The sequence below is a fragment of the Exiguobacterium sp. genome, assembly GCF_020832205.1.
Lineage (GTDB): Bacteria > Bacillota > Bacilli > Exiguobacteriales > Exiguobacteriaceae > Exiguobacterium.
The window spans coordinates 57,672-115,342 of record NZ_JAFIFD010000040.1 but is presented as its reverse complement, the minus strand read 5'-3'; the positions used below and the strand labels follow the sequence as shown (position 1 = coordinate 115,342).

Sequence of the window (57,671 nt, the reverse complement as noted above, 5' to 3'; positions counted from 1 at the left end):
GGTGCCGAACGACTTTGAAGTCGTCGGGCACGATAACACGCGTCTCGCCACGATGATTCGTCCGAAGTTGACGACGGTCGTCCAGCCGATGTATGACATCGGTGCCGTCGCGATGCGATTGTTGACGAAAATCTTGAATGCGGAAGAAGTCGAAGAGAAGAACGTCGTCCTCCCGCACCGAATCGAACGCCGTGATTCGTTACGGAACGACTAAATAACACGCACCTAGGCCGATCGGCTTAGGTGCGTTTTGTTATAAGTATAGTGACTTGCGTTCATTGGAGATGAACGGCCAAAACGCTCGTTTCGTCACTTCCCAATTTTTTTCTTCGATCTGTTGGCGGCGCGGGATGTGGTCGAACGTATACGACGCATCGTCCCATCGCGTCGGCAACGTCGCGTCGGCTGTTGCCGACCACTGGTCAATCCATGCTTGAGGGATGTCTCCGGCGTATGGAGCTTCCCGGGTCAAGCCGGCCCATACTTGGGCCCACGCCCGTGGCACCGTTCGAAACCAATCGTAGCCGCCGCCGCCGAGCGCGACGAGACGGCCTTCCGTATATTCGTCGGCCAGGCGGGAGGCGATTTGAGGAATCTGCTCAAACGTCCGAATCGTTGAGGCGAGGTGCGTCAACGGGTCGAACGCATGGGCATCGGCCCCGTTCTGCGTCAAGATGATGTCGGGTTTGAACCAGGCGCACGCCTCGCGCAAAATCGTCTCGTAACAGTGGAGGAAGGAGTCGTCTTGCGTGAACGCATCGACGGGCACGTTCCAACTGTACCCATAGCCGTTGCCGTTTCCGCGCTCGGTCACAGCACCGGTACCAGGGAACAGATAGCGCCCGGTCTCATGAATCGACAGCGTCATGACGTCAGGGTCGTCATAAAATAGCCACTGCACGCCGTCTCCGTGATGCGCGTCGGTGTCGACGTACAGCACGCGCATCCCGTATTGTTTACGGACGTGGGCGATGGCGACAGCGGCATCGTTATATACGCAAAAGCCGGAAGCCTTGCGTTGCATGCCGTGATGGAGACCGCCGCCGACGTGAAAGGCGCGCTCGGCTTTTCCGCTCGCCACGAGATCGAGCGCATGCATCGTACCGCCGACGAGCCGGGCCGCACCGTCATGAATCGTCGGAAAGATAGGGGTGTCTTCTGTCCCGAGCCCGAACTTGTTCGCCTTGAGTCCAGACAACTGTCCGGCCGCTGCCGCTTGGACGGCCTCGATGTAGTCCCGGTCATGGACGAGCGCCAAGTCCTCTACCGAGGCGAGGGGAGGCGCGATGCATTCGTCGGGAGACAGTTTGCCTGAGGCGACGAGGAGGGACGTCGTCAGCTCCAAGCGGATCGGGTTGAACGGATGGTCCGCATGGAAGCGGTAGGATGTCTCGTTCTCCCCGAATATGTAGGCCGGTCTCATTGGGACATCTCCGGACCGAGCACGTCATATCCTTCACGTTTCAACCGTTCGATGATGCGAAGCGGGTTCATCGTCTGGATGCGGAACGAGATGATTCGTTTGTACGGGTCGGCTGTCGGATGCACGAAGACGTTAATGATGTTGATGTTCGTCTTGGCGAGAAGACGCGTCACTTTCTCGAGCGTGCCGGTCGTGTTCTCGACGAGAATCTCGATTTGAGAGCTCGGTTCGAGCGCTCCCGTCAATTGGACGAAGTAACGAAGTAAATCGGTTTCCGTCAACACCCCGACGAGCTTGCCTTGCTCGACGATCGGTAAGCAAGTCAGACGGTATTCATAAAATAGGGCGGCCGCATCTTCGAAAAAATCGTAAGGATGGGCCGTCGTCACGTCTTGGCGCATGATGCTCGAGACGGGATTTTGAAAATCGGCGCTCTCGCTTTCCGGATGGAACACGCTCGTCGCGCCGCTCATTTCAAACTGTCCGATGATCCCGACGACTTGCCGGGCCGGGTTCGTGACGATCAAATGGCGTACTTTATTGTCGCGCATGAGCTTGGCCGCATGGGCGATCGTATTCGTCGGTTGAATCGTCACGACGTGGCGATTCATCATCTGTTCAATCAGCATCGTACCCCTCCTCAGTCATACATGAACCGGCGTCGGAGCCGGAGTGAATCGAAATGGTCAATCGTTTCTTGGCGGACGTTCTTGCCGATGCGTGCCATGAGGCAGTTGGCCGGGTGGGACGCGATTTCAGGGTCGTCCGTCGGGAAGAAGACGAGACCGCCGTGATTCATCATTTTCTCCATCACTTTCCGATAGTCCCAAATCGACAAGCCGCTTCCTTTCAAATCCCAATGCCAGTAATACTCCGTCGTCAAGATTAAAAAATCGTCCATATGCGGGTCCATCATCGACACTTCAAGCAGCTGTTTGCCGATGCGTTGGCCGCGGAAGCGAGGACTCACCTCGATGGCGCCGAGCTCGAGGATGTACGGATCGTTGCCTTCACTCCAGCGTTCATACGGGTCCGGATACAAATACGTGACGTACCCGATGACGAGTTCGTCGACCCGGGCGACGATGATGCGTCCTTCTTTCAAAGCGGCGATTTCGACGAGTGCCTTCTGTTGGTCTTCCGGCTCCCGAAACGCCGTCAACCCCTCGTCAAGACGATACGTCGCGAGCACGTCGCTCTCCACCGGCCCATCGATGATTACGGCTCCGAGTGAGGTTTCCCACACTTTTGAATGATATTGTTTTTCCATGGAGTCACCACCTTTTCCACTTCTTATTATAACGCTTTCATTCGTGTTGTTTCACACCGTTTTGGAGTTTTTGGAAATTCATTGATTTGTCATAATATTAACACTATACTGAAAGTGGTTATACCATTCTTTTCAGGGGAGGCGAATCTTTAGCGATGGAGAAATTGAAAGCGTTATCAGGGGAACATCAATTGGCGTCGTATGAAGAAGCTTGTCAGTCGTTCGAGTGGACGCAAGCAGAAGCGTTATTGTCTTGGAATTTAACCGGAAACGTCAATATGGCGTATGAGGCGATCGATCGTCACGCAGAAGGGGAACTCGCGACGAAGCTGGCCTTGCTCTACTTCGATGGGGATCGGGAAGAGCGTTACACGTATGCAGATATGAAGCGAGAAAGTAATCGCTCTGGGAACGTTCTGAAATCGGTTGGGGTGGAGAAAGGCGATTGTGTCTTCATCTTCATGCCGCGGAGTCCAGAACTTTATTTTATTTTACTCGGTGCGCTCAAGCTTGGGGCTATCGTTGGACCATTGTTCGAGGCGTTCATGGAACAGGCCGTCCACGACCGTCTGCTCGACTCGGAAGCGAAAGTGATTGTGACGACCGAGGCGCTCTTGCCGCGCGTCCCGGTGGATCAGCTGCCGCACTTGGAGACGATTCTAATCGTCGGTGATGATGTTTCAGAGGGCGGGAAGATCATCGATTACCGCAAGTTGGCGCAGGATGCCTCGACAGATCTTGATATCACTTGGGTCGACCGTGAAGACGGCATGATCTTACACTATACATCAGGCTCGACCGGCAAGCCGAAAGGCGTGCTCCACGTCCACAACGCGATGATCCAGCACTTGATGACGGGGAAATGGGTGCTCGACTTGCAGCCGGACGACGTGTATTGGTGCACGGCCGACCCGGGCTGGGTGACGGGCACGAGTTACGGCATTTTCGCGCCGTTCTTGAACGGGACGACGAACGTCATCGTCGGGGGACGGTTCAACCCTGAGTTTTGGTACTCGGTCATCGAACGGTTCGGTGTCACGGTCTGGTACAGCGCCCCGACGGCGTTCCGCATGCTCATGGGCGCCGGCGACGAGGCGTTTGAGAAGTACGACTTGTCCTCGCTCCGGCACATCTTGTCGGTCGGCGAACCGCTCAATCCGGAAGTCATCCGATGGGGCAATGAATCGTTCGGCTTACGCATCCACGATACGTGGTGGATGACGGAGACCGGGGCGATGATGATTTGCAACTATCCGACGATGGACATCAAGCCGGGCTCGATGGGGAAAGCGATCCCGGGATGTGAGGCGGCCATTTTGGACGACCGCGGCCAGCCGCTCCCGCCGCACCGGATGGGCAACTTGGCGCTCAAGACGCCATGGCCATCGATGATGCGGAAAATTTGGAAGAACGATGCGAAATATGAAAGTTACTTCTGGGGCGACTGGTACGTCTCGGGAGACTCGGCGTACATGGATGAGGATGGGTACTTCTGGTTCCAAGGCCGTGTCGACGATGTCATCATGACGGCCGGTGAGCGGGTCGGGCCGTTCGAGGTCGAGAGCCGTCTCGTCGAGCACCCGGCTGTCGCCGAAGCAGGGGTCATCGGAAAGCCGGACCCGGTGCGCGGGGAGATCATCAAAGCGTTCATCGCCCTTCGGAAAGGTTATGAGCCGTCGGATGAACTGAAGACCGAGATCCAAAAGTTCGTCAAAGAAGGGCTCGCGGCCCATGCGGCCCCGCGTGAAATCGAGTTCAAAGACAAGTTGCCGAAAACGCGAAGCGGGAAAATCATGCGCCGCGTCTTGAAAGCGTGGGAATTGAACCTCGAAACGGGTGATTTATCGACAATGGAAGATTGATCAAAAAAAGGTCGACACCGTGGTGTCGACCTTTTCGTTGCGTTTATTCGTCAGCGTCAGCCTCGGCATCGGCCTCAGCTTCAGCTTCTTCTTTGGCTTTCTTTTCAGCCTCAGCTTTCTTCTTGGCCTCTTCTTCTGCCTTTTTAGCGTCTTCTGCTTTCTTCTTCGCTTCCGCTTCGGCTTTTTTCTTCGCCTCGGCATCTTTTTGTTCAGCAGCTTCACGTTTCGCCTCTTCCGCCTCTTGCTTGGCTTCTTCGGCTTCTTGCTTCGCTTCTTCTGCTTTCTTCTTCGCTTCCTCTTCCTTCTTCTTCTCTTCGAGTTTCTTCTTCTCAGAGAACGTTCCAGAGTCTTTGAAGTCGTCCGGTTTTACGCTAGACGGTTGCGTGAAGCGTGCGTTCGAATTGAATATTTCTGGCCGCTCAGTATAGACACTGTTCGCAATTTGCGACCACATACCTTGTGTTCGCTGATAATAACGACCATATCCTTGGCCGTCGACTAGACCATTTTCTTTATCGTAGCCGGTCCAAACGGCCAAAGTGACACCAGGTGTCGAACCGACCAAGTAAGAGTCACGACGATCCTGTGTCGTTCCAGTTTTACCCATCCAATCCCCTGGTACGTTCAAGAGCGATTTGGCGTATGTCGCTGTTCCGGACGTATAGACGTCTCGTAACATATCGACAACGAGGTAGGCCGTACGATCCGAATAGATGCGCGTTTTCTTCGGGTTCTTTTCATAGATGACTTCGCCTTGGTATTCGACACGGTCGATAATGTACGGTTCGACATGTTCACCGCCATTCGCGAGCATGGCGTAGCCGGAAGCGAGTGAACGTAATGAGACAGAACTTACGCCAAGTGCCATAGACGGCGCATCTCGTGTATCTTCAGGTACGTTCATTCCCATTTGAAGCATTTTTTCTGTATCTTTTCGGAAAGCGGCACGCTCTTCGTAAATTTTAACAGCTGGGACGTTACGAGACAGTTTCAAAGCGTCTCGTGCCGTCATTGGTCCACGGTATCCGAGATCTTCATTTCGTACCGGAATGGTGTTCGGAGCTGTCCCATTTTGATACTTATACTCTTCATCGATAATGACCGTATCGGTCGTGATGAGACCTTGCTCGATGGCATTTGCATAAACAAGTAGCGGTTTGGCGGTCGATCCGATTTGACGATTCATTAAGCGAGCGCGGTTATAGTCGTCGGTTTTACCATTGACATAACGACCACCAACGAACCCGAGGATACGACCGGTCTTATTTTCGAGCATAACAGCAGCCGTCTGCTCCGGTCCTTGTTCTGGGTCAACTTTTGCGGAGTTTCGTGGACCGAAGTTTCCTTCATTGCGGGCTGGACGCTGCATGGATTCATGAACTTCTTTATCCAGTGACAGATGAATCTCGTAACCACCTTGACGGAGTGCATTGTGGGCACGACGTCCATATGTGGTTAGGATTTCATCGCGATCTGCTGTACTTAACTCATTTAAATCGACACCATCTTGTTGCAAAAGATAATCGCGAACGATTAGGAGCGCATCTTCTTCAGCCCACTGAACAACATACGGATACCGATCGCGCGGTTTCGATTGTGTCTTCATGAAGTCTTGAGTGATGTCGTAGTTGTACGCCGCATCATATTCTTCTTGTGTGATTTTCCCGGCGACGTACATTCGGTTCAGTACCGTCTTCATCCGGTTAATGCCGGCCGTGACGTCTTCTTTAATGACACCGCCTTGATAGTACGGTGTATAGAGGAACGGGTTTTTCGGAATCCCGGCAAGGAATGCCGCTTGCGGGAGCGTCAAGTTCTCTGCTGACGTGTTGAATACGCCACGAGACGCTGCTTCGATTCCCGAGATGTTGCGTCCCATCGAGTTACGACCGAACGAGACGACGTTCAAGTAGGCGTTCAAAATCTCATCTTTATCCATCGCTTTTTCGAGACGGAGCGCGAGCAATATTTCTTTCGCTTTCCGTTCGAACGACACTTCGTTCGTCAACATTTGGTTCTTAATGAGCTGTTGGGTGAGTGTCGAGCCACCGGTGCGGTCTTCTGAACCGGTCGCTTCTTGCAAGATGGCGCGGAGCGTCGCTTTCGGGACGACGCCGTCATGCTCATAAAACTCGACGTCTTCGGTCGCTAAGAGCGCGTCGATGACGAAAGGCGATACTTTATCGACGGGAATCGGCGTCCGCACTTCATCGGTCGTATAGTTCCCGATGCGTTCTCCGCTTCCGAAATAAATGTCAGAGGTCGACGAGTACGTGTTGATTTGTGACGTCATCGTCTTATAGGCAGGGGTTGGCATGTCCTTGACGAGCGACGCGAAATACCCGGCACCGATTCCGGCGCCTAAAAAACTGATGAGGACAACGGAGATGATCGTGAGCAGGAGTACGTTCCACGACACATCGTAAAATACATTGGCATAACGGCGGGCTTTCAAGGACGTTGGATTATTCCATAAGTCTCGAATCTTTTGCAGCATGACAGCCTCCTTCATATAGTGTAAATCAATTGGAAACAGTAATATATTCGATTATAGCACAAGTCTTTCCCCACCTTATCGCGAATCGACCTTTCGTTGCAAGTTTCAATCTTGTTATTGACAACGTGGAAAGCAAACTTATAAAATGAATGGCATAGTCATTATATCGATGCGATGAAGAAAGCGAAGTAGTTGGTGGACCGCTTGTCCAGAAAGCTAGTGGGTGCTGTGAACTAGCCAATGTCAACCGATGAATTACACTTTTGGAGCATGCCACTAGGCCGGGTCGAGACCGTTATCTCTCATTCAAGTGGCCACACATGTGGCAATTAGGGTGGTACCGCGGAATCTCCGTCCCTTCTCAATATGAGAAGGGACGTTTTTTTATGTCAATCGAAGGAGTGGGACAAATGGAATTATTGAATGATTTAGCATTTCGAGGACTCGTCAACCAAATGACGGATGAAGCAGGATTGAAAGAACAACTAAAAAAACCGACGACGCTTTACACGGGGTTTGACCCGACGGCCGACTCGCTTCATATCGGTCACTTGTTGCCGATTTTGACGCTCCGTCGCTTCCAAGAGGCAGGGCACCAAGTCATCGCTTTAGTCGGTGGTGCGACTGGTATGATCGGCGACCCGTCAGGTCGTTCCGATGAACGTTCACTCAACACGCTCGACACGGTGAAAGAATTCTCTGACCGCATCAAAGATCAGTTGAGCCGCTTCCTTCCATTAGAAGGGGAGAACCCGATCACGATTCGCAACAACTATGAATGGACGGCCGAGCTATCGATTATCGACTTCTTGCGCGATATCGGGAAACACTTCCCGATCAGCTACATGCTCGCGAAAGACTCGGTCGATTCGCGTATGGAGAGCGGAATCTCGTACACGGAATTCTCGTACATGTTGCTGCAATCGTTCGACTTTTTAAAGTTGTACGAAACGGAGAACTGCCGCCTGCAAGTCGGCGGGAGCGACCAATGGGGGAACATCACGGCCGGGCTCGAGCTCATCCGCCGCTTCGGTCATTCGGAGAAGGCGTTCGGCCTCACGGTGCCGCTCGTCACGAAATCGGACGGACAAAAGTTCGGGAAGACGGCAGGCGGTGCGGTCTGGCTCGATGCCGATAAGACGACGCCGTACGAGTTCTACCAATTTTGGATCAACGTCGACGACGCGGATGTCATCAAGTTCATCAAGTACTTCACGTTCTTGACGCACGAAGACATCGAAGCGCTCGCGGCCGAAGTGGCTTCGGCCCCTGAGAAACGCGTCGCCCAGCGCCGTCTCGCCGAAGAGATGACGAAACTCGTCCACGGCGAAGCAGGTCTCGAACAAGCGGAACGGATCACGAAAGCGTTCTTCAGCGGCGATCTCACGTCGCTCAAACCAGAAGACATGGACGCGGCGTTCAAAGGCATGCCGCAGTTCGAACTTGACGGAGAGCGCAATCTCGTCGACCTGCTCGTCGAGGCTGGTATCGTCCAATCGAAACGCCAAGCGCGTGAAGACGTGCAAAACGGAGCCATCTACTTGAACGGAGAGCGTGAACAAGCGCTCGATAAAGTCATCACAAAAGAAGATACGCTCGGCGAGTTCACGATCATTCGCCGCGGTAAAAAGAAATACTTCGTGATTCGTCACGTCTGATACGTTCGTCCATCTCCGTTATTTGCGGGGATGGACATTTTTTTCGTACGTCAACGCTCGGCGAGTCTGGTACGATTGAAGCAGGAAGCGAGGAGGATGTGCAATGGAAATCGAAGAATTTTTCGGTGAACAGTTCCACCAATGGCTAGAACGGTTCCGCTATTATGAGATGGCGATCACCGAACTTGAGAGCGATCTTGGGATTATCGATCTCGACTGGCAGACGCGGCTCGGCTATTCGCCGATTGAACATGTGAAAACACGGATGAAGACGCTCCCGTCCATCATTCGGAAGATGAAACAAAAACAGCTCCCACTCGAAGTGGAAGCGTTATGGGACAATGTTTACGATGTCGCCGGCGTCCGGATCGTCACGAGTTTCCGTGACGACATTTACGCCATTTTAGAGCATTTACAGACGCGTGACGACTTGAAGATCGACGTCATCAAAGACTACATCGAACACCCGAAACCGAGCGGATACCGCAGTCTGCATTTGATCGTCCGGACGAAAGTGTATTTGGCGGAACGCGTCATCTGGGTGCCGGCCGAGATTCAAATCCGGACGCTCGCGATGGATTTTTGGGCCGCGACGGAACATAAGTTACAGTACAAGTATCAACACGCCGTACCGGAGGAATCGAAACAAGAATTGATCGAGGCGGCAAAGATGGCGGACGCGCTCGATACGCAGATGGGCCGGATTCGGGAACGGATTTTGAAATAAAAAAAAATCCCCTTCGAGAAGAAGGGGATAAAAGCATTAACGTGAGTAGTACTCGACGATGAGTTGCTCTTTGATTTGGTCGTTGAGTTCAGCGCGCTCAGGAAGACGTACGAATGTACCTTCGAGCTTTTCAGCGTCAAATGTAACGTAGTCTTTTGTAGCTGGTGCTACTTCGAGAGCTTCAGCGATCGCTTTGAAGTTTTTAGACTTCTCACGAACTGAGATGACTTGACCTGGTTTTACACGGTAAGACGCGATGTCTACACGTGAACCGTCAACTTGGATGTGACCGTGGTTGACGAGTTGGCGCGCGCCGCGACGTGTGCGAGCGAGGCCCATACGGTAAACGAGGTTGTCAAGGCGTGACTCGAGCAAGAACATGAAGTTCTCACCGTGGATACCTTGCATTTTCCCTGCATCGTTGAAGATGCGACGGAATTGCTTCTCGTTGATTCCGTACATGTGACGGAGTGCTTGCTTCGCTTGAAGCTGAAGACCGTATTCAGAGATTTTACGACGACCATTGCCGTGTTGGCCTGGTGCGTAAGGACGTTTTGCTAATTCTTTACCCGTTTCGCTAAGCGAGATGCCTAAGCGACGCGAGAGTTTCCAAGCTGGACCTGTGTAACGAGCCATGTTTGGACTCCTCCTTGTTGTTCATGTATTTTGCACAAAAGAACAACGGTGTCAAAGACGGGTGACGCCCCTTTCAAGGTTCAAGCACCTTCACTTGATAGCGAAGCTACAAGATGCTCCTCCGACTAGGTCGAGGCCCGAAAGGTGGATACGTCTGTCGATGACTGCTATCGTCATTTCATGCACAAAAATCAGTATACGATGGATTCGGTTGCTTGTCAATCAGATGAAGCGAAGTAATGTTTGGCAAAATTGTTCTAAGCCTTGGCGGTCGACGTCCGAGAAACGACCGAACTCCGGGCTGTCGATGTCAAGCACGCCAATCGTCTCACCGTCACGAACGAGCGGGACGACGATCTCAGAGTTCGAGGCAGCGTCACAGGCGATGTGGCCGGGGAACTGATGGACGTCAGCGACGAGTTGCGTCTCTTGGGTCGAGGCGGCCGTTCCGCACACGCCTTTTCCGAAAGCGATATGGACGCAAGCCGGTAACCCTTGGAACGGTCCGAGGATGAGTGCGTCATCACCGTTCTTCATATAGAAGCCGACCCAGTTGATGCGGTCAAGGAATTGGTTGAGGAGCGCACTCGCATTGGCGAGGTTCGCGACTTCGTTCGTTTCGCCTTCTAATAGTGCAGCGAGTTGTTTGTTCAGTAGGTCATAGCCGGCGGCCAAGTCGCCAGAGTAAGCAGTTGTTTGAAACATATGATTCCCTCCTATATGAATACAAGCTCAGATATGCATCATCGTACACGCAATTTTCTGTTTTGTCTTCCGAAATGTTTTACCCGTCCACGAACATTCTCGTCCCAAACCGTTGGAAAACCTATGCAAATCCACAGTTGTATAATATGATTAAGTATATCTATACTTGTAAAATACATCATTTTCTTCTTTACGATACATAAGTCCATGAAAGCGGCTTGGAGGTTGTGACAAAGATGGATTACGGATTATACGGGATTTTAATTGGAATCATCGTCATCGCGCTAGGGGCCATGCTCGCTAGTATGCTCATTCGAAGAAGTTATTACCAAAAAATTGATGATTTGGATATAAGGAAGCAAAGCATTCTCAGTGCGAGTGTGCCAGCCGAACTCCAAAAATTCAAACAATGGCCGATGGAAGGAGAGACGAAAGAAAAGTTCGAACGCTGGCATCAGTCGTGGGACGAACTCGTCAGTGTCCATACCGGTCAGATCGATGAATCGCTTTACCGTTCGGAAGAAGACCTTGATAAGTATCGCTTCCTTAAAGTGAAGTCCGATTTGAACGCGACCGAGCAATTGATCGAGGAATTGGAATCTATGGTTCACGCCATGCTTGATGAGATGGCGGAGTTCAATGACTATCACGCCTCGCTCCTTGACATCGTCAAGAAAGACGAGAAAGAGTTGTACCAATTCCGCAAGACGCTCATCTCTCAAAACAATGCGTTCGGCCCGACGTACGATCTCGTTGAGGCGGAAATCGCGGCCGCTGAAGCAAAGCGGACAGAGATGATGACGTTAAAACAAGTTGGGCAAGTGTCAGAGGCGTTCATGGCCGGACAAGACTTGTCGGCAAAAGTGACGCACATCCGCGAACTCATCGGCATCATCCCGCAGTTCGTCCGGACGGTACAAGTCGAGTTAAGACAACAGCTCAACCAACTCCGCGCCGGTCATAAAGAGATGCAGATGGACGGCTATGCGCTCGAACCGCTCGGATTGATGGAAGAAATCGAACAAGCGGAAGATCGGCGCCTAGCGCTGATGGAACGAATCGAAAAGCTTGATTTCGATCATTTCGAGACGGATATGCAACAGCTCAGCTCGGACATCGATCAATTGTTCGAGGCGTTCCGCACCGAAGTCGATGCCAGACAGTACGTGAAGAACGAGTTCGCCACCGTCCGTGAGCGTGACGCGAAGACGACAGAACTTATGTCGCGCCTTCATGAAGAAATGTCACGCCTCGTCAGCAACTATGAAATCAACGCCCGTGTCGGGGAAGAGTTCGAACAACTCGAGCGCGAGCGGACGACGTTGTCGGCGAACGTACATGATATCGAGCAAGCGCTCGGTGCCCAAACGCTTCCGTTCAGTTTGATTAAAGGGAAAGTGCAAGAGGCAAAACGTTCGCTCGACCAGTTCGCTGCCATGCACGAACGGTTCATCGAGAACACGAATTCGCTTCGAAAAGAAGAACTCGAAGTGCGCAACAAGCTCGAGAATTGGAAGAAAGAGCTGTCGGCCCATCGCCGTCTGCTCGCGAAGAGCGCGATGCCGGTCGTACCGAACGATTTGATGAACGAGATGCGCCAACTGCAAAAGAGCGTCCAATCGCTCGATGAGCAGTTCGAGAAAGCACCGTTCAACATGACGTACATCGTCGGTTTAAGCCACGATATCGAAGAGACGATGGACAACTTCCGTGATCGAGTGAAAGCGCTCCTCCGGCAAGTGACGTACGCGGAACAGCTGCTTCAATACGCAAACCGCTACCGCCGCCGTGACAACGAGGTGCACATCGCCTTGACGCTCGCGGAAAACAAGTTTTTACGCGGTGAATATGGCACGGCCGTCGAGATCGGCGAGCGTGTGCTCGGCCGTTTCGACGAAGGGGCTGCACGTGAGATTCGTCAACGTGTGGAAAAAGGTCTCGAACATCAAGAGTTACTTCGTAAATAATCTATGCATGAAGATTGACGTAAACGGGAATTAACCTAGACGTCAATCTTTTTTGAATCGAGGAGGAGTTATGTGATGGGAACGCTTTGGGTGAACGGAAAGATTTATACGTTGAATAAAGAAGGCGAGATGGCACGGGCGATGTATGTCGAACACGGTCGAGTGCTGAAGATGGGAGAGGAAGGTCACCTTCGCCGTACATATGCGGGGCGGATCAAGGACATCGTCAACCTCGAAGGGAAGAGCGTCTATCCGGCGTTCACGGACTCTCACATCCATTTGATCGGCTACGGCGAAGCACTCGACCGGATCGATGCGACCGAGACGACCGATTTGAACGCGTTGCTCGAGACGATGAAACAGAAAGCGAGCGGGGACGACTGGATCGTCGCCGAAGGGTTCAACGACCGGTTGCTCGGTGAGATGCCGACGCGGGAGATGATCGATGCCGTCATCCCGGATCGCCCGGTCGTCTTGAAACGGGTGTGCCGTCACGTCGCAGTCGTCAACTCGAAAGGGTTGGAACGTCTCGGCTTAATCCACCATACGGTCATCGAAGGCGGTAAGCTCGGCCGGGACGACGAAGGGAAGCTGAACGGCGTCTTATACGACGCGGCGCTCGATTTATTGCACCGTGAGCTCGGGGGCAACCGGGAGAAAAACGTCGCCTCGATTCGCCGGGCCGTAGACTCGCTGTTTTCCCACGGGATCGTCGGCGCGCATACGGAGGACCTGTTCTATCACGGCGACCCGCTCGAGACGATTCAGGCATACGAAGACGTGCTCGGGGACGTTCCGTTCCACGCCCATCTGCTCGTCCACGAACAAGTCGTCGATCAATTGTTGCAGCATGACGCGCTCGCGAAACGTCCGCGTTTCGATTTCGGAGCGATGAAAATCTTCGTCGACGGGTCGTTCGGCGGGCGGACCGCCCTTCTGACTCAGCCTTACACGGATGACCCGGGCCAGCGCGGCATCGAAGTGCATCGTCCGGAGCATCTCGAGGCGCTCGTCAAAAAGGCACGATCTTACGGAATGAACGTGGCGGCGCACGTCATCGGCGATGCGGCGGCCGCGCAGTTCATCGATTTGCTCGAGAAGTACCCGGCCAAACGAGGCACGCGGGACCGGATCATTCACGCCTCTTTGTTAGACGACGCGTTGTTGAAACGAATCAGTGCCTTGCCGGTGCTAATCGATGCCCAACCGATCTTCTTATCAGACGATATGGACTTGTTGTTCGATCGTCTCGGCAACGACCGGGTCGACAACGCGTATCGTTTCAAGTCGATGATCGACACCGGGGCGCTCGTCCTGGGCGGAAGCGATGCGCCGATCTCGGACGTCGACGTCCGAAAAGGGCTTTACGCCGCCGTCACACGACAATCGTTCGCCGGGTCCGGGGCGCTCAGCCCGAATGAGCGGTTATCGATGTACGAGGCGCTCCGAAGCTTCACTTATTCGCCGCGCGTCGCGACCGGTACACATGGCCGAGACGGATTGCTCATTCAAAGTTACAATGCGACGTTCACGGTGTGGGAAAAAGATTTCTTTGACCTTCAAGGGCAAGCGATTTTAGATAACCGCCTCGTCATGACCGTCGTCGAAGGGGCGCCAGTCTACGAGGCCGACGTCATCAACGCATAAGAACAGGCGAGCCATCCACTGAGGACGGCTCGCCTGTTTTTGATTCGAAAAACTTAGAAGAACGAGCGCTGGACTTTGTGCCAGAACGAGTTGTTGCGCAGTTTGACCGTCTTGACGACTTGGTCCGACAATTCGATATCGATCCGGTCCGTATACTTCAAGCTGAGCGCTTCATTGTCCATCCCGATGATCGGGTAATCGTTGCCGTCTTCGATGATGCGGAGCGACAGCTTGCGTGATTCGTGGACGATGAATGACGAGCCGAGCGTCCGGTAACGGTTGTTGTTCACGGAAGCGATCTCGCTCACTTGCATGCAACGGATGAGCGGATCGACGACTGAACCGTTCAGCGATTTGTTGTAGGCTGTCGAACCGGTCGGTGTCGAAACGACCATTCCGTCCCCGCGGAACGTCTCGAAATGGAGATCGTCGATATAGACTTCGATCGCGAGCGATTTGATGATGCTCGATTTGATTGACGCCTCGTTCAAGCAGAGCAGCGGCGTCGATTGATTGATCGACGCGGCCAAAAGCGGGTATTTCCGGACTTCGAGTCCGGCTTCGATGCGAGCCGTGTTATCTGAGAACAAGCGGTCGACTTCGTCGAGCTTATGTATGTCGAAGTCGCAATAAAACTCGTTCAAGCCGCGGCCGAATCCGACGTAAATCGCGTCTTGACGGAATCCGGTGTAACGGACCGCCTGTAAAAATGCGCCGTCTCCCCCGATGGCGACGATGATGTTGGCGTCTTCAGGCCGAGTGACGATGTTAAAGCCGTGTTTCTCGCCGATTTCCTGTAACTTCTTTACTTCTTTAGCGAAATCGTTGGCGTTGCGGTGATACAAATAAACGTTGTTTCTCATCCGAGTCATCCCCTTTGTCGTTTATGTCTTCTTCATTATAACGTGTTTTGGCTACTGGATATAGGGAAAAACAGAATCAGACCGTCTGAGGCAGGAAGCTTGTCATCCGGACGGTGCCATCGATATGATGGAGACGTATAATTCAATCAAAGGGGATGAAAGAATGCCGACATTTAAAGGGAATACCGTGACGTTGCAAGGGAATCCAGTGAAGACGGGCGACAAAGCACCAGACTTCACCGCGCTCACGACGAGCCTAGAAGAAGTATCACTTGCTTCTTATCCAGGGAAGAAACTGATCAGCGTTGTCCCGTCGATCGACACGGGACTATGTGATGCCCAAACACGAGCGTTCAATGAGAATGCGGCTTCACTCGGCGGGACGGTGTTGACTGTCTCGAACGACTTGCCGTTCGCCCAACGTCGTTGGTGCGCGGCTTCTGGCCTTGATAACGTCATCATGTTATCGGACCACCGTGACCAATCGTTCGCCAAGTCATACGGTGTGCTCATGGAAGAACTTCGCCTATTGGCGCGCTCCGTCTTCGTCATCGACTCGGAAGGTACGGTTCAATACGTACAATACATGGACGAGATGACAGATGAAGTCGATTTCGATGCTGCGCTCGAAGCGTTTGACGCAGCGAAGTGATTCGCTTGGCGAAACGCGGCGAATAGCTTACACTAACGTATAGAAGTGAAACGACCGGCTCTCCTTTAGGGGGCCGGTTTTGTATGGAGAGGATGAACGAAGATGGAACGATTCGAACAACTGTACCGGGACTGGAAAAAAGATGTGAAGAAAGTGGTGGCCGACCTTGATATGCTTCCGCTCGAAGCGTTGATTGAAGTGTTGGAGCGTGTCGATGTGGAGGCAGAGAAAATGGACGATGTGCGAAAAGCCGTCAGCCTGCTCGTCCTTGAAGAGACGACATCGCTCCCGCCGAACCATCAGCCGACACCTGACGCGGTCAGCCTGTTCATCGGGTACTTGGCGACGAAACTCGTCAAAGATGGGGCGACGATTTTAGAACTCGGGAGCGGGACGGGTACGCTCGTCCATGCCGTGTTATCGCAAGTGAAAGATGCGACGGCCCAAGCGGTCGAAGTGGACGAGTTGATGCTTCGTCTTTCGTATGCGATCAGCAACTTGCTCGAGAAGCCGGTCTCGTATTTCCATCAAGATGCGTTAGAACCGATCGTCGTCGAACCGAGCGATTTGACGCTCGTCGATTTGCCGATCGGCTATTATCCGAACGACGAGGTCGCGAAGACGTATGACTTGCGCCGTGAGGAAGGTCATTCGTACTCGCATTTCTTAATGATGGAGCAGGCGATGCGGCACACGTTGCCAGGCGGGCACGGCATTTTCGTCATTCCGAACAATTTGTTTGAACAGGATGACGAAGGGAAATTAAAACAATGGATGGACCGCGAAGCAGTCGTCAAAGGCGTGTTGCAGTTGCCGACGACGATGTTCAAAGACGAGCGATATGCGAAAAGTCTACTGATGCTACAAAAGCTCGGTGAGGGCGTCAAACGCCCGAAACAAGCGCTTCTCGTCGAACTGCCGTCGTTCACGGACGTCCGCGCCGTTGCCAATATTGTGAAACAGATTGATGACTGGTTTAAAACAACATAATTTTATTAGGCAAAAGACTTGAAAAGCATACGTCATATCAAGTATCTTCATTATGATACAGTTATCGGTTTTAAAGAAAACAGATAAAAGATACCCGTTTAAATCGAAAGGTAAGAGGTGTATGACATGACAAAAATTATGGCAGTCAACGCAGGGAGCTCATCGCTCAAGTTCCAACTTCTCGAAATGCCGTCTGAAGACATGCTCGCAGTCGGTCTAGTCGAACGCGTCGGGAAAGACGATGCAATCTTCACAATCAAATACGGTGAAGGACAAAAGTTCAACGTCGTCACGCCGCTTCACAACCATAAAGAAGCGGTCGAGCTCGCGCTCGAAAAATTGATTGATCTCGGAATCATCGCGTCGTTCGATGAAATTTCAGGAGTCGGTCACCGTGTCCTTCACGGGAAAGAGTTGTACGCTGATTCGGTCGTCATCGATGATGAAGTGATGGCGAACATCGAGTCGTTCGTCGAACTCGGGCCGCTCCACATCCCGCCGAACTTGACAGGGATCCGTGCGTTCCAAGCGATTTTGCCGAACGTGCAACAAGTCGCGGTGTTCGACACGGCGTTCCACCAGTCGATGCCAGAGGAGAACTTCTTGTACAGCCTTCCTTACGAGTATTACACGGAGCATGGCGTGCGCAAGTATGGTTTCCACGGGACGAGCCACAAGTACGTGACGCAACGCGCCGCCGAACTTCTCGGCCGTCCGCTTGAAGACTTACGTTTGATCTCATGTCACCTCGGAAGCGGTGCCTCGATCGCAGCTGTGGCCGGTGGTCGTTCAATCGATACGACAATGGGCTTCACTCCGCTCGAAGGGATCACGATGGGAACACGCTCAGGATCGCTTGACCCGGCGCTCATCCCGTTCCTTATGCAGAAGACAGGCAAGTCGGCAGAAGACGTCTTGAACGTCATGAACAAAGAGTCGGGCGTATACGGACTCTCTGGTATCTCGAGTGATTTGCGTGACATCGAGCAGGCGGCTGCAGAAGGCAACCACCGTGCCGAAGTCTCACTCAAAATCTTCTCGAACCGAATCCACGGATACATCGGCCAATATGCGGCTGAGATGAACGGCGTCGACGCCATCATCTTCACGGCAGGCGTCGGTGAGAACTCGGACGTCATTCGGGAGCGGATTCTTCGCGGCCTCGAGTTCATGGGCGTCTACTGGGATCCATCGCTTAACAACGGAGCGCGCGGCAAAGAGTTGTTTATCAACTATCCGCACTCGCCGGTCAAAGTCATCATCATCCCGACTAACGAAGAGTTGGTCATCGCTCGTGACACGGTACGCATCGCGAACCTTGTGGAAGAGCACGCGTAATCAGCGATTCGACAGTTTACCCCTTTGTTCATCCGAACAAAGGGGTTTTTTGTGTGACTTTCGTCCCGTTTCATTATCTTGTGCACTAGGACTCTCGGGTAATGTTGGCGACAGGTTTGTAACAATCGGTGTGAAAAACAGAAACTTTGTAACATCTAAGTCATATATCATCCAATATATGGGTTTTTATATTACGAAAATACGGACTCGTTTGTAAAATCGTCATCTTCCTTTAAAAATGATCGATTTTGTAACATTGCCGTAACTTTCGTGTCATTCAAATGAATTTTAGTTGTAACGGCACACGCAGGTGATTCGTCATATAGTTATCTGGACGAAACATACTCGTCTTGACTCATCGGATTATACGTTGAACGTACTGGACATCAAAGAAATCGACAACATGAAACACGACAAACCAAACCGACTAGGAAAGGACGAACCACATGCTAAAAAAAATTGGAACGGTCTTACTACTGACGGTCATGACATTCGCGATGCTTTTACCGCAACAACAAGTTGAGGCGTCATCAAAAGTACTCGTACAAAGCCAAGTGGACGGCTTGAACGTCCGGGCAGCGGCTCACGTTAGCGGCAAAGTGCTCGGCAAGATCAACAAAGGACATCAATTAGAACGCACAGGCTCAAAAGGAGCATGGATTCGCGTCAACTATAAAGGGAAAGTCGGTTGGGTCGCGACAAAATACTTACGCACCGTCAAACCGGTCTCAAAATCAAACGTGAAATCGTATACGATGAACGCTTCGGCCTATACGCCGTATTGCAAAGGCTGTTCTGGAAAGACGGCGCTTGGATGGAACGTACGCACGCAAAAACATAACGTCGTCGCGGTCGACCCGCGCGTCATCCCGCTCGGTTCAAAAGTACAAGTGTACGTCGGCGGGAAGTTGATGGGGACTTACACGGCGGCAGACACAGGCGGTGCCATCAAAGGGAACAAGATCGACATCTTAATGTATTCGCAAAGCACGGCTTTGAAATTTGGCCGGAAGACGGTAACTGTCAAAGTCTTATAACGAACGAGCAAGGGCCACCGCTTCGCGGTGGCCCTTTTTGGTGTATATCATTATTGACGGACGATGAGCACGTCGCATTTGGCGTAGCGGACGATGCTCTCTGAGACGCTACCGATGAAGAAACGTTCGACCGCGTTCAAGCCGGTCGCTCCACAAATAATAAGGTCGATTTCATGGTTCGGTGCAATCTTTTTCGCGATCGTCACTTTTGGAGACCCGTACTCGATGACGGTCTCGACTTCTTTGACGCCTCGTTCTTTCGCTCGGTTCACATAGTCCTCGAGCAGTTCCTTCGCATACGTTTCAGCACGCTCAGTGATCGTCCGGTCGTACGCTTCGACCGTGGCAAACGTACGTGTATCAATCACGTGACCGATATACAGTTTACCATCGTTACGGAGCGCGACGTCGATCGCGGTTTCAAATGCGCGTTCCGCCTCTTTCGAGCCGTCGACGGCAGAGAGGATATGTTTGTAGACAATTGCCATGTAAATCCCAACCTTTCGCTTGAAATGTACGTGCGGCTTACATGTATAGTATACCACTTCTATCGAAATTCACGCCCGCTTCTTCCGAGAATGTGTGAAATTTTCACAACTTTCTATCACAACAGGTTGAAGTTTGGAAATGGGGAACAGGAACGGGTAAGATGATACAGAGGAGGGATGACGATGAAACACGTAGTCATCACGGCCGGGGCCAAAGGAATCGGTCGCGTCGTGACGGAACGACTGTTAGAAGAAGGGTGGCGCGTCAGCGTGCTGCAACGAAACCCGATCGAATGGGAGCATGAACGGCTACATATGGTCGAAGCGCCGCTCACGGACCGTAAGGCCGTACTCGCGGGTTACGAACAGGCGGTCGAGCGGTTCGGTGAGCCGGACGCGCTCATCTTGAATGCGGGCCCGTATATATTTGACCGCAAGTGCCTCGTTGACTTGTCGGACGAGGAATGGGATGAAGTGATCACCGGCAACTTGTCGGCATCGTTCTGGCTGATGCGCCGTGCCATCCCGAGCATGCGAAAAAATCAGTTCGGCCGCATCATCACGTACGGTTTCCCGGAAAGTGCGACGGCGCCCGGATGGCTGCACCGCTCCGCATTTGCCGCCGCGAAAACGGGGCTCGTCAGTTTGACGAAAACGGTGGCGCTCGAGGAAGCGGCCTACGGCATCACGGCCAATATGATCAATCCAGGCAACATCGTCGGTTCTCAAAAAGAGATGCGGATCGATGAGGCGGAGGCCGACGGTCAGACGCCGGTCGGGCGCCATGGGACCGGGGAAGACATCGCCCGGATGATCTTGTTTTTACTCGCCGCTGAATCGGACATGATCACCGGAGCGGTCATCGACGTGACCGGTGGCGTCAACGTCGTCCATCAATATCGGAAATGAGGGGGCGCGGGATGAGATTAGCCATTTTGACCGACATTCACGGGAACGTGCAGGCGTTAGATGCCGTCTTGAAACAGTTGGACGAACAAAAAATCACTGACATATGGAGTCTCGGCGACATGATCGCGATGGGCCCGGACTCGAACGAAGTGATGGCCCGGTTGCTCGACCGTGGAGTCCGCATGATTTCTGGCAACCACGATGAGGCCGTGCTCTCCTTGCTCGCAGGCCACGGACATCCCGCGAGCTACGCCCATACACGCGAGCACCATGAATGGGTGGCGCGGACGTTGCGTCCGGAGTATGCCGATGTTTTATTTCAGTTACCGCGAACGATTGAACAACAGATGGGAGACGAACGCGTCTACGGGATTCACTATCACATCCCGGCCGAGCAACGACATGCGACGATTCTCGAAGAGCCGTTCCACGAGATCCTCGAGGCGACGCTGCCAAACATGCAACAGCTCTACGGCGCATATGACGCCGATATCATCTGTTTCGGCCACCATCACCCGGTTCACTTGTTCAAGGACGCGTCGAAGCGCTACGTGAATCCCGGTGCGCTCGGCGTCGCACGTGACGACTTGGCCCGCTACGGACTGCTCTCGATCGAAGAGGACGGTTTGTCCATCGACTTGAAGACGGTGCCGTACGACAAGCGTACGTTCATGGAGCGCATGGAACGGTTCGATGTACCGCAACGAGAAGTCATGTTCCGCTTGTTCTATTGAACAAAAAACCAGCCGCTGACTGCCCCTTTAAAAGTTGGATGTTCAAGTCCGACTTTTTTGGTTCAGTTCACGCGGCTGGCTTTTTTTATGTCAGTTGATTTCTTGGAGCGTTTTTGGATAGCTCGTCAACAGGATTGGCCCGCTCTCCGTCATGACGATGTCGTCCTCGATGCGGACGCCGCCGACGCCAGGTAGATAGATCCCGGGCTCGACCGTGAACGTCATCCCGACTTGGGCCGTCATGTCGTTATTCGCCGCCATCGAGGGGAACTCATGCACTTCGATGCCGATGCCGTGTCCGACGCGGTGAGTGAAGTATTCTCCGTAACCGGCCGTCGTGATGACTTGACGGGCCGCGATATCGATGGAACCGAGCGTCGCACCGACACTCGCCATCTCGATGGCGGCAAGCTCCGCCTGGAGGACCGTCTCATAAATTTCGCGTTGCTTCGTGCTCGCCTCGCCGTAGACGACCGTCCGGGTAATGTCAGAGCAGTACCCTTGCCAGACGACCCCGAGATCGAACAGCGCGAAGTCGCCTTGCTTCAGACGGTTGTTCCCTGGGACGCCATGCGGGTCGGCGCTGTTTTCCCCAAACAGGACGAGCGTGTCGAACGACATTTCCCGGACCCCTTGTTTTTTCATGGCGTATTCAATTTCAGCGATGACCTCGAGTTCGGTCACGCCTTCGCGCAAAGCGCGAATCCCGGCTTCGATCGCCATGTCCGCGAGTTCAGCGGCGCGCTTCATGACGCGCACCTCATCCGGTGACTTGATCATACGAAGCGCTTGGAGTTCTTCGGTCAAGTCGATGATCGATAGGCCTGCGAAGCCGGCCCGCAACTGCTCGACACGGTTATACGTCAAGTGCTCGCCTTCGATCCCGATGCGTTCCGGGATGATTTGCTGGTCGAGGAACAGTTTGACTACTTTGTCCCACGGATTCTCGTGGTCCATATACGTGACGATATCCCCGGTCCACTCGCTCGCTTCGACGATCCCTTTCTCGAGAGCGGGGCAGACGATGGCCGTCGTCCCGTTCTTCAAGACGAGGATGGCGATCAGCCGCTCATGCGCTTCGGCGTACACACCTGAGAAATAAAAAACGGACGCCTTCGATGTGACGAAAGCGGCGTCTAACCCTTTCGTCGCCAAAGATTGTGCGATTTGGTTTGTTCGTTGGTTCAAGTCGTTTCCCTTCCTTCCGTTCAATAGCGTTCGGGTCCATTATATCGTTTTCGAAATTAGAAAGGAAATGTAACAATTTCAGTAGTACAGTTTGAAGAAGATTGACTGATACAGTATACTGAATGTGACAGAAAATGTATTGAAGAAAGGGACTCGTGACATGACAACAAAACATGAACAGATCATTGCACATATCGAGTCACTCGATGTGGGGGCCAAAATCTCTGTTCGCCAAATCGCAAAAGAGTTGGCGGTTTCAGAAGGGACGGCTTACCGGGCCATCAAAGAAGCAGAGAATTTGGGCTTCGTCTCGACGATCGAACGAGTCGGCACGATTCGGATCAAACGGAAACATAAAGAAAACATCGAGAAGCTGACGTTTGCCGAAGTCGTCAACATCGTCGACGGTCAAGTGCTCGGCGGCCGTGACGGACTCCATAAGACGCTCTCAAAATTTGTCATCGGGGCGATGAAACTGGAAGCGATGATGCGTTATATTGACGTCGATTCACTCGTCATCATCGGGAACCGGGAAAAAGCCCATGAGCTCGTTTTGCAATCGGGCGGCGCCGTCCTCATCACCGGAGGGTTTGACACGACCGATGAAGTGAAGCGAATGGCGGATAAATACAATATGCCGGTCATTTCGACGTCCTATGACAGTTTCACCGTCGCGACGATGATCAACCGGGCGATTTACGACCGATTGATCAAAAAAGAGATTTTGCTCGTCTCAGACATCCTCATCCCGCTGCACGATACGTTCTATTTGAAAGCGGACGACACGGTCAAGCGTTGGCATGAGTTGAACGAACGGACAAAACATAACCGCTATCCTGTCATCGATGAACAGATGAAAGTCGTCGGGGTCATCACCGCGAAAGACGTCATTGACCGTGCGCATGACACCGAGATCGAAAAAGTAATGACGAAAAGCCCGATCACGGCCGGCGTCCAGACGAGTGTCACGAATGCGGCCCATCAAATGGTGTGGGAAGGGATTGAGATGCTTCCGGTCGTCGACAACTACGGCCGATTGCTCGGCATCATCAGTCGCCAAGACGTGTTGAAGGCGCTCCAACTCGCAAACCGGCAGCCTCAGGTCGGGGAAACGTTCGATAACATGATCACCAACCAGTTAAAAGAGGACCCGGCATCGAACGGTACGGCGTTCACAGTCGAGGTGGCACCGCAGATGACGAGCCATATGGGGACGGCTTCTTCTGGCGTCTTGACGACACTTCTCGTCGAAGGGGCGACGAGAAGTCTCCGGCACATGAAAAAAGGGGACCTCGTCGTGGAGAACATCACCGTCTATTTCATGAAACCGATTCAAATCGAGAGTCAGATCCGTGTCTCGGCGAACGTCTTCGACCTCGGGCGCAAGTTCGGGAAAGTCGACGTCGAGATGACGCAAGGGACGCAACTCGTCGCTAAAGCGCTCGTCACGGCCCAACTGATCGACCGTTAAATATAAAATGAGCTGATGCGATTCATCAGCTCATTTTTCGGTATTAAGATTGATTGATTGGCTCCTCGGCCGCGAGTGGATATAGTTTCCGGTAACGGACGAAGCCGACGATGGCGTTGCCGACACCAAGGACGAGCATGACGATGCTGACGATCCATCCGACAGTCGAGTCGAGGCCGAGGCCGCCGACCATCTGGTTGACGGCGAACAGCGCTAAAAACATGCTGAGCCAGATGAGCGCTTGCGTGTTGAATAACGCCTTGCGATATGGCGTCTTCGTAAGATAGGCGCGACGCTTATAGACGAAGTACGCCCCGAGCGCGAACAAGATGAGTCCGATGATTAAAAGTTGACCCAAGTGAAGAAACCCCTTTCACACATGTAATCTGTTATCATCATACCATAGAATACCCCTAAGAAAGCGAGGAATGGCTATGGCACATTGGCCAGAAGCAACAACTATCAAATCGTCCATCGAGGCGGCGGACACGATCATGATTCATCGTCACGTCCGTCCGGACCCTGACGCCCTCGGCAGTCAGTTGGGACTGAAACGAATAATCGAACAGGCGTATCCGGAGAAGAAAGTGTACGTCGTCGGCGGCATCGTACGGGATTTAGAGTTTTTAGGGAAGATGGAACATGTGGAACCTGACATGTACGATGAGGCGCTCGTCCTCGTCCTGGATACGGCCAATCATGAACGGATTGACGGGCCTTACGCCTTAAAAGGGAAGACGGTCATCAAAATTGACCATCACCCGGATGAAGACCCGTATGCGACCCACCAAATTGTCGACACGACGGTCAGTTCGACGTCGGAGATGATTGCCGAACTCGCGGAGATGTGGCAGATGCCTCTCGACGAAGAGTCGGCCTTCCTCTTGTTCGCGGGCATCGTCGGGGACACGGGGCGTTTCCAGTTTCGCAATGCGACGCCGCGCACGTTCGAAGTCGCGGCGAAGCTGATCGCCTACGGCATCGACACGAACCGCTTGTATCGTCAAATGTACAAGACGAACTTGGCGACGCTTCAGCTCCAAGGATACGTGTTGCAACACGTGCAAGTGACGGAGGCGGGTGTCGGGTACGTCAAGATTGACGCCGACGTGCTCCGGACGTTCCATGCGACACCGGAAGCAGCTTCACAACTCGTCAATAGCTTCTCAGGGTTAGAAGGATTGAAGTGTTGGGTCATGTTTGTCGAGAACAAAGATGAGATCCGTGTCCGAATCCGCTCGAAAGGTCCCGTCATCAATGACGTGGCAAAACGATACCGCGGGGGCGGCCACCAAATGGCGGCCGGTGCCACGATTGACCGTTGGGATGAGATGGATGAAGTGATCGCCGCACTCGATGAAGTCGCACGACCATATACGTTCGAAAACAATGAAGAGAGCTGACCAGTGTCAGCTCTCTTCATTTGGTGTCTTCTAATTTTGGAATGAACCATGTGCCGCGATCGGTCACATCCTCAACGACATCAAGTTGGTATTCGGTGATGTACTTGCGGAGCCGTTCGATAATTTCAGGACTGTCGGCAAATACGGTCTGACCGTTCTGTAAATCCGATAGCTTGTCGCGCGCGATTTGTCCCCGATTAATAATCATACGCTTTTACCCCCTTTTTACGATGAGTTATGTCTATAATTATTGTATCAGAGAAGTGGTGACATGAGTTTGAAAATTAAGAAAAAAGAGAGGAGGGGTCACATGCTTCATTTAAACGTTCGGTCCGCCTTCAGCCTGATGCAGAGCACGATTCGGCTCGAACAGTATGTCGCGCAAATGGCGGAGCGCGGCAGCAAGGCGGTTGCCCTTGCGGATGACGCCTGCTTCGGAGTGCCGCAGTTTTTTCGTTTATGCGATCGCTACGGCGTCAAACCGGTCTTCGGACTGCGCACCGTCTTAAGCGTCGATGGATTAGACGTGTCGATTCTCGCCTACGCGCTTGAAGACCAGCAAATCGAACAGTTGTACCGAGTCGCCGGAGACGGCGCGATGAGGGAATCGAACGACCTCGCTATCATCGTCTTGCCTGAAAATTGGAAGACGAGCGACCCGATGCACCGCCGCCGTCTGTATCATCAGCTGCTCAACTACGTGGCAGAAGAGCGGCTTTGGCTCGGAATCCCTTCCCCGCAGACGACAGAACAAGCGCTCGTGTTGAAGCAGTTGCGCGGGATGCGGGAAGAACTCGGGGTGCGCCTGATTCCGACGCCGGAGACGGCATATATGCGGCCGGACGACTTTGAAGCGTATCGGGCCCTACTCGCGATCGGGGAAGGAGATGTGCTCTCGCCGGAAGATATACAGCATAAAGGCCGATACGTCCGTCTTCCGAGTGAAATGAACGATTGGTTCGAGCATGGCGAACTCGAAGAGCTAGATCGGTTTGAGACGCTCGTCTCCGTCCGACAGCTGCCAATGGCCCAGTCGGCCATTCCGGAACTGCCTGATGCGTTCTTGCGGCTGAAACGACTCGTCGCGGAGCGGTTGAAAGCGAAAGGGTTGCTCCACGAGCCGTATATCGAGCGGGCCCGCTACGAGCTCGAGGTCATCGAGCGGACCGGATTTGCCTCTTACTTCCTCATCGTTGAAGACATCGTCCGCTACGCGAAAGAACAAGCGATTGAAGTCGGGCCGGGCCGAGGGTCTGCCGCCGGCTCGCTCGTCAGTTTCGCCCTCGACATCACCGAAGTCGATCCGGTGCATTTCGAGCTCTTGTTTGAGCGGTTCTTGAACCCGGAGCGGGTATCGATGCCGGATATTGATTTGGATTTTGAAGATGAACGCCGGGAAGAAGTCGTCCGTTACGTGCTCGACAAGTACGGAGCGCACCATGCCGCCCAAATCGGTACGCTCGCCACGTTCGGCGCGAAAGCTGCCCTCCGTGACGTCGCCAGAGCGCTCGGAATGACGCTCGAAGAAGGACAGGCGGCGAGCAAACAAGTGAAGGAGGATGGACTGAACGGCATCATGGCGAACCCGACGAAGATGAAATGGTTCGCCGGCAGCCAAAAGCGGTCGCAACTGTTGGCGATCGCTGCCCAGTTAGAAGGGTTGCCGCGTCAATCGTCCATCCACGCCGCCGGTCTCGTCCTCAGCCGAGAGGCTTTGCAGGCCGTGACCCCGTTGCAACCTACGGACGGTGACCAAGTGACGCAATATAATATGAAGGATCTCGAGGCGTTAGGACTGCTCAAGATCGACTTGCTCGGCTTGCGCAATTTGACGAAGTTGCGTCTCATGGAGGCGCTCATTCGAGAGGCAGACGCCATGTTCTCGTTGAAGACGGTGCCGCTGAACGATGCCCGTACGCTCCGTCTGCTAGCCCGGGGGGACACGGACGGAATCTTCCAGTTCGAGTCCGAAGGGATGAAGCAGGCGCTTCGGCAAGTGAAGCCGTCGGAGTTTGAAGATATCGTCGTCACGATGTCGCTCTATCGCCCAGGACCGATGCAATTCATCGAGACGTATGCGAAACGGAAGCACGGCATGCCTTACCAACCGGTCCATCCGGTCGTCGGGGAGATGATGGCGTCGACTTACGGGGTGCTCGTCTATCAAGAGCAAGTGATGCGGCTGTTACGTGAACTGGCCGGCTATACGTATGCCGAGGCGGACTTGGTGCGCCGAGCCATCGCCAAAAAGGACGCGACGACGATCGACGTGGAGAAAGCTCGGTTTTTAGAACGGGCCGCCCCGACGTTCGGATTGGAATCGATGCAACACGTGTTTTCGTGGATCGAGAAGTTCGCCGGGTACGGGTTCAACCGTTCTCACGCTGTCGCCTACAGTTTGATCAGTTATCGACTCGCTTACGTGAAGGCTCATTTTGAGCGGATCTTTTATCTCGTCACGTATGAAAAAACGAATCAACTCGTGCGTATGTTGCGGAAAGGAAGAATCCCCGTCTACGCACCAGACGTGTTGCATGGTGAGGCCGGGGCGTTTCTAGAAGGACCGGGCGTCCGTCTCGGGTTGAAAGCGATTCAAGGATTGACGAAACGTGATGTCGAGCGCTTGATTGCCCATCATACCGAGTTCACGGACGTGAGCCGATTGCGTGAGTTGATGGAATGGGGGACGAAAGACCAGTTGAAGCTGCGGCGGCTGCTCGGGGCCGGTGCGCTTGACCGCATGTACCACGGCGACCGCCGCGCGGCGTTTCTTGCCGTCGAGCGTCTGCGTGAAGAAGCGGACACACATCTGCTCCCGGATGAACTGTCCTCGCTCGGCTTGAAGCGGACCGAACCGGTCGAACCGAATTGGTCGGAGGAAGAGCGGGAAGCGCTCGGGACGTGGATCGTACATTCTCCATTGACGACGATCGCCCCGCTCGGCGTTTCGACGGTGACGATGGAGGATGTGTTGAACGGGGAAAAAGGGTTCGTCATCGTCTACGTCGATGAGGTCCGGACGTTCAAGACGAAAAAAAGTGAAGATATGGGTGTCGTGATGGTCGATGACGGTGTGACGCAAGACGAAGTCGTCGTTTTCCCTCGCGTCTATAAAACGTTCGAACGCTCGTTATACAATGGGAACGTATTGTTGCTTGAAGTCCATCCGAACGAACGCGATGGCCGCCGGCAATTGATTGTGGAACGGGTCCGACCGCTACACGGTCAAGCGTTGTTCGTCCGGTTGCGCCGCGAGTCGTTCCCTGAACTTGAAGAATTGTTACACACTTCACCGGGTGATGTACCGGTCGTCTGTCGCTTCTCAGACTCGAAAGAAGTGAAGCAACTCGCTTCCGCCTATTCGGTCAACCCGACTGACGCGTTGCTCGTCGCGATCAGAAAACGGTTCGGCGAGTCGGACGTCGTTTTAAAGCGGGTCGACGCAAAAATGACTGGCACGAAAACTAGTACCAAGTCATAAAAAGTGGTATAATCTGTTTAATTGGTCTGACCACTTTAGAGATAATGCCATTTAAAAAGGGAGTTGAACGGTCAGATGCATGGAAAACACGCATCCTCATTTCACGAAAACATTTCTAAAATCCGCTCATTGATCGTCCAGGCAGCACTCGTGCCCGGCGATCGGCTTCCGTCCGAACGCGAGCTCGCGGAAACGCTCTCGATCAGCCGGGCCTCGGTACGAGAAGCGCTGCGCGCCCTCAGTTTTCTCGGCATCGTCGAGACGAGACACGGAGGGGGGACGTTCTTGTGTGAACAAGACCGGCACCGCTATATCGAAATTTTGTCAGAGTTCATCGTGACAAAACAGACGAAAGCGACTGACATCGTCGAGATGTTGCGGTTGCTGGAGCGCTTGGCGTTCTCGGAAGTCGAGCCTACCCCGGAGCGCGTGCAGGCGCTCGAGTCGAACCTCGAAGTGGACCGGCTCTTTCGTCAACAGCTCGTCTTCGGGTTGAAGAACGAGTTGTTCATCCGAATATGGAGCGAGGTCAACCGGTTTTATGAAGGGACGGACACGGGGGACTTGTACACGTTAGAAGAACGAACGGAATTGTTGGAGATGTGGCGTAAAGTGGGGATGCCGGAATGAACGAGGGGGAAGCGATGACTGCTTTTTTCAAGAAACCAAAACGATACATGCCGTTGCGTCAGCGAGAACCGAAAATCGATGCGCCGCAAGGGCTGATGACAAAATGTCCATCTTGTAAATATATGCATTATACGAAACAGTTGAACGAGAACCATAAAGTGTGTGACTGTGGCTACCATTTTCCGTTAAGTGCCGATGAGCGCATCTCGATGCTCGTCGATACCGGTTCGTTCGAGAAGTTCCCGGGACCGGAAGTAAAAGCAAATCCACTAGGTTTTCCAGATTATGAAGAAAAGTTAGCGAAAGACAGGGAACGAACTGGAATCGAAGAAGCGGTCGTCTGTGGCAGGGCAAGCATCGCTGGCCATCCGTTCGTCGTCTGTGTCATGGACGCGAGGTTCCGGATGGGCTCGATGGGAGCTTATGTCGGGGAGGCGATCGCATCGGCTGTTCGACAAGCGACGGCTGAACGATTACCGGTCGTCTTGTTCACCGCGTCAGGCGGTGCCCGTATGCAAGAAGGGATGGTCAGCCTCATGCAAATGGCGAACACGTCGATCGCATTGAAACAACACGATGAAGCCGGCCTGCTCTATATCTCGTACTTGACCCATCCGACGACAGGCGGTGTGTCGGCAAGCTTTGCGATGCTAGGCGACTTGAACGTGGCCGAACCAGGTGCGTTGATCGGTTTTGCCGGCCGCCGCATCATCGAGCAGACGATTCGTGAAAAGTTGCCAGACAACTTCCAAACGGCTGAATTCTTATTGGAAGCGGGTCAGTTGGACGCCGTCATCCATCGCGAACAAATGCGTTCGTTTTTACACAACATGATCACGTTACATGGCGGGGGTGTGGACCGTGTTTGATCCAATCAAAGAAGTGAATGAACAGCTCGGGAAGCTGCGTGAGACGGCTGAGACGAAAGGGATTGATTTGTCCCGTGAGATTCGGCATCTCGAAGCGAAGCTGCACCGATTAGAAAAAGATATTTATGGGAATATGAAACCGTGGGATCGCGTGCAACTGGCACGGAACCCGAAACGACCGACAACACTCGATTACATCGAGCGGCTGTTCCCGGACTTTATCGAGCTCCACGGCGACCGCCACGGCTACGACGATGCGGCCATCGTCGCAGGCGTTGCCACACTAGAAGGCATGCCCGTGACGATCATCGGTCATCAACGCGGCCGGAACACAAAAGAGAACATGGCGCGCAATTTCGGGATGCCCCATCCGGAAGGGTATCGAAAAGCGCTACGGTTCATGAAACAAGCGGAGAAATTTAACCGTCCGATCATCACGTTCATCGATACGAAAGGGGCTTACCCGGGTAAGGCGGCCGAAGAGCGCGGACAAAGTGAAGCGATTGCGCGGAACTTGTTCGAGATGGCGACGTTGAAAACGCCGATCGTCTCGGTCGTGATCGGGGAAGGCGGATCAGGCGGCGCGCTCGGCATCGGGGTGTGCGACCGTCTGCTCATGCTCGAGAACAGCACGTACTCGGTCATCTCGCCGGAAGGTGCGGCCGCGCTTCTATGGAAAGATGCGAAACTGGCCGAACGGGCAGCCGAAACGATGAAGATCACGGCACAAGATTTGTATGGATTAGGGATCGTCGATGAAGTCGTCACAGAAGTGTTCGGGGGTGCGCATATGGATGTGTCATTACAGTCATCACTCTTGAAGCCTGTATTAACACAACACATCAACGAGTTGGTGCAACAAGGTCAAACCGAACTGTTGAACGGTCGTGCCGACAAATATCATCAAATTGGCACAATTGGGTCGTGAAAACGGTAACAACCGCTTCGCATTCACAATCAACCGTTCACCGAATGACTGTTTCAATGAGGACCCCTTGTTTTTTTTTCACATACTTGTGTTGTAAAACAAAGGTCAGACATGGTATTTTATTTTCAGATTTCGTTAAAACACATAAGAGGTGAGTGACGTGAATTTAAAACGAATTGCGGTATTGACAAGTGGGGGAGACGCTCCCGGAATGAACGCTGCAGTCCGTGCCGTGACCCGAAAAGCAATTTTCGAAGGTCTTGAAGTGTACGGTGTGTATAACGGCTATCAAGGTTTGATTGAGGGCGACCTCGTCGAATTGAACCTTGGCTCGGTCGGCGACATCATTCAACGCGGAGGAACGTTCTTACGTTCGGCCCGTTGCCCAGAATTCAGAACAGAAGAAGGCCGCGCGAAAGCGGTCGAGCAATTGAAGAAATTTAACATCGATGCACTCGTCGTAATTGGCGGAGACGGTTCATACCGTGGCGCTCAAAAGTTGACGGAACTTGGATTCCCGACAATCGGGCTCCCAGGGACGATCGACAACGATATCCCGGGAACGGACGCGACGATCGGCTTCGACACGGCGCTCAATACGGCGCTTGACGCGATCGACAAAATCCGTGACACGGCATCTTCGCATGAACGGACGTACGTCATCGAAGTGATGGGCCGTGACGCTGGAGACATCGCGCTTTACGCTGGTCTTGCCGGTGGGGCAGAATCAATTCTCGTCCCAGAACGTCCGGAAGATTTGAGTGCAATCGTGGAACGCATCAATCATGGTGTCGCCCGCGGCAAGAAACACTCGATCGTTGTCGTCGCCGAAGGCGCCGGCAGTGCTGAAGAAATCGGAAAACTCATCGCCGAGAAGACAAACTCGGAGACGCGTGTGACGATTCTCGGTCACATCCAACGTGGTGGTTCCCCGACTGCTGCTGACCGTGTCCTCGCAAGCCGAATGGGTGCTTACGCCGTTGAAATCTTGCTCGAAGGCAAGGCTGGACGTGTCGTCGGTATTCGTGCAGGTAAGATGATGGACCTCGACATTGACGAGGCACTCGACCATAACAAGCATACGATTGATATGCAGTTGATCGATCTCTCGAACCAATTGTCGATTTAAGAACAGTGAACTTCACAGAGACGGGATCAGGTCACAGGCCCCCCGTTTTCTGTGTGTAAGTGCAATAACATCCCCTAGGAGGTTTTTATTTATGCGTAGAACGAAAATTGTATGTACGATTGGACCAGCTTCAGAGAAACTTCTTCCGGAAATGATTGAAGCCGGTATGAACGTCGCTCGCCTTAACTTCTCACACGGTGACTACGAAGAGCACGGTGCCCGTATCCGTGACATCCGTGAAGCATCGCGTGCCGCTGGCAAAGTCGTGACAGTGCTTCTCGACACGAAAGGTCCTGAGATTCGGACGCATACGTTCGAAGACGGCAAAGCACTCCTTGAAAAAGGTAAAGAAGTGACAATCGTCTCGACAGAAGAAATCGTCGGTACGAAAGACCGTTTCTCGGTCACGTACGAAGGACTTTACGAAGACGTTGAAGTCGGTTCACGCATCATGCTCGATGACGGATTGATCGGTCTCCTTGTCGTTGAGAAACTTCCGAACCGTGAGCTTCGTTGCCTTATCGAAAACGAAGGGATCATCAAGACGAAGAAAGGCGTTAACTTGCCAAACGTCAAAGTGAATCTTCCTGCCCTTACAGACAAAGATATCGCCGACATCGAATTCGGTATTTCACAAGACATCGATGTCATCGCAGCATCGTTCGTTCGCCGTGCGTCTGACGTCGTTGAGATTCGTCAACTTCTCGAGAAGCACGATGCGTCACACATTAAAATCTATCCGAAGATTGAAAACCAAGAAGGTGTCGACAACATCGAAGAAATCTTGGCAATCTCTGACGGTTTGATGGTCGCTCGTGGAGACCTCGGTATCGAGATTCCGACAGAAGAAGTCACACCAGTTCAAAAAGAGTTGATCAAGAAGTGTAACGACCTCGGGAAACCAGTCATTACAGCGACACAAATGCTTGATTCAATGCAACGCAACCCGCGTCCGACTCGTGCGGAAGCATCAGACGTTGCCAACGCCATCCTCGATGGTACAGACGCGGTCATGCTTTCAGGTGAGACGGCTGCTGGTGACTACCCAATCGAGTCAGTTCAAATGCAAGCAGCGATCGCTGTTCGTACAGAGCGCATGCTCGACTACAAAAACTTGCTCAAAGATCGTCAGAAGCGCAGCGAGCACACGGTGACGGATGCGATCTCACAAGCGGTTGCTCACACAGCGATCAACTTGAACGCGAAAGCGATCTTGACACCAACGCAATCTGGTTACACAGCTGCCCGTACGGCAAAATACCGTCCAGAAGCGAACATCATCGCGGTCACTGAATCAGAGCGCGTAGCACGTCAGTTGAACCTCGTTTGGGGTGTATACCCAATCATTGCTGACACGATGCCAAACAACACGGATGAAATGTTGGTGCAAGCATCTGAAGCAGCACGTCACGCTGGATTTGTCACAGACGGCGACCTCGTCGTCATCTCGGCAGGTATCCCGGCTGCGACTGCAGGAACGACGAACATGATGAAAATCCACATCGTCGGCCACGCCCTCGCAAACGGGCGCGGAATCGGTGAGCGCGGACTCGTCGGCGAAGTTGTCGTCGCGAAAAACGCGGACGAAGCGAACGCGAAAGCGAAAGACGGGATGATCCTCGTCGCACCGTTCACAGATAAAGAAATGATGCCAGCGATCGAAAAAGCGGCTGGAATCATCACGGAAGACGGCGGATTGACGAGCCACGCCGGCATCGTCGGACCATCGCTCCGTAAACCAGTGATCGTCGGTGTTGAATCTGCGACAGCCACACTCCGTGACGGTCAAATGATTTCAATCGACCCACTTACTGGTAAGATTTATAACGCGTAATCGAATGCCAATCGAACCGACCTTATCTCGAGGTCGGTTCTTTTTCCATTCAGAAAGAAGGAGACGTATGGGTGCATATTTATTCTTGTTGCTGCTCGTCTTGATCGGGGTCATTTCCCATAACCAATCGGTCATCATCGCGAGCAGTGTCTTGTTGATCATCAAGGCAATCGGGTTCGGTGACCAATTGTTTCCGACGCTCGCCTCCAAAGGAATTCATTGGGGCGTGACAATCATCACGATTGCCGTGCTCGTTCCGATCGCAACTGGTGACATAGGTTTTCGAGAATTGTGGAATAGTATTAAAGGGCCGGTCGGCATCGTCGCTTTCGCTTCTGGAATTTTTGTCGCGCTCGCAGCCGGACAAGGAGTCCAGCTCATGCGTGTCGACCCGGTCGTCACGACGGCGCTCCTCGCCGGGACGATTCTCGCGGTCGGTTTCATGAAAGGAGTGCCGGTCGGACCGCTCGTCGGAGCCGGCATCGCCGCCCTCATTTTGGGAGGCTATAGCCTGGTGGAGAAATGGTTCTGACAAATTTTAACGACTGGATACGCTTACATTTCTTTTTTTCAGTAAATTGTTTATACTGAATGGAGGACAGGGCGGTATGACGTCGAAACACGGTCAAGGGGAAAGCGTTCGACAGCCGTCCTTATTCCCTACAAACAGACTGTATGATGCGGTCGACCACTTTTAAAGACTGAGGGGGAGTTATGGATGTCAACAACAAAAGGGTTAGAAGGGATTGTGGCAGCGGCCTCAAAAGTTAGTTCGATCATTGACGGACAATTGACTTACGGAGGATACACAATTGATGATTTGGCGGACCACGCCACGTTTGAAGAAGTCGTCTTCTTATTATGGAACGATCGGCTTCCGAAAGCGGAAGAATTGAAAACACTTTCTGAAGCGCTCGTGAAAGAGGCGAAGTTGCCAGACGATGTGATCGCGACGCTCGAGCGGGCGCCGAAATCGGCGAACGCCATGGCGACAATCCGGACCGCGTTATCGCAACTTGCACTTTACGACGAGGAATCGGAAGATATGAGCGAAGAAGCGAACATGCGCAAGGCGATTCGTCTCCAGGCTCAAATCGCGACGATCGTGACGGCGTTCGCCCGTCTTCGTAAAGGCGAGCAACCGGTCGCGCCGAAGCAAGGGTTGTCGTATGCGGCGAACTTCTTATACATGTTGAACGGAGAAGAGCCGAGCGAGGTTGCTGAGAAGACGATTGATAAAGCACTCATCCTTCACGCCGACCACGAGCTGAACGCGTCAACGTTTACGGCACGCGTCTGTGTGGCGACGTTATCGGATATGTATTCAGGTGTGACAGCCGCGATGGGCGCGCTTAAAGGACCGCTTCACGGTGGTGCTAACGAGGCCGTCATGAAAATGCTCCACGAAATCGAATCGGTCGATAAAGTCGAAGAATACGTTCGCGGCAAGTTCGAGCGCCGTGAGAAAATCATGGGCTTCGGTCACCGTGTCTATAAGGACGGCGACCCGCGTGCGAAACACTTAAAAGAGATGAGCCGCCAGTTGACAGCCCAAATCGGCGAACCGGAGTGGTATGAGATGTCCGAGAAGATCGATCATCTCGTCGAGACAGAAAAAGGGTTGAAGCCGAACGTCGACTTCTACTCGGCCTCGACGTATTACGCGCTCGGCCTCGATGAAGAGTTGTTCACACCGATCTTCGCCGTGTCGCGGATGTCGGGATGGATTGCCCACATCCTCGAACAGTATGCGGACAACCGCCTCATCCGTCCACGTGCCGAATACGTCGGAGAAGCACATCGTTCGTACGTTCCGATGAACGAACGCTGAGCGGATTCGAAAGTTCAAGTCACAATTTAGACATAAACTTTGGTAAACTAACAATTGACGTAGGTCGGCGAATACGCCGGCCTACAGTAATGTACTTAGGGGGATTCATATGTTGACACAAGGTCAGAAAATCACAGTAGAAAATGGTGCACTTCAAGTACCGAACGTACCAACGATTCCATTCATCATCGGCGACGGCACAGGCCCGGATATTTGGAACGCGGCGGTCCGCGTCTTTGATGCAGCAGTCGAGAAAGCTTACGGCGGCGAGAAGAAGATTGAGTGGATGGAAGTGTTCGCTGGCGAAAAAGCGTTCAACCAAACAGGGGAATGGCTCCCGAACGAGACGCTCGATCAAATCCGTGAGTATTTGATCGCCATCAAAGGTCCGCTCACAACACCAGTCGGCGGCGGGATCCGTTCATTGAACGTCGCCCTTCGTCAAGAGCTCGACTTGTACACGTGCCTTCGTCCGGTCCGTTACTTCACAGGCGTGCCGTCACCGGTCAAGCGCCCTGAAGACACGGACATGGTTATCTTCCGTGAGAACACAGAAGATATTTATGCGGGAATCGAATACGCGTCAGGCAGCGACGAAGTGAAGAAGTTGATCACGTTCTTGAAAGAAGAGATGAACGTTAACAAGATCCGTTTCCCGGAAACGTCAGGAATCGGGATCAAACCGATTTCTTCAGAAGGGACGAAACGTCTCGTTCGAGCGGCGCTCGAATATGCGATCGCGAACAACCGCAAATCGCTCACACTCGTCCATAAAGGAAACATCATGAAGTTCACAGAAGGCGCCTTCAAAAACTGGGGCTATGAGCTTGCGGAAGAAGAGTATGGCGATAAAGTGTTCACATGGGCACAATACGACCGGATCAAAGAAGAGTCTGGCGAAGCGGCTGCGAACGAAGCTCAATCGAAAGCTGAAGCGGAAGGCAAGATCATCGTGAAAGATTCGATCGCGGATATCTTCCTCCAACAAATCTTGACACGCCCGCGTGAGTTCGACGTCGTCGCGACGATGAACTTGAACGGGGACTATATCTCTGACGCCCTTGCTGCTCAAGTCGGTGGAATCGGGATCGCACCTGGTGCGAACATCAACTATGTGACGGGCCATGCGATTTTTGAAGCGACACACGGTACGGCACCGAAGTACGCGGGTCTCGACAAAGTGAACCCGTCATCGGTGATCTTGTCAGGGGAGATGATGCTTCGCCACATGAACTGGAACGAAGCGGCAGACCTCATCATCAACGCGATGGAGAAATCGATCGCCGCGAAAGTTGTCACGTACGATTTCGCCCGTCTCATGGATGGAGCGACAGAAGTGAAGTGTTCAGAGTTTGCGGATGAACTGATCAACAACATGTAAGTCATCAGTAAAACCAAGGGGGAGAGCACAATGATTCGACGCAACAAGATTTCGGTCATCGGTAGCGGCTTCACGGGAGCCACGACGGCGCTGTACTTGGCTCAAAAAGAGCTCGGGAACGTCGTATTGCTCGACATGAAAGAGAACGAAAACCCGACGAAAGGAAAAGCGCTTGATTTGTTGGAAACGGCGCCGATCCAAGGGTTTGACTCAATCATTACGGGGACGTCGGATTACGCCGACACGGCGAACTCGGACATCGTCGTCATCACGGCCGGCATTGCCCGTAAGCCAGGTATGAGCCGGGACGATCTCGTCACGACGAACGCGAACGTGATGCGGGCGGTCACGAAAGAAGTCGCCCGCTACTCACCTGACGCGATTTTGATCGTCTTGACGAACCCGGTCGATGCGATGACATATACGGCTTTCAAAGAATCGGGCTTCCCGAAAGAGCGAGTCATCGGTCAATCGGGCGTGCTCGATACGGCCCGGTTCCGTACGTTCGTCGCAGCCGAGTTGAACGTCTCGGTGAAAGACGTGTCAGGATTCGTGCTCGGAGGCCACGGTGATGATATGGTGCCGCTCATTCGTTACTCGTACGCCGGCGGTATCCCGCTCGAGAAACTGTTACCGGCTGACCGGATCGAAGCGATCGTCAATCGGACGCGTAAAGGCGGCGGTGAGATCGTGCAACTCCTCGGTAACGGCTCGGCGTATTATGCGCCGGCAGCTGCCATCGTCGAGATGGCCGAGGCCATCTTAAAAGACCAGCGTCGCATCTTACCGGCGATCGCTTATCTTGATGGGGAATACGGTTTCGAAGATCTTTATCTCGGCGTACCGACGATTCTCGGTGCGAACGGGATTGAACGTGTGCTCGAACTCGAATTGACGGAAGATGAGACGGCGGCGCTCAAACGCTCAGCCGACTCGGTCCGTTCGGTTTTAAACGTCCTGACTTAATGATCAAGACCTGCTTGCAGCTGCAAGCAGGTCTTTTTTGTTGCGGCACGAATCAGACGGGCCGTGCTACACTTGAAACAGACCGTGGATTTGTTTTGTTTTTGTAAAGATTTGCTTTGAAGTTGGTGTGACGGGGCATTGCTTTGTAAAATGGGTAGTGTACATGAAGTGATCAGAGGAGGAACAAGTGTGGCCGATAAAGTGATTGTCGTCGATGACGAAGTATCGATTGCGACGTTATTGAAATTTAATTTAGAACAAGCCGGTTTCGAAGTGGAAACCGCCCATGACGGAAAGACCGGGTTAGAACTTGCGGAAAAACGGGATGCGGTACTCATCGTCCTCGATTTGATGCTCCCGGAAATGGATGGCCTTGAAGTGTGTAAACGACTGCGTCAACAAAAAGTAAACACGCCGATTCTTATGCTGACGGCAAAAGATGACGAGTTCGATAAAGTATTAGGGCTTGAACTCGGAGCGGACGATTATTTGACGAAACCGTTCAGTCCGCGTGAAGTCGTCGCCCGCGTGAAGGCGATACTCCGTCGCTCGACGCCGGCAGAAGTGGCGGCGGATGATCAAGATACGATTGAGATTGGGGACGTCAAAATCGTGCCGTCGAACTATGAGGTGTTCAAAAAAGGCGAGCGTCTTGAATTGACACCGAAAGAGTTTGAACTGCTCGCCTACCTCGCCAAAAACAAAGGCCGCGTCTTGACGCGCGATCAATTGTTGTCAGCGATTTGGAATTATGACTTCGTCGGAGATACGCGCATCGTCGACGTGCACATTAGCCATTTGCGAGAAAAGATTGAGCCGGTGACGAAAAAACCGACGTATATTAAAACGATTCGCGGTCTCGGATATAAGATGGAAGAACCGATGGCCGAATGAAGACGTATCGTTCGCGTTTCTTGACGACGCTCATCTTGCTCGTGACGGGCGTGTTGCTTACACTCGGCATCGTGCTCGGTCAGCTGTTTAAAGATTTCTACTTGGACTCGGAGCGCGACCGGTTGAAAGAAGATGCGACGCTCGCCGCGTTATATCTTGATGGGAGTGGGTTATCAGAGATTCAAGACTATGTCGGTCAAATCGACGATGCGAGCAGTTTTGACATCCTGTTGCTCAATCGGCGCATGGAAGTGATTGCCGGTACGCCGTTTCGGGTTGGAGCGTTCGAATACCGCATCAATGCTGAGACGATCTCACCGGAAGGGGAGTTCGGAAATGCGACGCGGGATGACTTGATTCAATTCACGAAACCGATCGAGCTGTCCTCAGGAGAAACGGTCTATTTGAGCTTTATTCGGTATATTTCAGACTTGGAGAGCGTCTACACAAGAATTTGGCTGACGATCGCGTTCGCATTGTTCTTCTCTTTCTTCATCATCTTATTCGTGCTCCATAATCTGACGAATCAGTTCATCCGTCCGATCGATGAGGCGACGATCGTCTTGCGCGAGCTCGCCGACGGGAACTACCGGGCCCGGGTGTATGAGTTGAGGAACGATGAAGAGACGGGGAGTCTCGCAGGGTCGATCAACGTGCTCGCGAGAAACCTTGAGACGATCTCGCTCGGCGAGGCGGTGCAACGAGCCCGGCTCGAGTCGCTCATCGAATATATGGGGGCGGGGTTGTTGCTCGTCGATGAGCGGGGAATCGTCACACTCGTCAACCGTTCGTACCGGGATATGTTCCAGTACGACGAGCTGATGATCGGCCAGTTTTATCATGGGATCTTGCCGAGCCCGGACGTTGAGACGTTGATCGAAGACGTCTATTTGACGGAAGAACCGCATCGGCGTCAGTTATCGATCCGGAGCGGCTTCAATCAACGGACGTATATGGTATCGGCCGCCCCGATTTTTAGTGACACGGGCATGCTCCGCGGCACGACGCTGCTGTTCAACGACATTAGCGAGTTGAAACGTCTCGAGCAGATGCGTAAAGACTTTGTCGCCAACGTAAGTCATGAGTTGAAAACACCGCTCACGTCGATTCGCGGGTTCAGTGAGACGTTACTCGACGGGGCGAAAGAAGTGCCGGAACTACGGAATCAATTCCTAGACATCATCCAAAAAGAAGCGACGCGCATGCAGATGCTCGTCGAGGACTTGCTCGAGCTGTCACGGCTCGAGCGGGAAGATTTCCATTTGGAGTTCGCCCCGGTGCAGCTCAATCAGCTTGTCGAGGAAGTCTGCCTCGTCTTAAGTCAAAAAGCCGAGAAGAAATCGATCCAGCTCGAGACCCGGCACGAAGGGGAAGTCGTTTTACAAGCCGATTTGAACCGGATCAAACAAGTGATCATGAACCTCGTGGCGAACGCCATCAACTATTCGCCGGAAGAAAGCCTCGTTGAGATCGCGGTCGAACGCAAAGAGAAAACGGCGCGACTGATCGTCAAAGATAACGGCATCGGCATCGACCCGAAAGAAGTCGGCCGCATCTTTGAGCGGTTTTATCGAGTCGATAAAGCACGGAGCCGAAATTCTGGTGGGACGGGGCTCGGTCTAGCTATCGTCAAACATATCGTCGATTTGCACCATGCGACGATTCAAGTCGATAGTGTCGAAGGAGAAGGGACGACGTTCACGATCGAATTCCCGCTCCCTTAACAAGGAGTTCACGTCCCGTTCATACCTTCTTTACAAACAAGTGCTACTCTATTGGTGAGACCTCTTCATCATCTCGTGTCCCACCCGGTGCTCATCTCCACGTGGGCGGGAAAGATTGACCCTTTTCTAGTTACTAGAAAAGGGTCTTTTTTTTCGAACGCATGTGCCCGTATGATATGATGGATACAGAAGAGAATGGAGGTTGGATCATGAATAAATTACTGCTCCTCGATGGAAACTCACTGACGTACCGTGCGTTTTTTGCACTGCCTCCGATGACGGATGCATCGGGCCGAAACACGAACGCGGTGTACGGGTTCACGATGATGCTATTGAAATTGATGGAAGACGAGCAACCGACCCATTTCGCGGTCGCGTTCGATGCGTCGAAGAAGACGTTCCGGCATGATACGTTTGCCGACTATAAAGGCGGGCGCCAAAAAACGCCAGGTGAGCTCCGCGAACAGTTCCCGATCGTGCGTGAACTGTGTGAGGCGTTCGGGATCAAAGTACTCGAACTCGATCAATACGAGGCCGATGACATTATCGGGACGCTCTCAAAACGAGAGGCGTTTGACCAAGTGACGATTGTCACGGGAGATAAAGACTTACTGCAACTGATCGATGATCGGGTCACTGTTTACTTAACGAAACGTGGAATCACAGACGTCGAAACGATGGACGAATCTGCCTTTAAAGAACGCTACGACGGATTGACGCCGCTCCAGATGATCGACCTGAAAGGGTTGATGGGAGATAAGTCCGATAACATCCCGGGTATCCCGGGAGTCGGAGAGAAAACGGCGCTGAAACTGCTCTCAAACTACGGTTCGGTCGAAGGGCTGTATGAACATACACATGAACTGAAAGGGAAGCAAAAAGAAAAAGTCGAGGCGAACGAAAAGGAAGCCCGGATGTCGAAACAGCTCGCGACGATTTACACGGACGTCCCGATTGATGTCGATGTCGACGATTTACAGTTTCAACCGTATGACGCGGCAAAAGTGAAACCGTTGTTCATGAGCCTCCAGTTCAAGTCACTCCTTAGCAAATTGAACACCGATTCGACGACCGAAGAGGCTACAGAAGCGCGGGATGTGACGACAGTCAGCATCGAACAACAAGATTTAACGGAAGCCGTTTTGTTCCTTGAACAATTGCGTGACGACTATTTCGAAGACGACATCATCGGTGTCGCAATCGCTTCGAAAGCAGGGGTGACCGTCGGGGACGTGTCCTTGTTGAACGAACCAGACGTGAAGGCGTGGCTAGCCGACGAGGAACGAAACACGATCTGCTTAGACGCCAAACAGACGATCATTCAATTGAAGCGGCACGGATTAACGCTCGCCGGGTACGAAGACCTGCTCGTCGCCGGATATCTTCTGAACTTGTCGGGCGGGACGACGCTCGATTCAATCGCCGCTCATTTCAACTACACGCTCCCTGAAGACGATGCCGTCTACGGAAAAGGCGCCAAACGTCACGTGCCGGAGCAAGACGTTTTAGACCAGCACCTAGCGGAAAAGGCGATGGCGATTCTGTCGCTATTCGACCGCGTCTCGGAAGAACTCGATCAAAACGAGCAAACTTCCCTTTATCAAGATTTAGAACGTCCGCTCGTCGCAGTACTCGCCGAGATGGAATGGGCGGGCATCCATGTCGATGTCGCGACGTTGAAAGTGATGGAGGAAGACCTCGGCGGCAGAATTCATCAGCTAGAAGCTGAGATTCATGAGCAGGCCGGTGAAGCGTTCAACATCAACTCGCCGAAACAGCTTGGTGTCATCTTGTTTGAAAAACTGGCTCTCCCGCCTGTCAAAAAGACGAAGACCGGCTATTCGACAGCAGCGGACGTATTAGAAAAGTTGGCCCCGCTCCATCCGATCGTCGAACATATCATGCATTACCGCGAACTCGGAAAATTGCAGTCGACGTACGTCGAAGGGTTGCAAAAAGTAATCAAAGCGGACGGGAAGATCCATACCCGTTACACACAGACGCTCACCCAGACAGGCCGCTTGTCGTCGGTCAACCCGAACTTGCAGAACATCCCGATTCGGCTTGAAGAAGGGCGCCGGATTCGCAAAGCGTTCACGCCGAGCGAGCCAGGGTGGATGTTATATGCGGTCGATTACTCGCAAATCGAGCTCCGGATCATGTCACATATGTCCCAAGACGAGAAGATGCTCGAGGCGTTCCTTCACGACGAAGACATTCATACGTCGACAGCGGCGAACGTGTTCCGCGTCGCCAAAGAAGAAGTGACGTCGCTCATGCGTCGGCAGGCGAAAGCCGTCAACTTCGGAATCATTTATGGGATCAGTGATTATGGACTGTCTCAAAACTTAGGCATCAGCCGGAAAGAAGCCCAAACATTCATCGATACGTACTTTGAACAATTCCCGGGCGTCAAACGGTTCATGGACGCCGCGATCGAGCGGGCGCGTGAGCATGGTTATGTCGAGACGATGCTCAAACGGCGTCGCAACATCCCGGACATCCATTCTCGGAACTTCAACTTACGAGGCTTCGCGGAACGGACGGCGATCAATACGCCGATTCAAGGGACGGCAGCCGATATCATTAAAAAAGCGATGATCGATGTCGACACGGCGCTCCGGTCGTCTGGACTTCAGTCGAAGCTGTTGCTTCAAGTTCACGATGAACTGATTTTCGAAGGACCGAAAGAAGAGATGACGGCGCTCGAGACGCTCGTCAAAGGAGCGATGGAACACACCGTCAAACTCGACGTCCCGCTTCGGGCGGACGGATCGTTCGGAGAGACGTGGTTTGATACGAAATAAGTTAGAGGAAGGAAATCATTATGCCTGAATTACCTGAAGTGGAAACGGTCTGTCGGCGTTTGCGACCGTTCGTTTCCGGAAAAACGATCACAGCCGTCGATGTGCTCGACGCTAAAATCATTCGAGGTCATGAACCTGACATTTGGACACAACAGTTGCTCGGCGAGACGATTCAAGACGTCGAGCGGCGCGGCAAGTTCATTTTGTTTAAACTGACGAACGGTTATCTCGTCTCTCATTTGCGAATGGAAGGAAAATTCTATCCGCATGGCGAAACAGTCAGTCCGGTCAAACATACACACGTCGTGTTCACGTTTTCGGACGGGTCGACGCTCCACTATAACGACGTTCGGAAGTTCGGCACGATGGAACTCAAAACGAATGAAGCGTTGTATGTGACGCCGCCGTTGTCTTTGCTCGCCTTAGAACCGTTCGACCCTAACGTGACGGCCGAGGCGTTGCATGAGCGCATGAAGCGGATGAACGTCCGAGCAATCAAGACGGCGCTTCTCGACCAGTCGATCTTTGTCGGGCTAGGCAATATTTATGTCGATGAGACACTGTTTCGCGCCGGGATCCACCCGACGCGCCCGGCGGCCACGTTGTCACTCGAAGAAGTCGAAGCGGTGCGTCAAGAAGCGGTCGCCGTGTTGACCGAGGCGATCGAGCGTGGGGGCAGCACGATCCGGAGCTATACGAATCCGGACGGGGCGGCCGGTACGTTCCAAGAGACGCTGTACGTGTACGGTCAGACCGGAGAGCCGTGCCGAAACTGCGGCCGTCCGATTGAAAAGATGAAACTAGGTGGACGGGGCACGCATTACTGTCCACACTGCCAAACATAAGAGGTGGACAAGATGTTGAAGATTGGGTTGACAGGTGGGATTGCGACAGGGAAATCGACAGTTTCCCGTCTGTTTCGAGAAGAAGGCATCCCGATTATCGATGCTGACAAAATCGCTCGTGTCGTCGTTGAACCAGGCGGGAAAGCCCACGCTGCTGTCAGAGAGGCGTTTCCCCGTTGTTTTGAAGGTGAACAGTTGAATCGTCCGGCACTCGGACGAGAGATCTTCCATGACGCGCATAAACGGCAACTACTCAATCAACTCATGCATCCGGCCATCCGTGAACAGATGGTAGAAGAGATGCGAGTGTATGAGGTCGCGGGGGAAACCGTCGTCATTTTCGATATCCCTCTCTTGTTCGAAGGGACGATGCGGGACCTCGTCGATTACACGGTCGTCGTCTACTGCCGGGAAGAGATTCAATTGATGCGGCTCATGGAACGGAACGGCTTGACGAAAGAAGAAGCGCTCGCGCGAATTCACTCGCAAATGCCGATCGAAGAGAAAAAACATCACGCCGATTTCCTCATTAATAATAACGGGGCGCTCAGTGAACTGCCGCCTCAAGTGTCACGGCTCGTTGAACAGTTTCAGACCATCAAAAAAGAAGGCGAATGACGCCTTCTTTTCTTTAGGCGCATCCTTGAATCAGGATGCGCTTTTTTTATTAATTGAGCGGGTCGGCATCAGGTCTCCCTTTTCGCCACGTATCGTAAATGGCACGGCCATCGCTCGGGTGTCCGTTCGAGTAGTAAATCGGATAAAGCGAGAAGAACACATAATAAAACGAGAAGTATGCGAATTGATACGTGTAGATCGTCGGTTCCAGCTCTCTTGTCAAAATGAATCCGTTCACGATCAAAATGCTAGCTAAGTTGAAGATGGAGCCGCCCGCGTAAACGATACTCCTCGTCAAACGGTTGCTATACTTCAAGTCGGAAAATTGGCACCAGGCGTCATAGAAATAGACGCGGTTAAACTGAAGTCGACCGACTTTAAATAGTTTCTTGCCTGTCCCGATTTCCATATCGAGCGATCCCCCGAATAATTTCGCGAAAAAGAAATGTCCAAATTGATGAATGATCGTCACGATCGGCAAGATAATAAAGAACGATATGACGAATTTGTCTAAGTCTGACCAACCAAACATAATACATAGCTCCTTTCCAAGCTCTACACCAAATTTCCCTCTTTTTCAAAACTGAAACTGTAAAAAAGTGAAAGAAATGTGACGATTCATAGTGAAAACGCTTCCAATTATCCGTTATAATGGTGTCGTAACGCAGAAAAAAGGGGGAACTAGAATGGGGACGAAAGTGGCAATCAATGGTTTTGGACGTATCGGGAGAATGGTGTTCCGGAAGTTGATGCTTGAAGGCCGGCATGACGTTGTGGCCATCAATGCAAGTTATCCGGCAGAAACGCTCGCGCACTTGATCAAACACGATACGGTGCACGGTCCGTTCACATTGACGGTGCGGGCGCATGGGGATGCGCTCGTCGTCGATGGGAAACGAATCGAACTCGTGTCGGAGCGCGATCCGGAAAAACTTCCGTGGGCAGAGCTTGGCGTTGAAATCGTCGTCGAGGCGACCGGAAAATTTAATTCTGACGTCGGGGCGAAGAAGCATTTGACAGCGGGTGCGAGAAAAGTCATTTTGACGGCGCCGGGCAAAGGAGAGTTGCGGACGATCGTGATGGGGGTCAATGATCGCGAGTATATGCCAGAAGAAGACCACGTCATTTCAAATGCGTCATGCACGACGAACTGTCTCGGACCGGTCGTCAAAGTGCTCGACTCGACGTTCGGGATTGAGACGGGACTCGTGACGACGGTGCACGCCTACACGAACGACCAAAACAACATCGATAATCCACATAAAGATTTACGCCGGGCGCGGGCTTGTGGTACGTCTATTATACCGACTTCGACCGGGGCAGCCAAAGCAATCGGGCTCGTCTTGCCTGAACTACAAGGCAAATTGAACGGGATGGCGCTCCGTGTGCCGACGCCGAACGTCTCGCTCGTCGACCTCGTCGTCGAACTCCGCCGTGATGTCACGGTCGACGAAGTGAATGAGGCGTTCGAACGGGCAGCCCACGGAGAGATGACAGGGATTCTCGGCGTGTCGAACGAACCGCTCGTCTCAATCGATTTCAACGGTGACGAACGGTCGTCCATCATCGACGCGGATTCGACGATGGTGCTCGGTGGGAATCATGTCAAAGTGCTCGCTTGGTACGACAACGAATGGGGATATTCGTGCCGCGTCGTCGACCTGTTAGACATGGTGGCGAGCTACTTGCAAATCGGGCAACAAGAAACCCACGCCTAAAAAAATATATTCAGTCAAAAATATTTTTAAAGATTTGAAACAAATATCTTGTAACGTCGTCCCAAACACGATACACTCAATCTCGTGAACTTCAATTGGTCTGACAAACGCAACTTAAAGGGTTAGGACCTCTCTGGACTAACTTGCCCCCGTGGTTGTGGGCGATTCAGGCACAAAGTGAGTGATCATCAACTACTTTGAGACCATTGATGTAAAGGGGGATCCACTAATATGGATACTATGGGACGTCACATTATTACAGAACTTTGGGAGTGCAATCCCGACAAATTGAACGATATCGACTACATCGAGCGCTTGTTCGTCGATGCAGCACTTCGCTCGGGCGCTGAAGTCCGCGAAGTCGCTTTCCACAAATTTGCACCACACGGTGTAAGTGGAGTCGTCATCATTTCAGAATCACACTTAACGATTCACAGTTTCCCAGAGCATGGCTACGCATCAGTCGATGTGTTCACATGTGGGGACCGGATCGATCCGGCTACAGCGTCACAATACATCGCTGAAGGCTTGGATGCGAAAGTTCGTGAAGACGTCAAACTTGAACGTGGGATGGGACCGATTCGTGTTCCTGAAGCGCAAGTGGCGATCAGCAAATAATCCGATTGACCTTTTGAGGCTGGCCGATTTTCGGCCAGCCCTTTTAATTGTTTTGTTGTAGCCTTAATTTTGATATGCTTAACGTATATAAATGAGTTGTTGAGGTGGAAAATGGGATTATTTGATAAATTTCAAACACATATTCAAACAGATGATTCGCATAAAAACGAGGCGTTGCGCACCCGCTATTTCGCGGCGTCGCCGAACGCGGTGCTGACATGGTTAAGTGACCAAATCAAAACGCAAGGTCAAACGGTCCGTCGCATCGATGCTGAGCGCGGAGAGTTGGCGTTCAACGGAGAGGGCTGGGACGCGCTCGCCACGATCATTCAAGTCGATGGCGGACGAACGGCCGTCGATTTCACGATGAACCGGGAAAGCCGGATTGGTCCGGACCTCGGTCCGCTCGTCACGACGTATTACGAAGCGTTAGAACAAAAATTCCCGCTCCGTGCCATCGGAAACCAAACTGTCGAACGATAAGGAGGGCTGAGCATGCGTTGTCCTAAATGTGATCATAACGGAACGAGGGTGCTCGACTCCCGTCCTGTCCAAGATTTTTACTCGATTCGCCGCCGCCGGGAATGTGAACAGTGCGGCTATCGGTTCACCACGTTTGAGACGGTCGAACAGACCCCGCTCATCATTGTGAAAAAAGATGGGAATCGAGAAGAGTTCAGCCGTGAGAAAGTGCTCCGGGGAATCATTCGCGCCTGTGAGAAACGACCGGTCACGCTCGAACAACTTGAAGGCGTCGTCACAAAAGTCGAGCAGCAGTTACGCGCTCTCGGCCAATCCGAGATTCCGAGTGAACAAGTCGGTGAACTCGTCATGAACGAGCTCGCCCGTGTCGATGAAGTGGCATACGTCCGCTTCGCCTCGGTCTACCGCCAATTTAAAGATATCTCTGTGTTCTTTAAAGAGTTAGAAGATTTAATGAAGCAAGAGAAATCGACCAACTAAAGGGGCGGCCTTCTGGTCGTCCTTTTTCAGGGGAGAATCGTTATGGAAAAAGAACGGACCATATTCGGGACCGATGAATTACTGATCATGAGTACCGGACTCATCGATCGCGAATCGTATCAATCACTTTATCATTTATACCAACCAGTCATCGGCGTGAGAGCGCTCGCGCTCTATCAAACGCTATGGAGTGAGTTGAAACCGGGTAAAATGAAATCGAACTATATGTCGCACAGTGCGCTTTGTGAACTGCTCGATTACTCGATCAACGAGTTGACGGACAGCTTGTTCCGCCTCGAGGCGATCGGCCTCGTGCGCACGTACAAGACGAAAGATGCCCGTGTGACCCAATACGTCTATCAACTGCGCGTGCCGCTCGCACCGCACACGTTTTTAAATGACGGGCTGTTGTCGAGTTTTCTCTTTTACAAAGTAGGAGAAGTCCGTTTTAAACAACTGCAAGGACGGTTCACGATTGACCCGCTCCCGGCGGGTATCGTCGAAGTGACGAAAGACTTCAATGAAGTGTTCGACGTCAAAGGCGTCAACCATATGGCGTTCACACAAAAGAACTACGAGAAACCGGATCGGGCGAAAATTGAGATCAACTATACGTTTGACATGGACATCGTCAAAAAGTTGACGAACTTCCCAGTCGGCTTCTTTACGAAGAAGCTCGATGAGACGATCACGAAACTCGCCTACGTGTCCCAAATCGATGAGGAATTGATGGCGGAGATGCTGAAAGAGTACTTCGTCCACGAGGCGTATTTGCCGCTCAGTGAGCAAGAGAAGCGGGACGGCTGCCGGCAAATGGTGCTCCAATTGAAGAAAAAGCAGACGCGGCACCGCAAAGTGAAGTCGGACGAATCGACGAAAGCGGAAGTCGGCGACTTGCATGACGTCACCGTCATGGAAACGGCACATCCGCATCAATACGTGTCGACGCTTCGGAAGACGCCGCAGCTCTCGAAGAGTGATGAACAACTCATCATCGAGATGGTCGATACGCTCGGCCTCGCGCCAAGTGTCATTAATGCGCTGTTCTATTATTGTATCGAAGTGAAGAAACAGACACGCCTCAGCGAGAACTACGTCATGCGCATCGCCACGAGCTGGAAGACGGCAGGTTACCTTCATGCGAAAGATGCGCTGGATCAAGAAGCGACACAAGACGCCTTGATCGAGAAAAAACAACAAAAACGTGAAAACGTGCAACGTACGACGGTCGGGGCGAGACGGAAGACGCAACAGACCGAGTTGCCGAAATGGCTCGAAGAGGAAGCGAAAGAGCAACGTTCCTACGACCAGAAACGAAAGCAAGAGCTCGAGGCATCGGTGCCAGACGACGCCGAGCTCGTCAAGCTGCTCAATGAGTTGAAAGAGAAAGGATGAGGGACATGGAACGCATCAATCAAACGCTTGCTCAGATGATGAATCGAAAAGAAGTGCGGGAAGCGTACGAATCGATCCGTCGGCGAACGCTCGAGCACCCGGGCATCATCGCTTTTTTACGCGCTCATCCGGAACTGGACGAGACAGCGATCGAGATCGGTTTTACGAAGTTGAGCGAATACGCCGAGCAAATGGACGGGAAGAAACTCGTGGAAGAGCACGCCGTCATCCCCGGACATCAACCCGTCCTTTACGTCGACCTCGGACAAGTCGCCATCCGTTATGAAGAGACGGTGACGCATCGTCAAGCGCGGCGTCAAAAAGAGATGGATCGTAAGTTCAAGAGCCTGTTCTTGCCTGAAGAAGTGCGCGAAGCGAGCTTTGATTCGTTCGATTGGTCGGACGATGCCAGGAAGATTGCGCTTCGTGAGGCGATGCGATTCGTTTCAGGCATGAAGACCGGTCAAAAAGTGAACGGGCTCTACTTGCACGGCAGCTTTGGCGTCGGAAAGACGTATCTCCTCGCCGCCATCGCAAACGAATTGAAAGTAGCGGACGTCGAGACGATTCTTGTCCACGCACCGGGCTTCGTTTCTGAAGCGAAACGGAAAATCCGGACCGATTCGTTCGACTCGTTCTTGACGTCGTTCCAGCACGTTCCGGTCTTGTTGATCGATGACATCGGTGCAGAAGCGATCAGTCCATGGGTTCGTGACGAATTGTTCGGGATCATTTTGCAGTATCGTATGATGCACCGTCTACCGACGTTGTACAGCTCGAACTTTAGCGGCGAAGAGCTCGAGACGCATTTCTCAATCGATGGTTCACCGCAAAACAAGATGAAAGCCCAACGGCTCATGCAACGAATCTCCACGACGACGACGCACATCGAATTGAAAGGTGAAAATCGCCGTCGTTAAAGGATTGTTTTTCTCGATTAGGTTGACTATACTAATAAGCATATAACTGATGCGAAAATAGAGGACACGAGATGTCGACACGGGTTTCTAAGCGAGGGAAGGTTGGTGAGAGCTTCCTAAACACGACGAACGTCTTACTCCCTCTTAGCACCGTACGGGCCAATCGTGCGGCGAGTCACACTCGTTATCGTGTGTTCGAGCCAAGCGTCTGCTTGGGAACGAGGGTGGTACCACGAGAATCAAAGCTCGTCCCTTTCATAGGGATGGGCTTTTTTTATTTTTTTCTAAATAGAGAGGGGAAGTTGACACATGATTCATTTAACATTTCCAGATGGCGCCGTCAAAGAGTTTGAGGCAGGCATCACAGCAGAAGAAGTCGCAGGTTCGATCAGCCCGGGGCTCCGTAAAAAAGCTATCGCCGCTAAAATCGACGGCGAACTGATTGATTACCGCCGTCCGATCGATCAAGACGGTCGCATCGAGCTCGTCATGCCTGATTCAGAAGACGGACTCGATTTGATGCGTCACTCGTCAGCACATTTGATGGCACAAGCGATCAAACGGTTATACGGAGAAGAAGGGACGATTTACCTCGGGATTGGACCGACAATCGAGAACGGTTTTTACTACGACATCGAGATGGACCGCCGCATCAACGAGGAAGACCTTCCTGAAATCGAGAAGATGATGAAGCGCATCGTCGACGAGAACCTAGACATCACACGGGAAGTCGTCTCGCGTGATGAGGCGCTCGCCCGTTATCAACAACTCGGTGACCCGCTCAAAGTCGAATTGATCGAAGATATCCCTTCGAGCGAGACACTCACGATTTATCACCAAGGCGAATTTTTCGATCTTTGCCGCGGGCCGCACGTCCCATCGACGTCGAAATTGAAAGTGTTCAAGTTGATGAGTGTTGCCGGTGCATACTGGCGCGGCGATTCAGACAACAAGATGCTGCAACGGATTTACGGCACCGCATGGGCGACGAAAGAGCAGCTTGCCGAGCATTTACGTCTCCTTGAAGAAGCGAAAGAACGCGATCACCGCAAACTCGGAAAAGAACTCGACTTGTTCTTCGTCTCACAAGAAGTCGGACAAGGTCTCCCGATGTGGCTTCCGAAAGGTGCCTCGATCCGCCGGACGGTCGAACGTTATATCGTCGACAAAGAACTCGAGCTCGGCTATCAGCACGTGTACACACCGGTACTCGGTTCGGTCGACTTGTATAAGACGTCTGGGCACTGGGACCACTATCAAGACGATATGTTCCCGAAAATGGAGATGGACAACGAGGAACTCGTGCTCCGTCCGATGAACTGCCCGCACCATATGACGATCTACAAACACGAGCCGCGCTCATATCGTGAACTCCCGCTCCGAATCGCTGAACTTGGCGGGATGCACCGTTACGAAATGTCAGGGGCGCTCACGGGCCTTCAACGCGTCCGTTACATGGTGTTGAACGATGGCCATACGTTCGTCACACCGGAACAGATGAAGCAAGAGTTCAAAGACATCGTTCATTTGATTCAAGAAGTATACGCCGATTTCGGCATTAAAGACTATCGCTTCCGCTTGTCGTACCGCGACCCGGCCGACAAAGAGAAGTACTTCGACAACGACGCGATCTGGGAGACGGCTCAACGCCAGTTGAAAGAGACGATGGACGAGCTCGGCCTCCCGTACTTCGAAGCGGATGGCGAGGCGGCGTTCTATGGACCGAAGCTCGACGTTCAAGTGCGCACGGCGCTCGGCAAAGAAGAGACGCTCTCGACTGTCCAACTCGACTTCTTGCTCCCGGAGCGTTTCGACTTGACGTACACGGGGCCGGACGGCAAAGATCATCGTCCGATCGTATTGCACCGCGGTGTCGTCTCGACGATGGAGCGGTTCGTCGCGTACTTGATTGAAGAGTACAAAGGCGCCTTCCCGACATGGCTCGCACCGGTCCAAGTGAAGTTGATCCCGGTGTCGCACGTCCATGACGAGTATGTGGCAGAAGTGAAAGCAGAGCTCGTCAAGCGGGGCGTCCGCGTCGAGACGGATCTTCGTGATGAGAAACTCGGCTACAAGATTCGCGAGGCACAGATGAAGAAAATTCCGATGACGCTCGTACTCGGTGACAAAGAGCGTGACGAGCGTGCGGTCAACATCCGTCGCTACAGTCAACAAGAACAAGTGTCGGCAACGCTTGACGAATTTATCAAGTCGTTGACTGAAGAAATCGCCAATCGTTCACGTTAAACGGGGGACCATCCTTCTTCGGAAGGGTGGTCTTCTTTTCGGTCTAAAGACGGATGCGCAACGATTGCAGAAACACGTAATGTAAAAGAAAGGAGTGATACATTTGAATTATATGAAACCAATTATCGCGTTGACGATCGGTTCGGTCGCTTTCACGAGTATGATCCCGAACGTGAACGCCGAAGCGATTGTCGACGATACGATCGTCACGCTCGGCGAGTCGCTCTCGTCAGCGCAGCAACAATGGGTGCTCGAGCGGGTCGAGGCACCGGCCGGCATCGAGCCGATCATCACGACGTCTGCAGATGAAGATAAATATTTGGGGGATGCGGTTCCGCAAGCACAGCGTGGCGGCGGCATGTATTCCTCGGCCCGCATCAAGTTGATGGAGGAAGGCGATGGGTTAAACATTAAAACCGAGAACGTCACGTGGGTGACGGAAGATATGTACGCGAACGCGCTCGTGACGGCCGGTGTGACCGATGCGGATATTTACATTACATCACCGATCCGTGTGACCGGCACGTCGGCCTTGACGGGAATTATGAAAGCGTACGATGTGACGGCCGCCGAGACGGGCATCGAGTTGACTGAGGAGCGGAAAGCGCTCGCCCAAGAAGAACTCGCCGTCACGTCTGAGATCGGGAAAACGGTCGGTCAAGACGACGTCGCCGGTCTCATGAACGAAATCAAAGCGGAAATCGCCAACCAAAAACCAGAGACGAACATCGAGATCCGTGATATCGTCATCCAAGTGCTCAATCAAAACAATGTCCAACTGTCAGACACGCAACTGAACCGGCTGACGGGTCTGTTCGAGAACATGCAACAAGCGAACCTCGATTGGGGATCGATCAGTGACGGGTTGAAAGGGGCCGGACAAAACGTCCAAGCGTTCCTCGAACAAGAAGAAGTGAAAGGCTTTTTCGCCCGATTGTTCGCGGCGCTCAGTAACTTTTTCAAATCGTTGACGAATTAATGGTATTAAAAAAGGGCGCTCCGCCCTTTTTTAATACCAACGTTTATAGATGTAGTCCCGCGCGCTCTTGTTATCATCGACAATCTTCAGCGTGATCCGGTTCATCTCTTCGAGAAGGTCGGTCAACACCGCTTTCAGCTTCTCATCTTCAAGTCCATGCTGACGCATCGTTTCCGTGACGATCCGTTCGACTTGGTCATGATAATTATGGTCATCACCGATCTTATTTCGCCAATCCATGTCCATCCCTCCCTTTTTTATTTTTATTCCCGTACAAAAGGTATTGCGAAACGATGGAATGACTGTTATTATCATAAAAGTGTGAGCTACCAATTATTCATGCGCGAATTCTTGACATCTTTTCCTGCTGGTGTTAAGATGACATAGTGATTAAATACAACAAAGCAGAAGCGCCCGCTTCTCACCTCGTCCGAACAGCTTCGGTCAGGTCCATCATGTACGCAACTCAAAGTCGGAATTGTTCCGCTTTGGATTCGAAATGATGTGTGGGCGGGAAACTGCCGACGCTTTTTTTATTGCCATGTTGTCTTATCAATCTAAAACTCGTGCAATCGCACGATGGAGGTGCTAACCATTAGCAAAGAGCTCTTTATCAACGAAAACATTCGTGCCCGTGAAGTTCGCTTAATTGGAGCGGACGGTGCACAACTCGGTGTGCAATCGCGCAGTGAAGCATTACGCTTGGCTGAAGAGGCTGAACTCGACTTAGTCTTGGTCGCCGACAAAGCAAACCCACCGGTCGCTAAAATCATGGACTATGGAAAATACCGTTTCGAACTCCAGAAAAAAGAGAAAGAAGCGCGTAAAAACCAAAAAGTCATCCAATTGAAAGAAGTACGCCTCAGCCCGACAATCGAGGAAAATGATTTCCAGACGAAATTGCGTAACGCTCGCAAGTTCCTTGAAAATGGAAACAAAGTGAAGGCGTCGATCCGTTTCCGCGGACGTGCGATCACACACTCGGAAATCGGCAGACGTGTTATGGAAAAATTGGCGGCGGAATGTGCCGACTTGGCAACAGTTGAACAAAAGCCGAAGATGGAAGGACGCAGCATGTTCTTAGTGCTGGCTCCGAAGAAAGAAGATTAATCATCGAGTCATAGTGGGGAGGAAATACTCATGCCGAAAATGAAATCGCACCGTGGTGCTTCAAAACGTTTCAAACGTACTGCATCAGGTAAACTCAAGCGTTCACACGCTTACACAAGTCACTTGTTTGGTAACAAATCGACAAAAGCGAAACGTAAGCTCCGTAAAGGTGCTATCGTATCAGCTGGAGACTTCAAACGCATTCGCAACATGATCGCGAAGTAATACAGAAGGAATTTAGGAGGGAAACTATATGCCACGCGTAAAAGGCGGTTATACGACTCGTCAACGTCGTAAAAAGCAAATCAAATTGGCCAAAGGTTATTATGGCGCAAAACATATTCTATTTAAAGTAGCAAAACAACAGGTCATGAAGTCACTCATGTACGCATACCGTGACCGTCGTCAAAAGAAACGTGATTTCCGTCGTCTTTGGATCACACGTATCAATGCGGCAGCACGCACAAACGGCCTCTCATACAGCCGTATGATGCACGGCCTCAAGCTTGCAGGGATCGACATCAACCGTAAGATGCTTGCTGAGCTTGCTGTGACGGATGCACAAGCGTTCGCGTCACTCGCTGACACAGCTAAATCAAAATTGAACGCTTAATCGTTCAAACGAAAGCGCCGAGATACTGTCTCGGCGCTTTCTTTTTTCTCGGTAATTTCTTAAGATGAAGAGAAGGAGGAGAACGGATGAATCAATCGATTTTGGCCATCGTCGCTTTGGCGCTTATCGTCTTGAACGTGTATACGTATTTGCAGGCAAAACGGTACACGCACGGCGAGGGAGACTTCAACATCTTATACTCGTACGCCGGAGGGGCAATCGGTGCCTTGTTCGGATTACACTTGACGCGTAAGAAGACGGTTCATGCCCCAAAAAGTGTCCAATTACAAGTATTGATTTTAGCAGTAGGCTGGTCTTTAATGATTTTAGTACTGCTTTAAGTGGAGAATAGGAGGAGCAACCGGTGAACTGGACAACATTATTTGATCAGCAACGTCGTTTGGATGAGCGGATCAAAGAAGAACATCAACTATCCGGGAACCAATTCGATGAGCGATTGCTCGCGTTACACGTCGAACTTGGGGAACTCGCCAATGAGACCCGTAGTTTTAAATTTTGGTCGACGAAAGGCCCGTCGCCTCAAGACGTGATCTTAGAGGAATATGTGGACGGCATGCATTTTTTACTGTCACTCGGCCTCGCCCTCGGTTATGAACGGGAATCGTTCCCGGCCGGTAGCTCGTATCTTGATGCGACTGATGCTTTTTTAGACGTGTTCCGTAAAGTGACGAACTTTGGTTTGTCGAAGACGGAAGCGATGTACGAGACGCTGATGGCGGCATATCTCGAACTCGGTTATACGTTAGGGTTTAATGAAGAATTGATTATGATGGCGTATGTGTCGAAAAATCAAATGAACCATGAGCGACAAGATCAAGGCTACTAAACGGAAAAGGGAGCGATATGAGATGAACGAATCATTACATATGTTAAAACGTTTGACGGATGCGACAGGTGTCCCAGGAAACGAAGGAGAAGTTCGCGCGCTCATGCGTGAATACCTCGAACCGCACGTCGAATCGTTTGAACAAGACGGACTCGGCAGCTTGTTCGGACGCGTGACAGGTGACCCGGACGGTCCTCGCGTCATGATTGCCGGGCATATGGACGAAGTCGGCTTCATGGTCACACGCATCGAAGAAGGTGTATTCCTTCGTTTCCAAGCGCTTGGCGGTTGGTGGAACCAAGTGTTGTTAGCACAGCGCATGGACGTCGTGACGCGTTCTGGCGAGAAGATTCCAGGCGTGATCGGGGCGAAGCCGCCTCACGTCTTACCGATGGAAGCTCGGAAAAAGCCTGTCGAAATCAAAGACATGTTCCTCGATATCGGCGCGACATCGAAAGACGAAGTCGCCGAATGGGGAATTCGTCCGGGAGACACGGTCGTCCCGCATTGTGAGTTCACGGTCATGAAAAATGAGAACTTCTTGATGGCGAAAGCATGGGACAACCGAATCGGTTGCGCCATCGCGATCGAAGCGGCGAAGCGTTTGAAAGAAGAGGCCGCCCCAGGCGTCGTCTATTCCGGAGCGACCGTCCAAGAAGAAGTCGGCTTGCGTGGTGCGGTGACGGCTGCCAACTTGATTCAACCGGACGTCGCCATTGCCGTCGATACAGGCATCCCTGGAGACACACCGGGCATGACGCCGGCAGAAGGATTGTCGAAACTCGGAGAAGGGGTTCAAGTCATCTTCTTTGATGCGACAACGGTCACGAACCCGCGTCTCATCGATTTGATCGTTGAC

The 57,671-nt window shown here is 52.4% G+C and carries 56 protein-coding genes and 1 other annotated feature (2 of these 57 cut by a window edge); of the genes, 43 read left to right on the top strand and 13 right to left on the bottom strand.

Features of this window, described 5'->3' with window-relative positions; all coding sequences use genetic code 11:
- Positions 1-214: the 3' end of a catabolite control protein A gene (ccpA, locus tag JJU47_RS10585; RefSeq protein WP_228619098.1), read on the top strand. It extends 800 nt beyond the left edge of the window; 214 of the gene's 1,014 nt are visible here — the last part of the coding sequence; the start codon falls outside the window, past its left edge; it ends in the stop codon at positions 212-214.
- Between the two features lie 39 nt (positions 215-253).
- On the opposite strand, the gene JJU47_RS10580 is transcribed toward ccpA, so the two are convergent.
- From JJU47_RS10580 to JJU47_RS10570, 3 genes are read right to left on the bottom strand one after another with little or no spacing between them, the layout of a single operon-like run.
- Complete coding sequence (locus tag JJU47_RS10580; protein WP_228619096.1) at positions 254-1,423, bottom strand: acetoin utilization protein AcuC; 1,170 nt, start codon at positions 1,421-1,423, stop codon at positions 254-256.
- Positions 1,420-2,052 (bottom strand): acetoin utilization AcuB family protein, encoded by a 633-nt coding sequence (locus tag JJU47_RS10575; RefSeq protein ID WP_228619094.1) that lies wholly within the window; start codon positions 2,050-2,052, stop codon positions 1,420-1,422. The genes JJU47_RS10580 and JJU47_RS10575 overlap by 4 nt, the downstream gene beginning before the upstream one ends.
- Positions 2,053-2,063: 11 nt before the next feature.
- Complete coding sequence (locus JJU47_RS10570; protein ID WP_228619092.1) at positions 2,064-2,693, bottom strand: GNAT family N-acetyltransferase; 630 nt, start codon at positions 2,691-2,693, stop codon at positions 2,064-2,066.
- Between the two features lie 155 nt (positions 2,694-2,848).
- On the opposite strand from JJU47_RS10570, the gene acsA reads away from it, so the two are divergent.
- Positions 2,849-4,555, top strand: coding sequence for an acetate--CoA ligase (gene acsA, locus JJU47_RS10565; RefSeq protein ID WP_228619090.1), 1,707 nt, complete (start codon positions 2,849-2,851; stop codon positions 4,553-4,555).
- A gap of 43 nt (positions 4,556-4,598) precedes the next feature.
- On the opposite strand, the gene JJU47_RS10560 is transcribed toward acsA, so the two are convergent.
- A complete protein-coding gene (locus JJU47_RS10560; RefSeq protein ID WP_228619087.1) occupies positions 4,599-7,052 on the bottom strand; it encodes a transglycosylase domain-containing protein in 2,454 nt (817 codons plus the stop codon).
- Positions 7,053-7,217: 165 nt separating this feature from the next.
- Positions 7,218-7,414, top strand: a binding site (T-box leader).
- 48 nt (positions 7,415-7,462) lie between these two features.
- Here JJU47_RS10560 and tyrS point away from each other — a divergent pair.
- Entirely contained in the window at positions 7,463-8,710 is a 1,248-nt protein-coding gene (tyrS, locus tag JJU47_RS10555) for a tyrosine--tRNA ligase (protein WP_228619084.1), read from the top strand.
- A gap of 103 nt (positions 8,711-8,813) precedes the next feature.
- Positions 8,814-9,437 (top strand): GTP pyrophosphokinase, encoded by a 624-nt coding sequence (locus tag JJU47_RS10550; protein ID WP_228619082.1) that lies wholly within the window; start codon positions 8,814-8,816, stop codon positions 9,435-9,437.
- Positions 9,438-9,473: 36 nt separating this feature from the next.
- Here JJU47_RS10550 and rpsD read toward each other — a convergent pair whose 3' ends face one another.
- On the bottom strand, positions 9,474-10,073 hold the full coding sequence (gene rpsD, locus JJU47_RS10545) for a 30S ribosomal protein S4 (RefSeq protein WP_029595169.1): 600 nt from the start codon (positions 10,071-10,073) through the stop codon (positions 9,474-9,476).
- 222 nt (positions 10,074-10,295) lie between these two features.
- Positions 10,296-10,778, bottom strand: coding sequence for a GAF domain-containing protein (locus tag JJU47_RS10540; RefSeq protein WP_228619079.1), 483 nt, complete (start codon positions 10,776-10,778; stop codon positions 10,296-10,298).
- 236 nt (positions 10,779-11,014) lie between these two features.
- Between JJU47_RS10540 and ezrA the strand changes: the two genes are divergently transcribed.
- Entirely contained in the window at positions 11,015-12,745 is a 1,731-nt protein-coding gene (gene ezrA / locus JJU47_RS10535; protein WP_228619077.1) for a septation ring formation regulator EzrA, read from the top strand.
- A gap of 75 nt (positions 12,746-12,820) precedes the next feature.
- Entirely contained in the window at positions 12,821-14,392 is a 1,572-nt protein-coding gene (locus JJU47_RS10530; protein WP_228619075.1) for an amidohydrolase, read from the top strand.
- A 53-nt stretch (positions 14,393-14,445) separates the two neighbouring features.
- Here JJU47_RS10530 and JJU47_RS10525 read toward each other — a convergent pair whose 3' ends face one another.
- Positions 14,446-15,264: an NAD kinase gene (locus JJU47_RS10525; RefSeq protein ID WP_228619073.1), complete on the bottom strand. Its 819-nt coding sequence runs from the start codon at positions 15,262-15,264 to the stop codon at positions 14,446-14,448.
- Positions 15,265-15,418: 154 nt separating this feature from the next.
- Here JJU47_RS10525 and tpx point away from each other — a divergent pair, with 154 nt between their 5' ends.
- The 4 genes from tpx to JJU47_RS10505 all read left to right on the top strand — a co-directional run bounded on the left by tpx (position 15,419) and on the right by JJU47_RS10505 (position 19,272).
- Positions 15,419-15,907, top strand: a complete 489-nt coding sequence (gene tpx, locus JJU47_RS10520; protein ID WP_228619070.1) for a thiol peroxidase — start codon at positions 15,419-15,421, stop codon at positions 15,905-15,907.
- 102 nt (positions 15,908-16,009) lie between these two features.
- Positions 16,010-16,897 carry a class I SAM-dependent methyltransferase gene (locus JJU47_RS10515; RefSeq protein WP_228619067.1) on the top strand — a complete coding sequence of 296 codons (888 nt, stop codon included), beginning with the start codon at positions 16,010-16,012 and terminating at the stop codon, positions 16,895-16,897.
- Between the two features lie 126 nt (positions 16,898-17,023).
- Entirely contained in the window at positions 17,024-18,235 is a 1,212-nt protein-coding gene (locus tag JJU47_RS10510) for an acetate kinase (RefSeq protein ID WP_228619064.1), read from the top strand.
- A 446-nt stretch (positions 18,236-18,681) separates the two neighbouring features.
- On the top strand, positions 18,682-19,272 hold the full coding sequence (locus JJU47_RS10505; RefSeq protein ID WP_228619061.1) for a 3D domain-containing protein: 591 nt from the start codon (positions 18,682-18,684) through the stop codon (positions 19,270-19,272).
- 50 nt (positions 19,273-19,322) lie between these two features.
- Here the strand turns inward: JJU47_RS10505 and JJU47_RS10500 are convergent, their stop codons facing one another.
- The gene (locus JJU47_RS10500) at positions 19,323-19,760 is read right to left on the bottom strand and encodes a universal stress protein (RefSeq protein WP_228619059.1); all 438 of its coding nucleotides are present in this window, start codon (positions 19,758-19,760) and stop codon (positions 19,323-19,325) included.
- A gap of 183 nt (positions 19,761-19,943) precedes the next feature.
- On the opposite strand from JJU47_RS10500, the gene JJU47_RS10495 reads away from it, so the two are divergent.
- Both JJU47_RS10495 and JJU47_RS10490 read left to right on the top strand, forming a co-directional pair.
- Positions 19,944-20,669, top strand: a complete 726-nt coding sequence (locus JJU47_RS10495; protein ID WP_228619057.1) for an SDR family oxidoreductase — start codon at positions 19,944-19,946, stop codon at positions 20,667-20,669.
- Between the two features lie 11 nt (positions 20,670-20,680).
- Entirely contained in the window at positions 20,681-21,403 is a 723-nt protein-coding gene (locus JJU47_RS10490; protein ID WP_228619054.1) for a metallophosphoesterase family protein, read from the top strand.
- 90 nt (positions 21,404-21,493) lie between these two features.
- Here JJU47_RS10490 and JJU47_RS10485 read toward each other — a convergent pair whose 3' ends face one another.
- Complete coding sequence (locus tag JJU47_RS10485) at positions 21,494-22,591, bottom strand: M24 family metallopeptidase (RefSeq protein ID WP_228619052.1); 1,098 nt, start codon at positions 22,589-22,591, stop codon at positions 21,494-21,496.
- 160 nt (positions 22,592-22,751) lie between these two features.
- On the opposite strand from JJU47_RS10485, the gene JJU47_RS10480 reads away from it, so the two are divergent.
- Positions 22,752-24,062, top strand: a complete 1,311-nt coding sequence (locus tag JJU47_RS10480; protein ID WP_228619050.1) for a DRTGG domain-containing protein — start codon at positions 22,752-22,754, stop codon at positions 24,060-24,062.
- A 43-nt stretch (positions 24,063-24,105) separates the two neighbouring features.
- Here the strand turns inward: JJU47_RS10480 and JJU47_RS10475 are convergent, their stop codons facing one another.
- A complete protein-coding gene (locus JJU47_RS10475) occupies positions 24,106-24,420 on the bottom strand; it encodes a YtpI family protein (RefSeq protein ID WP_228619048.1) in 315 nt (104 codons plus the stop codon).
- Positions 24,421-24,496: 76 nt separating this feature from the next.
- On the opposite strand from JJU47_RS10475, the gene JJU47_RS10470 reads away from it, so the two are divergent.
- Positions 24,497-25,465 carry a DHH family phosphoesterase gene (locus JJU47_RS10470; protein WP_228619046.1) on the top strand — a complete coding sequence of 323 codons (969 nt, stop codon included), beginning with the start codon at positions 24,497-24,499 and terminating at the stop codon, positions 25,463-25,465.
- A gap of 16 nt (positions 25,466-25,481) precedes the next feature.
- On the opposite strand, the gene JJU47_RS10465 is transcribed toward JJU47_RS10470, so the two are convergent.
- The gene (locus JJU47_RS10465; protein ID WP_228619043.1) at positions 25,482-25,673 is read right to left on the bottom strand and encodes a YtzJ family protein; all 192 of its coding nucleotides are present in this window, start codon (positions 25,671-25,673) and stop codon (positions 25,482-25,484) included.
- Between the two features lie 102 nt (positions 25,674-25,775).
- On the opposite strand from JJU47_RS10465, the gene dnaE reads away from it, so the two are divergent.
- From dnaE to coaE, 15 genes are all read left to right on the top strand, one after another.
- Positions 25,776-28,946: a DNA polymerase III subunit alpha gene (gene dnaE / locus JJU47_RS10460; RefSeq protein WP_228619041.1), complete on the top strand. Its 3,171-nt coding sequence runs from the start codon at positions 25,776-25,778 to the stop codon at positions 28,944-28,946.
- A 75-nt stretch (positions 28,947-29,021) separates the two neighbouring features.
- Positions 29,022-29,576: a FadR/GntR family transcriptional regulator gene (locus JJU47_RS10455; RefSeq protein WP_228619039.1), complete on the top strand. Its 555-nt coding sequence runs from the start codon at positions 29,022-29,024 to the stop codon at positions 29,574-29,576.
- 14 nt (positions 29,577-29,590) lie between these two features.
- Positions 29,591-30,445, top strand: a complete 855-nt coding sequence (gene accD / locus JJU47_RS10450) for an acetyl-CoA carboxylase, carboxyltransferase subunit beta (protein ID WP_228619126.1) — start codon at positions 29,591-29,593, stop codon at positions 30,443-30,445.
- 4 nt (positions 30,446-30,449) lie between these two features.
- Positions 30,450-31,373 carry an acetyl-CoA carboxylase carboxyltransferase subunit alpha gene (locus JJU47_RS10445; protein ID WP_483298126.1) on the top strand — a complete coding sequence of 308 codons (924 nt, stop codon included), beginning with the start codon at positions 30,450-30,452 and terminating at the stop codon, positions 31,371-31,373.
- 160 nt (positions 31,374-31,533) lie between these two features.
- On the top strand, positions 31,534-32,502 hold the full coding sequence (gene pfkA, locus JJU47_RS10440) for a 6-phosphofructokinase (protein WP_228619033.1): 969 nt from the start codon (positions 31,534-31,536) through the stop codon (positions 32,500-32,502).
- 91 nt (positions 32,503-32,593) lie between these two features.
- The gene (pyk, locus tag JJU47_RS10435; RefSeq protein WP_228619029.1) at positions 32,594-34,336 is read left to right on the top strand and encodes a pyruvate kinase; all 1,743 of its coding nucleotides are present in this window, start codon (positions 32,594-32,596) and stop codon (positions 34,334-34,336) included.
- A gap of 67 nt (positions 34,337-34,403) precedes the next feature.
- Positions 34,404-34,868, top strand: a complete 465-nt coding sequence (locus tag JJU47_RS10430) for a DUF441 domain-containing protein (protein ID WP_029334714.1) — start codon at positions 34,404-34,406, stop codon at positions 34,866-34,868.
- A gap of 186 nt (positions 34,869-35,054) precedes the next feature.
- The gene (gene citZ, locus JJU47_RS10425) at positions 35,055-36,167 is read left to right on the top strand and encodes a citrate synthase (protein ID WP_024371380.1); all 1,113 of its coding nucleotides are present in this window, start codon (positions 35,055-35,057) and stop codon (positions 36,165-36,167) included.
- A 112-nt stretch (positions 36,168-36,279) separates the two neighbouring features.
- Positions 36,280-37,548, top strand: a complete 1,269-nt coding sequence (icd, locus tag JJU47_RS10420; RefSeq protein WP_228619123.1) for an NADP-dependent isocitrate dehydrogenase — start codon at positions 36,280-36,282, stop codon at positions 37,546-37,548.
- 30 nt (positions 37,549-37,578) lie between these two features.
- Positions 37,579-38,514 carry a malate dehydrogenase gene (gene mdh, locus JJU47_RS10415; RefSeq protein WP_228619025.1) on the top strand — a complete coding sequence of 312 codons (936 nt, stop codon included), beginning with the start codon at positions 37,579-37,581 and terminating at the stop codon, positions 38,512-38,514.
- Between the two features lie 189 nt (positions 38,515-38,703).
- A complete protein-coding gene (locus tag JJU47_RS10410) occupies positions 38,704-39,408 on the top strand; it encodes a response regulator transcription factor (protein WP_228619023.1) in 705 nt (234 codons plus the stop codon).
- Complete coding sequence (gene pnpS / locus JJU47_RS10405) at positions 39,405-41,132, top strand: two-component system histidine kinase PnpS (protein WP_228619021.1); 1,728 nt, start codon at positions 39,405-39,407, stop codon at positions 41,130-41,132. The genes JJU47_RS10410 and pnpS overlap by 4 nt, the downstream gene beginning before the upstream one ends.
- Before the next feature lie 209 nt (positions 41,133-41,341).
- A complete protein-coding gene (gene polA, locus JJU47_RS10400; protein WP_228619018.1) occupies positions 41,342-43,939 on the top strand; it encodes a DNA polymerase I in 2,598 nt (865 codons plus the stop codon).
- Between the two features lie 20 nt (positions 43,940-43,959).
- Positions 43,960-44,784: a DNA-formamidopyrimidine glycosylase gene (mutM, locus tag JJU47_RS10395; protein ID WP_228619016.1), complete on the top strand. Its 825-nt coding sequence runs from the start codon at positions 43,960-43,962 to the stop codon at positions 44,782-44,784.
- Between the two features lie 12 nt (positions 44,785-44,796).
- On the top strand, positions 44,797-45,402 hold the full coding sequence (coaE, locus tag JJU47_RS10390; protein ID WP_228619014.1) for a dephospho-CoA kinase: 606 nt from the start codon (positions 44,797-44,799) through the stop codon (positions 45,400-45,402).
- Positions 45,403-45,451: 49 nt separating this feature from the next.
- Here coaE and JJU47_RS10385 read toward each other — a convergent pair whose 3' ends face one another.
- Complete coding sequence (locus tag JJU47_RS10385) at positions 45,452-45,934, bottom strand: site-2 protease family protein (protein WP_228619012.1); 483 nt, start codon at positions 45,932-45,934, stop codon at positions 45,452-45,454.
- 154 nt (positions 45,935-46,088) lie between these two features.
- Between JJU47_RS10385 and JJU47_RS10380 the strand changes: the two genes are divergently transcribed.
- From JJU47_RS10380 to JJU47_RS10345, 8 genes are all read left to right on the top strand, one after another.
- Positions 46,089-47,120: a glyceraldehyde-3-phosphate dehydrogenase gene (locus JJU47_RS10380; protein ID WP_228619010.1), complete on the top strand. Its 1,032-nt coding sequence runs from the start codon at positions 46,089-46,091 to the stop codon at positions 47,118-47,120.
- A 231-nt stretch (positions 47,121-47,351) separates the two neighbouring features.
- On the top strand, positions 47,352-47,738 hold the full coding sequence (speD, locus tag JJU47_RS10375) for an adenosylmethionine decarboxylase (RefSeq protein ID WP_012726707.1): 387 nt from the start codon (positions 47,352-47,354) through the stop codon (positions 47,736-47,738).
- A 111-nt stretch (positions 47,739-47,849) separates the two neighbouring features.
- Positions 47,850-48,221, top strand: coding sequence for a hypothetical protein (locus JJU47_RS10370; protein WP_228619007.1), 372 nt, complete (start codon positions 47,850-47,852; stop codon positions 48,219-48,221).
- A 12-nt stretch (positions 48,222-48,233) separates the two neighbouring features.
- Positions 48,234-48,701 (top strand): transcriptional regulator NrdR, encoded by a 468-nt coding sequence (gene nrdR / locus JJU47_RS10365; protein ID WP_024371392.1) that lies wholly within the window; start codon positions 48,234-48,236, stop codon positions 48,699-48,701.
- A gap of 42 nt (positions 48,702-48,743) precedes the next feature.
- A complete protein-coding gene (locus JJU47_RS10360; protein WP_228619005.1) occupies positions 48,744-50,096 on the top strand; it encodes a DnaD domain protein in 1,353 nt (450 codons plus the stop codon).
- 5 nt (positions 50,097-50,101) lie between these two features.
- Positions 50,102-51,016 (top strand): primosomal protein DnaI, encoded by a 915-nt coding sequence (dnaI, locus tag JJU47_RS10355; RefSeq protein ID WP_228619003.1) that lies wholly within the window; start codon positions 50,102-50,104, stop codon positions 51,014-51,016.
- A 309-nt stretch (positions 51,017-51,325) separates the two neighbouring features.
- The gene (gene thrS, locus JJU47_RS10350) at positions 51,326-53,263 is read left to right on the top strand and encodes a threonine--tRNA ligase (RefSeq protein ID WP_228619001.1); all 1,938 of its coding nucleotides are present in this window, start codon (positions 51,326-51,328) and stop codon (positions 53,261-53,263) included.
- Positions 53,264-53,375: 112 nt separating this feature from the next.
- The gene (locus JJU47_RS10345) at positions 53,376-54,242 is read left to right on the top strand and encodes a DUF1002 domain-containing protein (RefSeq protein WP_228619121.1); all 867 of its coding nucleotides are present in this window, start codon (positions 53,376-53,378) and stop codon (positions 54,240-54,242) included.
- Between the two features lie 30 nt (positions 54,243-54,272).
- Here JJU47_RS10345 and JJU47_RS10340 read toward each other — a convergent pair whose 3' ends face one another.
- Complete coding sequence (locus JJU47_RS10340) at positions 54,273-54,482, bottom strand: hypothetical protein (protein WP_228618999.1); 210 nt, start codon at positions 54,480-54,482, stop codon at positions 54,273-54,275.
- Positions 54,483-54,821: 339 nt separating this feature from the next.
- Between JJU47_RS10340 and infC the strand changes: the two genes are divergently transcribed.
- The 6 genes from infC to JJU47_RS10310 all read left to right on the top strand — a co-directional run.
- The gene (gene infC / locus JJU47_RS10335; RefSeq protein WP_024371398.1) at positions 54,822-55,352 is read left to right on the top strand and encodes a translation initiation factor IF-3; all 531 of its coding nucleotides are present in this window, start codon (positions 54,822-54,824) and stop codon (positions 55,350-55,352) included.
- A 30-nt stretch (positions 55,353-55,382) separates the two neighbouring features.
- Positions 55,383-55,577, top strand: coding sequence for a 50S ribosomal protein L35 (rpmI, locus tag JJU47_RS10330; RefSeq protein ID WP_021065641.1), 195 nt, complete (start codon positions 55,383-55,385; stop codon positions 55,575-55,577).
- Positions 55,578-55,605: 28 nt separating this feature from the next.
- A complete protein-coding gene (gene rplT / locus JJU47_RS10325; protein ID WP_024371399.1) occupies positions 55,606-55,965 on the top strand; it encodes a 50S ribosomal protein L20 in 360 nt (119 codons plus the stop codon).
- A gap of 86 nt (positions 55,966-56,051) precedes the next feature.
- Positions 56,052-56,306, top strand: coding sequence for a hypothetical protein (locus tag JJU47_RS10320; RefSeq protein WP_228618997.1), 255 nt, complete (start codon positions 56,052-56,054; stop codon positions 56,304-56,306).
- A gap of 23 nt (positions 56,307-56,329) precedes the next feature.
- Positions 56,330-56,812 (top strand): dUTP diphosphatase, encoded by a 483-nt coding sequence (locus JJU47_RS10315; RefSeq protein WP_228618995.1) that lies wholly within the window; start codon positions 56,330-56,332, stop codon positions 56,810-56,812.
- A 22-nt stretch (positions 56,813-56,834) separates the two neighbouring features.
- Positions 56,835-57,671 carry the 5' portion of a M42 family metallopeptidase gene (locus tag JJU47_RS10310; RefSeq protein WP_228618992.1) on the top strand. Its footprint extends 243 nt past the window's final position, so 837 of the gene's 1,080 nt are visible here — the first part of the coding sequence; it begins with the start codon at positions 56,835-56,837; its stop codon lies off the right edge, out of view.

Bases quoted from the DNA above. Each gene is read 5' to 3' on its own strand.
- JJU47_RS10580 (WP_228619096.1), bottom strand. From the start codon at position 1,423: ATGAGACCGGCCTACATATTCGGGGAGAACGAGACATCCTACCGCTTC.
- JJU47_RS10575 (WP_228619094.1), bottom strand. From the start codon at position 2,052: ATGCTGATTGAACAGATGATGAATCGCCACGTCGTGACGATTCAACCG.
- JJU47_RS10570 (WP_228619092.1), bottom strand. From the start codon at position 2,693: ATGGAAAAACAATATCATTCAAAAGTGTGGGAAACCTCACTCGGAGCC.
- acsA (WP_228619090.1), top strand. From the start codon at position 2,849: ATGGAGAAATTGAAAGCGTTATCAGGGGAACATCAATTGGCGTCGTAT.
- JJU47_RS10560 (WP_228619087.1), bottom strand. From the start codon at position 7,052: ATGCTGCAAAAGATTCGAGACTTATGGAATAATCCAACGTCCTTGAAA.
- tyrS (WP_228619084.1), top strand. From the start codon at position 7,463: ATGGAATTATTGAATGATTTAGCATTTCGAGGACTCGTCAACCAAATG.
- JJU47_RS10550 (WP_228619082.1), top strand. From the start codon at position 8,814: ATGGAAATCGAAGAATTTTTCGGTGAACAGTTCCACCAATGGCTAGAA.
- rpsD (WP_029595169.1), bottom strand. From the start codon at position 10,073: ATGGCTCGTTACACAGGTCCAGCTTGGAAACTCTCGCGTCGCTTAGGC.
- JJU47_RS10540 (WP_228619079.1), bottom strand. From the start codon at position 10,778: ATGTTTCAAACAACTGCTTACTCTGGCGACTTGGCCGCCGGCTATGAC.
- ezrA (WP_228619077.1), top strand. From the start codon at position 11,015: ATGGATTACGGATTATACGGGATTTTAATTGGAATCATCGTCATCGCG.
- JJU47_RS10530 (WP_228619075.1), top strand. From the start codon at position 12,821: ATGGGAACGCTTTGGGTGAACGGAAAGATTTATACGTTGAATAAAGAA.
- JJU47_RS10525 (WP_228619073.1), bottom strand. From the start codon at position 15,264: ATGACTCGGATGAGAAACAACGTTTATTTGTATCACCGCAACGCCAAC.
- tpx (WP_228619070.1), top strand. From the start codon at position 15,419: ATGCCGACATTTAAAGGGAATACCGTGACGTTGCAAGGGAATCCAGTG.
- JJU47_RS10515 (WP_228619067.1), top strand. From the start codon at position 16,010: ATGGAACGATTCGAACAACTGTACCGGGACTGGAAAAAAGATGTGAAG.
- JJU47_RS10510 (WP_228619064.1), top strand. From the start codon at position 17,024: ATGACAAAAATTATGGCAGTCAACGCAGGGAGCTCATCGCTCAAGTTC.
- JJU47_RS10505 (WP_228619061.1), top strand. From the start codon at position 18,682: ATGCTAAAAAAAATTGGAACGGTCTTACTACTGACGGTCATGACATTC.
- JJU47_RS10500 (WP_228619059.1), bottom strand. From the start codon at position 19,760: ATGGCAATTGTCTACAAACATATCCTCTCTGCCGTCGACGGCTCGAAA.
- JJU47_RS10495 (WP_228619057.1), top strand. From the start codon at position 19,944: ATGAAACACGTAGTCATCACGGCCGGGGCCAAAGGAATCGGTCGCGTC.
- JJU47_RS10490 (WP_228619054.1), top strand. From the start codon at position 20,681: ATGAGATTAGCCATTTTGACCGACATTCACGGGAACGTGCAGGCGTTA.
- JJU47_RS10480 (WP_228619050.1), top strand. From the start codon at position 22,752: ATGACAACAAAACATGAACAGATCATTGCACATATCGAGTCACTCGAT.
- JJU47_RS10470 (WP_228619046.1), top strand. From the start codon at position 24,497: ATGGCACATTGGCCAGAAGCAACAACTATCAAATCGTCCATCGAGGCG.
- JJU47_RS10465 (WP_228619043.1), bottom strand. From the start codon at position 25,673: ATGATTATTAATCGGGGACAAATCGCGCGCGACAAGCTATCGGATTTA.
- dnaE (WP_228619041.1), top strand. From the start codon at position 25,776: ATGCTTCATTTAAACGTTCGGTCCGCCTTCAGCCTGATGCAGAGCACG.
- JJU47_RS10455 (WP_228619039.1), top strand. From the start codon at position 29,022: ATGCATGGAAAACACGCATCCTCATTTCACGAAAACATTTCTAAAATC.
- accD (WP_228619126.1), top strand. From the start codon at position 29,591: ATGACTGCTTTTTTCAAGAAACCAAAACGATACATGCCGTTGCGTCAG.
- pyk (WP_228619029.1), top strand. From the start codon at position 32,594: ATGCGTAGAACGAAAATTGTATGTACGATTGGACCAGCTTCAGAGAAA.
- JJU47_RS10430 (WP_029334714.1), top strand. From the start codon at position 34,404: ATGGGTGCATATTTATTCTTGTTGCTGCTCGTCTTGATCGGGGTCATT.
- citZ (WP_024371380.1), top strand. From the start codon at position 35,055: ATGTCAACAACAAAAGGGTTAGAAGGGATTGTGGCAGCGGCCTCAAAA.
- mdh (WP_228619025.1), top strand. From the start codon at position 37,579: ATGATTCGACGCAACAAGATTTCGGTCATCGGTAGCGGCTTCACGGGA.
- pnpS (WP_228619021.1), top strand. From the start codon at position 39,405: ATGAAGACGTATCGTTCGCGTTTCTTGACGACGCTCATCTTGCTCGTG.
- polA (WP_228619018.1), top strand. From the start codon at position 41,342: ATGAATAAATTACTGCTCCTCGATGGAAACTCACTGACGTACCGTGCG.
- mutM (WP_228619016.1), top strand. From the start codon at position 43,960: ATGCCTGAATTACCTGAAGTGGAAACGGTCTGTCGGCGTTTGCGACCG.
- coaE (WP_228619014.1), top strand. From the start codon at position 44,797: ATGTTGAAGATTGGGTTGACAGGTGGGATTGCGACAGGGAAATCGACA.
- JJU47_RS10385 (WP_228619012.1), bottom strand. From the start codon at position 45,934: ATGTTTGGTTGGTCAGACTTAGACAAATTCGTCATATCGTTCTTTATT.
- JJU47_RS10380 (WP_228619010.1), top strand. From the start codon at position 46,089: ATGGGGACGAAAGTGGCAATCAATGGTTTTGGACGTATCGGGAGAATG.
- speD (WP_012726707.1), top strand. From the start codon at position 47,352: ATGGATACTATGGGACGTCACATTATTACAGAACTTTGGGAGTGCAAT.
- JJU47_RS10370 (WP_228619007.1), top strand. From the start codon at position 47,850: ATGGGATTATTTGATAAATTTCAAACACATATTCAAACAGATGATTCG.
- nrdR (WP_024371392.1), top strand. From the start codon at position 48,234: ATGCGTTGTCCTAAATGTGATCATAACGGAACGAGGGTGCTCGACTCC.
- JJU47_RS10360 (WP_228619005.1), top strand. From the start codon at position 48,744: ATGGAAAAAGAACGGACCATATTCGGGACCGATGAATTACTGATCATG.
- dnaI (WP_228619003.1), top strand. From the start codon at position 50,102: ATGGAACGCATCAATCAAACGCTTGCTCAGATGATGAATCGAAAAGAA.
- thrS (WP_228619001.1), top strand. From the start codon at position 51,326: ATGATTCATTTAACATTTCCAGATGGCGCCGTCAAAGAGTTTGAGGCA.
- JJU47_RS10345 (WP_228619121.1), top strand. From the start codon at position 53,376: ATGAAACCAATTATCGCGTTGACGATCGGTTCGGTCGCTTTCACGAGT.
- JJU47_RS10340 (WP_228618999.1), bottom strand. From the start codon at position 54,482: ATGGATTGGCGAAATAAGATCGGTGATGACCATAATTATCATGACCAA.
- infC (WP_024371398.1), top strand. From the start codon at position 54,822: ATGGAGGTGCTAACCATTAGCAAAGAGCTCTTTATCAACGAAAACATT.
- rpmI (WP_021065641.1), top strand. From the start codon at position 55,383: ATGCCGAAAATGAAATCGCACCGTGGTGCTTCAAAACGTTTCAAACGT.
- rplT (WP_024371399.1), top strand. From the start codon at position 55,606: ATGCCACGCGTAAAAGGCGGTTATACGACTCGTCAACGTCGTAAAAAG.
- JJU47_RS10320 (WP_228618997.1), top strand. From the start codon at position 56,052: ATGAATCAATCGATTTTGGCCATCGTCGCTTTGGCGCTTATCGTCTTG.